At 69.7% G+C, this 52,637-nt stretch carries 48 protein-coding genes, 1 tRNA gene and 2 pseudogenes; 20 read left to right on the top strand and 31 right to left on the bottom strand.

Translation table 11 applies throughout. The features are described from left to right. Nucleotides 1-104: 104 nt before the first annotated feature. The 3 genes from AB0I94_RS39815 to pdhA (AB0I94_RS39805) are packed head-to-tail and all read right to left on the bottom strand — an operon-like array spanning nucleotide 105 to nucleotide 3,801. On the bottom strand, nucleotides 105-1,628 hold the full coding sequence (locus AB0I94_RS39815; RefSeq protein WP_363314700.1) for a dihydrolipoamide acetyltransferase family protein: 1,524 nt from the start codon (nucleotides 1,626-1,628) through the stop codon (nucleotides 105-107). A gap of 11 nt (nucleotides 1,629-1,639) precedes the next feature. Next, nucleotides 1,640-2,620: an alpha-ketoacid dehydrogenase subunit beta gene (locus AB0I94_RS39810; protein WP_363314699.1), complete on the bottom strand. Its 981-nt coding sequence runs from the start codon at nucleotides 2,618-2,620 to the stop codon at nucleotides 1,640-1,642. A 2-nt stretch (nucleotides 2,621-2,622) separates the two neighbouring features. Then, complete coding sequence (gene pdhA / locus AB0I94_RS39805; RefSeq protein ID WP_363314698.1) at nucleotides 2,623-3,801, bottom strand: pyruvate dehydrogenase (acetyl-transferring) E1 component subunit alpha; 1,179 nt, start codon at nucleotides 3,799-3,801, stop codon at nucleotides 2,623-2,625. 381 nt (nucleotides 3,802-4,182) lie between these two features. On the opposite strand from pdhA (AB0I94_RS39805), the gene AB0I94_RS39800 reads away from it, so the two are divergent. Together AB0I94_RS39800 and AB0I94_RS39795 are read left to right on the top strand one after the other, a co-directional pair. Then, nucleotides 4,183-4,845 (top strand): response regulator transcription factor, encoded by a 663-nt coding sequence (locus AB0I94_RS39800; protein WP_363314697.1) that lies wholly within the window; start codon nucleotides 4,183-4,185, stop codon nucleotides 4,843-4,845. 124 nt (nucleotides 4,846-4,969) lie between these two features. Next, nucleotides 4,970-5,407, top strand: a complete 438-nt coding sequence (locus AB0I94_RS39795; protein ID WP_363314696.1) for a pyridoxamine 5'-phosphate oxidase family protein — start codon at nucleotides 4,970-4,972, stop codon at nucleotides 5,405-5,407. A 72-nt stretch (nucleotides 5,408-5,479) separates the two neighbouring features. Here AB0I94_RS39795 and AB0I94_RS39790 read toward each other — a convergent pair whose 3' ends face one another. After that, a complete protein-coding gene (locus AB0I94_RS39790) occupies nucleotides 5,480-7,060 on the bottom strand; it encodes a protein kinase (protein WP_363314695.1) in 1,581 nt (526 codons plus the stop codon). A gap of 295 nt (nucleotides 7,061-7,355) precedes the next feature. On the opposite strand from AB0I94_RS39790, the gene AB0I94_RS39785 reads away from it, so the two are divergent. Then, on the top strand, nucleotides 7,356-8,996 hold the full coding sequence (locus AB0I94_RS39785; protein ID WP_363314694.1) for a protein kinase: 1,641 nt from the start codon (nucleotides 7,356-7,358) through the stop codon (nucleotides 8,994-8,996). Between the two features lie 138 nt (nucleotides 8,997-9,134). Here AB0I94_RS39785 and AB0I94_RS39780 read toward each other — a convergent pair whose 3' ends face one another. From AB0I94_RS39780 to pdhA (AB0I94_RS39740), 9 genes and pseudogenes are all read right to left on the bottom strand, one after another. Next, nucleotides 9,135-9,677, bottom strand: a complete 543-nt coding sequence (locus AB0I94_RS39780) for a bacterial proteasome activator family protein (RefSeq protein WP_363314693.1) — start codon at nucleotides 9,675-9,677, stop codon at nucleotides 9,135-9,137. 103 nt (nucleotides 9,678-9,780) lie between these two features. Further along, entirely contained in the window at nucleotides 9,781-10,194 is a 414-nt protein-coding gene (locus AB0I94_RS39775) for a hypothetical protein (RefSeq protein ID WP_363314692.1), read from the bottom strand. A 159-nt stretch (nucleotides 10,195-10,353) separates the two neighbouring features. Next, nucleotides 10,354-11,331 carry an NAD(P)H-quinone oxidoreductase gene (locus AB0I94_RS39770; RefSeq protein ID WP_363314691.1) on the bottom strand — a complete coding sequence of 326 codons (978 nt, stop codon included), beginning with the start codon at nucleotides 11,329-11,331 and terminating at the stop codon, nucleotides 10,354-10,356. 83 nt (nucleotides 11,332-11,414) lie between these two features. Next, complete coding sequence (locus AB0I94_RS39765; protein WP_363314690.1) at nucleotides 11,415-12,536, bottom strand: potassium channel family protein; 1,122 nt, start codon at nucleotides 12,534-12,536, stop codon at nucleotides 11,415-11,417. Next, the gene (locus tag AB0I94_RS39760; RefSeq protein ID WP_363314689.1) at nucleotides 12,524-14,023 is read right to left on the bottom strand and encodes a molybdopterin-binding protein; all 1,500 of its coding nucleotides are present in this window, start codon (nucleotides 14,021-14,023) and stop codon (nucleotides 12,524-12,526) included. The genes AB0I94_RS39765 and AB0I94_RS39760 overlap by 13 nt, the downstream gene beginning before the upstream one ends. Nucleotides 14,024-14,451: 428 nt before the next feature. Next, nucleotides 14,452-15,261: pseudogene (locus AB0I94_RS39755) on the bottom strand (NTP transferase domain-containing protein); the annotation flags it as partial. 285 nt (nucleotides 15,262-15,546) lie between these two features. Further along, entirely contained in the window at nucleotides 15,547-17,025 is a 1,479-nt protein-coding gene (locus AB0I94_RS39750) for a dihydrolipoamide acetyltransferase family protein (protein WP_363314688.1), read from the bottom strand. After that, nucleotides 17,025-18,053, bottom strand: a complete 1,029-nt coding sequence (locus tag AB0I94_RS39745; RefSeq protein WP_363314687.1) for an alpha-ketoacid dehydrogenase subunit beta — start codon at nucleotides 18,051-18,053, stop codon at nucleotides 17,025-17,027. Before AB0I94_RS39745 ends, AB0I94_RS39750 begins: the two co-directional genes overlap by 1 nt. Further along, nucleotides 18,050-19,204 (bottom strand): pyruvate dehydrogenase (acetyl-transferring) E1 component subunit alpha, encoded by a 1,155-nt coding sequence (gene pdhA / locus AB0I94_RS39740; RefSeq protein ID WP_363314686.1) that lies wholly within the window; start codon nucleotides 19,202-19,204, stop codon nucleotides 18,050-18,052. The genes AB0I94_RS39745 and pdhA (AB0I94_RS39740) overlap by 4 nt, the downstream gene beginning before the upstream one ends. A gap of 190 nt (nucleotides 19,205-19,394) precedes the next feature. On the opposite strand from pdhA (AB0I94_RS39740), the gene AB0I94_RS39735 reads away from it, so the two are divergent. After that, nucleotides 19,395-19,961 (top strand): Lrp/AsnC family transcriptional regulator, encoded by a 567-nt coding sequence (locus AB0I94_RS39735; protein WP_363314685.1) that lies wholly within the window; start codon nucleotides 19,395-19,397, stop codon nucleotides 19,959-19,961. A gap of 4 nt (nucleotides 19,962-19,965) precedes the next feature. On the opposite strand, the gene AB0I94_RS39730 is transcribed toward AB0I94_RS39735, so the two are convergent. Both AB0I94_RS39730 and AB0I94_RS39725 read right to left on the bottom strand, forming a co-directional pair. Next, entirely contained in the window at nucleotides 19,966-20,559 is a 594-nt protein-coding gene (locus tag AB0I94_RS39730; protein WP_363314684.1) for a TetR/AcrR family transcriptional regulator, read from the bottom strand. After that, nucleotides 20,556-22,070, bottom strand: coding sequence for a 3-hydroxyacyl-CoA dehydrogenase (locus AB0I94_RS39725; RefSeq protein WP_363314683.1), 1,515 nt, complete (start codon nucleotides 22,068-22,070; stop codon nucleotides 20,556-20,558). Before AB0I94_RS39725 ends, AB0I94_RS39730 begins: the two co-directional genes overlap by 4 nt. A 194-nt stretch (nucleotides 22,071-22,264) precedes the next feature. Between AB0I94_RS39725 and paaN the strand changes: the two genes are divergently transcribed. Next, nucleotides 22,265-23,956, top strand: a complete 1,692-nt coding sequence (gene paaN, locus AB0I94_RS39720) for a phenylacetic acid degradation protein PaaN (RefSeq protein ID WP_363314682.1) — start codon at nucleotides 22,265-22,267, stop codon at nucleotides 23,954-23,956. A 15-nt stretch (nucleotides 23,957-23,971) separates the two neighbouring features. On the opposite strand, the gene AB0I94_RS39715 is transcribed toward paaN, so the two are convergent. Genes AB0I94_RS39715 through AB0I94_RS39705 form a run of 3 tightly spaced genes read right to left on the bottom strand, consistent with a single transcriptional unit; the run spans nucleotide 23,972 to nucleotide 26,896 of the window. Beyond that, nucleotides 23,972-24,751 carry a TrmH family RNA methyltransferase gene (locus AB0I94_RS39715; protein ID WP_363314681.1) on the bottom strand — a complete coding sequence of 260 codons (780 nt, stop codon included), beginning with the start codon at nucleotides 24,749-24,751 and terminating at the stop codon, nucleotides 23,972-23,974. A 16-nt stretch (nucleotides 24,752-24,767) separates the two neighbouring features. Further along, entirely contained in the window at nucleotides 24,768-26,024 is a 1,257-nt protein-coding gene (locus AB0I94_RS39710; protein ID WP_363314680.1) for an HTTM domain-containing protein, read from the bottom strand. Further along, a complete protein-coding gene (locus AB0I94_RS39705) occupies nucleotides 26,021-26,896 on the bottom strand; it encodes a DUF5819 family protein (RefSeq protein ID WP_363314679.1) in 876 nt (291 codons plus the stop codon). Before AB0I94_RS39705 ends, AB0I94_RS39710 begins: the two co-directional genes overlap by 4 nt. Before the next feature lie 221 nt (nucleotides 26,897-27,117). Between AB0I94_RS39705 and paaA the strand changes: the two genes are divergently transcribed. From paaA to AB0I94_RS39675, 6 genes are all read left to right on the top strand, one after another. Further along, complete coding sequence (paaA, locus tag AB0I94_RS39700) at nucleotides 27,118-28,116, top strand: 1,2-phenylacetyl-CoA epoxidase subunit PaaA (RefSeq protein ID WP_363314678.1); 999 nt, start codon at nucleotides 27,118-27,120, stop codon at nucleotides 28,114-28,116. Beyond that, nucleotides 28,113-28,403 (top strand): 1,2-phenylacetyl-CoA epoxidase subunit PaaB, encoded by a 291-nt coding sequence (gene paaB / locus AB0I94_RS39695; protein WP_363210366.1) that lies wholly within the window; start codon nucleotides 28,113-28,115, stop codon nucleotides 28,401-28,403. Before paaA ends, paaB begins: the two co-directional genes overlap by 4 nt. After that, nucleotides 28,400-29,170 carry a 1,2-phenylacetyl-CoA epoxidase subunit PaaC gene (paaC, locus tag AB0I94_RS39690; RefSeq protein WP_363314677.1) on the top strand — a complete coding sequence of 257 codons (771 nt, stop codon included), beginning with the start codon at nucleotides 28,400-28,402 and terminating at the stop codon, nucleotides 29,168-29,170. The genes paaB and paaC overlap by 4 nt, the downstream gene beginning before the upstream one ends. After that, nucleotides 29,164-29,655, top strand: coding sequence for a 1,2-phenylacetyl-CoA epoxidase subunit PaaD (gene paaD, locus AB0I94_RS39685; protein ID WP_363314676.1), 492 nt, complete (start codon nucleotides 29,164-29,166; stop codon nucleotides 29,653-29,655). Before paaC ends, paaD begins: the two co-directional genes overlap by 7 nt. Continuing rightward, nucleotides 29,655-30,731 carry a 1,2-phenylacetyl-CoA epoxidase subunit PaaE gene (gene paaE, locus AB0I94_RS39680; RefSeq protein ID WP_363314675.1) on the top strand — a complete coding sequence of 359 codons (1,077 nt, stop codon included), beginning with the start codon at nucleotides 29,655-29,657 and terminating at the stop codon, nucleotides 30,729-30,731. The genes paaD and paaE overlap by 1 nt, the downstream gene beginning before the upstream one ends. A gap of 132 nt (nucleotides 30,732-30,863) precedes the next feature. Next, the gene (locus tag AB0I94_RS39675; protein ID WP_363314674.1) at nucleotides 30,864-31,997 is read left to right on the top strand and encodes an acyl-CoA dehydrogenase family protein; all 1,134 of its coding nucleotides are present in this window, start codon (nucleotides 30,864-30,866) and stop codon (nucleotides 31,995-31,997) included. A 95-nt stretch (nucleotides 31,998-32,092) separates the two neighbouring features. On the opposite strand, the gene AB0I94_RS39670 is transcribed toward AB0I94_RS39675, so the two are convergent. The 4 genes and pseudogenes from AB0I94_RS39670 to AB0I94_RS39655 form a co-directional block, all read right to left on the bottom strand. Then, nucleotides 32,093-32,440: a rhodanese-like domain-containing protein gene (locus tag AB0I94_RS39670; RefSeq protein WP_363314673.1), complete on the bottom strand. Its 348-nt coding sequence runs from the start codon at nucleotides 32,438-32,440 to the stop codon at nucleotides 32,093-32,095. A 22-nt stretch (nucleotides 32,441-32,462) separates the two neighbouring features. After that, on the bottom strand, nucleotides 32,463-33,287 hold the full coding sequence (locus AB0I94_RS39665) for a J domain-containing protein (protein ID WP_363314672.1): 825 nt from the start codon (nucleotides 33,285-33,287) through the stop codon (nucleotides 32,463-32,465). 250 nt (nucleotides 33,288-33,537) lie between these two features. Continuing rightward, the gene (locus tag AB0I94_RS39660; protein ID WP_363314671.1) at nucleotides 33,538-35,145 is read right to left on the bottom strand and encodes a DUF2252 domain-containing protein; all 1,608 of its coding nucleotides are present in this window, start codon (nucleotides 35,143-35,145) and stop codon (nucleotides 33,538-33,540) included. A gap of 140 nt (nucleotides 35,146-35,285) precedes the next feature. After that, nucleotides 35,286-35,553: pseudogene (locus tag AB0I94_RS39655) on the bottom strand (helix-turn-helix domain-containing protein); the annotation flags it as partial. Between the two features lies 1 nt (nucleotide 35,554). On the opposite strand from AB0I94_RS39655, the gene AB0I94_RS39650 reads away from it, so the two are divergent. After that, a complete protein-coding gene (locus AB0I94_RS39650) occupies nucleotides 35,555-35,938 on the top strand; it encodes an MFS transporter (RefSeq protein WP_363314670.1) in 384 nt (127 codons plus the stop codon). Nucleotides 35,939-36,130: 192 nt separating this feature from the next. On the opposite strand, the gene AB0I94_RS39645 is transcribed toward AB0I94_RS39650, so the two are convergent. After that, nucleotides 36,131-36,217, bottom strand: a tRNA-Leu gene (locus AB0I94_RS39645). A gap of 421 nt (nucleotides 36,218-36,638) precedes the next feature. On the opposite strand from AB0I94_RS39645, the gene AB0I94_RS39640 reads away from it, so the two are divergent. From AB0I94_RS39640 to pknB, 6 genes are all read left to right on the top strand, one after another. Continuing rightward, nucleotides 36,639-37,532 (top strand): DUF3662 and FHA domain-containing protein, encoded by an 894-nt coding sequence (locus tag AB0I94_RS39640; RefSeq protein ID WP_363314669.1) that lies wholly within the window; start codon nucleotides 36,639-36,641, stop codon nucleotides 37,530-37,532. A gap of 10 nt (nucleotides 37,533-37,542) precedes the next feature. Continuing rightward, on the top strand, nucleotides 37,543-38,070 hold the full coding sequence (locus AB0I94_RS39635) for an FHA domain-containing protein (RefSeq protein ID WP_363314668.1): 528 nt from the start codon (nucleotides 37,543-37,545) through the stop codon (nucleotides 38,068-38,070). A 75-nt stretch (nucleotides 38,071-38,145) separates the two neighbouring features. Beyond that, nucleotides 38,146-39,738 (top strand): Stp1/IreP family PP2C-type Ser/Thr phosphatase, encoded by a 1,593-nt coding sequence (locus tag AB0I94_RS39630; protein WP_363314667.1) that lies wholly within the window; start codon nucleotides 38,146-38,148, stop codon nucleotides 39,736-39,738. 26 nt (nucleotides 39,739-39,764) lie between these two features. Then, nucleotides 39,765-41,192, top strand: a complete 1,428-nt coding sequence (locus tag AB0I94_RS39625) for an FtsW/RodA/SpoVE family cell cycle protein (RefSeq protein WP_363314666.1) — start codon at nucleotides 39,765-39,767, stop codon at nucleotides 41,190-41,192. Further along, entirely contained in the window at nucleotides 41,189-42,652 is a 1,464-nt protein-coding gene (locus AB0I94_RS39620; RefSeq protein WP_363314665.1) for a penicillin-binding protein 2, read from the top strand. The genes AB0I94_RS39625 and AB0I94_RS39620 overlap by 4 nt, the downstream gene beginning before the upstream one ends. A 168-nt stretch (nucleotides 42,653-42,820) precedes the next feature. Further along, entirely contained in the window at nucleotides 42,821-44,830 is a 2,010-nt protein-coding gene (gene pknB, locus AB0I94_RS39615; RefSeq protein WP_363314664.1) for a Stk1 family PASTA domain-containing Ser/Thr kinase, read from the top strand. A gap of 112 nt (nucleotides 44,831-44,942) precedes the next feature. On the opposite strand, the gene AB0I94_RS39610 is transcribed toward pknB, so the two are convergent. The 6 genes from AB0I94_RS39610 to AB0I94_RS39585 all read right to left on the bottom strand — a co-directional run bounded on the left by AB0I94_RS39610 (nucleotide 44,943) and on the right by AB0I94_RS39585 (nucleotide 49,340). Further along, a complete protein-coding gene (locus tag AB0I94_RS39610; RefSeq protein WP_363314701.1) occupies nucleotides 44,943-45,629 on the bottom strand; it encodes a class E sortase in 687 nt (228 codons plus the stop codon). A 111-nt stretch (nucleotides 45,630-45,740) separates the two neighbouring features. Next, the gene (locus AB0I94_RS39605; RefSeq protein ID WP_363314663.1) at nucleotides 45,741-47,015 is read right to left on the bottom strand and encodes a class E sortase; all 1,275 of its coding nucleotides are present in this window, start codon (nucleotides 47,013-47,015) and stop codon (nucleotides 45,741-45,743) included. After that, entirely contained in the window at nucleotides 47,012-47,665 is a 654-nt protein-coding gene (locus AB0I94_RS39600; protein WP_363314662.1) for an aminodeoxychorismate/anthranilate synthase component II, read from the bottom strand. Before AB0I94_RS39600 ends, AB0I94_RS39605 begins: the two co-directional genes overlap by 4 nt. Continuing rightward, nucleotides 47,662-47,823 (bottom strand): hypothetical protein, encoded by a 162-nt coding sequence (locus AB0I94_RS39595; RefSeq protein ID WP_190083025.1) that lies wholly within the window; start codon nucleotides 47,821-47,823, stop codon nucleotides 47,662-47,664. The genes AB0I94_RS39600 and AB0I94_RS39595 overlap by 4 nt, the downstream gene beginning before the upstream one ends. A gap of 31 nt (nucleotides 47,824-47,854) precedes the next feature. Continuing rightward, nucleotides 47,855-48,547 (bottom strand): class E sortase, encoded by a 693-nt coding sequence (locus tag AB0I94_RS39590; protein WP_363314661.1) that lies wholly within the window; start codon nucleotides 48,545-48,547, stop codon nucleotides 47,855-47,857. Nucleotides 48,548-48,569: 22 nt separating this feature from the next. After that, nucleotides 48,570-49,340, bottom strand: a complete 771-nt coding sequence (locus tag AB0I94_RS39585; protein ID WP_363314660.1) for a DUF881 domain-containing protein — start codon at nucleotides 49,338-49,340, stop codon at nucleotides 48,570-48,572. 92 nt (nucleotides 49,341-49,432) lie between these two features. On the opposite strand from AB0I94_RS39585, the gene crgA reads away from it, so the two are divergent. After that, nucleotides 49,433-49,690 carry a cell division protein CrgA gene (gene crgA, locus AB0I94_RS39580; protein WP_363314659.1) on the top strand — a complete coding sequence of 86 codons (258 nt, stop codon included), beginning with the start codon at nucleotides 49,433-49,435 and terminating at the stop codon, nucleotides 49,688-49,690. Between the two features lie 302 nt (nucleotides 49,691-49,992). Here the strand turns inward: crgA and AB0I94_RS39575 are convergent, their stop codons facing one another. Then, a complete protein-coding gene (locus tag AB0I94_RS39575) occupies nucleotides 49,993-50,889 on the bottom strand; it encodes a rhomboid family intramembrane serine protease (protein WP_363314658.1) in 897 nt (298 codons plus the stop codon). Between the two features lie 116 nt (nucleotides 50,890-51,005). Next, complete coding sequence (locus AB0I94_RS39570) at nucleotides 51,006-51,539, bottom strand: peptidylprolyl isomerase (RefSeq protein ID WP_160506126.1); 534 nt, start codon at nucleotides 51,537-51,539, stop codon at nucleotides 51,006-51,008. A gap of 251 nt (nucleotides 51,540-51,790) precedes the next feature. Here AB0I94_RS39570 and AB0I94_RS39565 point away from each other — a divergent pair, with 251 nt between their 5' ends. Continuing rightward, complete coding sequence (locus tag AB0I94_RS39565; protein ID WP_363314657.1) at nucleotides 51,791-52,513, top strand: DUF5324 family protein; 723 nt, start codon at nucleotides 51,791-51,793, stop codon at nucleotides 52,511-52,513. Nucleotides 52,514-52,637 lie beyond the last annotated feature (124 nt).

Here is a 52,637-nt window from a genome sequence, read left to right as displayed (position 1 = left end):
GGTGCCCCGACGAACGGGTTCGGGAGGCCCCCCTCTGACGTGCTGGCTTGATGTACGGCTTTTCCGTACGGCCTATCCGTACGACCTCTCCGTACGGCCGGGGTCTACGCCCAGGTGATGAGCCGCTTGGGCTGCTCCAGGATCGCCGCCACGTCGGCGAGGACCTTGGAGCCGAGCTCGCCGTCGACCAGGCGGTGGTCGAAGGAGAGCGCGAGCGTCGTCACCTGACGCGGCTTGACCTTGCCCTTGTGGACCCAGGGCTGGAGCTTGATCGTGCCGACCGCGAGGATCGCGGACTCGCCCGGGTTCAGGATCGGCGTGCCGGTGTCGACGCCGAAGACGCCGACGTTCGTGATGGTGACCGTGCCGCCCTGCATCGCGGCCGGCGACGTCTTGCCGTCGCGGGCCGTGGACACCAACTCGCCCAGGGAAGCGGCCAGTTCCGGCAGCGTCTTGGCGTGCGCGTCCTTGATGTTCGGGACGACCAGGCCACGCGGGGTCGCGGCGGCGATGCCCAGGTTCACGTAGTGCTTCTGGACGATTTCCTGGTTCGCCTCGTCCCAGGACGCGTTGACGTCCGGGTTGCGCCGGACCGCCACCAGCAGCGCCTTGGAGATGAGCAGGAGCGGATTGACGCGCAGGCCCGCGAAGGCCTTGTCCACCTTGAGCTCATCGACCAGCTTCATCGTCCGCGTCACGTCCACCGTCACGAACTCCGTGACGTGCGGCGCCGTGAAGGCCGAACCGACCATCGCCTGGGCGATCGCCTTGCGGACGCCCTTGACGGGGACGCGGGTCTCGCGGGCGTCGCCACCGACCGCGGGGGCTGCGGCGGGGGCGGTGTGGGGAGCGGAGGCCTCGGCGGCCACCTGCTCCGGCGCGGACTGCGGGGCCGGGGCGGCGGCCGGAGCCACCGCCGCGTGCACGTCCTCGCGCGTGATGATCCCGTCGGGATGGGACGGGACGATGGACGTGAGGTCGACTCCCAGGTCCTTGGCGAGCTTGCGCACCGGCGGCTTGGCCAGCGGCCGACTGCCCGTGGGGGCGGCGGTCGCCGCGGATGCGGCAGAGGCGGAGGCAGCGGAGCCGGAAGCGGCGGCGGCCGTTCCGGAGCCTGAGCCGTTCAGCTCGGCCTGGACCGCTGCCGCGTAGTACGTCCCGGCGGCCTCGGCCTGCTCCGAAGCGGCCTTGCGCGCGCGGCGCTTCGTCGAGGCCTCGGCGACCCCGTAGCCCACGAGCACGGGCTGCCGGCCCACGGGGGCGGCCTCCTCGGCGGGAGCGGCTTCCTCCACCGGGGCGGTGGCCTCGGCGGGGGCGGGCTCGGCGGAGGCATCGGTGGGGGCGGCGGGCGCGGCAGGCGTGTTTCCGCCGGACACGTCCACCGCGATGATCACCTGGCCGACGTCGACCGTGGTGCCCTCGGGAAAGCGCAGTTCCCGTACGACCCCGTTGAACGGAATGGGCAGTTCGACGGCGGCCTTGGCCGTCTCGACCTCACACACCACCTGCCCGTCGGTGACCGTGTCACCGGGTGCCACGAACCACTTGAGGATCTCGGCCTCGGTGAGCCCCTCGCCCACGTCGGGCATCTTGAACTCGGCCAGCGCAGCGTCTGTCATCGTCGTCACGACCCTCTCCCTCAGTACGCCAGCGAGCGGTCGACAGTGTCGAGCACCCGGTCGAGGCCCGGCAGGTACTCCTCTTCAAGACGCGCCGGCGGATACGGCGCGTGGAAACCGCCGACCCGCAGCACGGGAGCTTCGAGGTGGTAGAAGCAGCGCTCGGTGATGCGAGCCGCGATCTCCGCGCCCGCGCCCAGGAAGACGGGGGCCTCATGGACCACGACGAGCCTGCGCGTCTTCTCGACCGAGGACTGCACCGCGTCGAAGTCCATCGGCGACATGGAGCGCAGGTCAACGACCTCGAGGGACTTGCCCTCTTCGGCGGCGGCCGCCGCGGCCTCCAGACAGACCTTCACCATCGGGCCGTACGCGACGAGCGTGAGGTCCGTGCCCTCGCGGGCGACGCGGGCCTTGTGCAGCGGCGCGGGGATGGCGTCGGTGTCGACCTCGCTCTTGTCCCAGTAACGCCGCTTCGGCTCGAAGAAGATCACCGGGTCGTCGCTCTGGATGGCCTGCTGCATCATCCAGTAGGCATCCGAGGAGTTCGACGGCGAGACGACCTTGAGCCCCGCCACGTGGGCGAACAGCGCCTCGGGCGACTCGCTGTGGTGCTCGACCGCGCCGATGCCGCCGCCGTACGGAATGCGGATGACGACCGGCATCTTGATCTTGCCGAGTGCACGGGCGTGCATCTTCGCGAGCTGCGTGACGATCTGGTCGTACGCAGGGAAGACGAAGCCGTCGAACTGGATCTCCACCACCGGGCGGTAACCCCGCAGGGCCAGGCCGATGGCCGTGCCGACGATGCCGGACTCGGCGAGCGGCGTGTCGATGACACGGTCCTCGCCGAAGTCCTTCTGCAGCCCGTCCGTCACGCGGAAGACGCCGCCGAGCTTGCCGACGTCCTCGCCCATGATGAGGACCTTGGGGTCGGTGTCCAGCGCCGTACGCAGCGATTCGTTGATCGCTTTGGCAAGGGGAAGTTTCTGTACGCCCATGGTCACTTACCGCCTTCTTCAGCGAAGGACGCTTGGTAGGCGGCGAACTGCGCGCGCTCCTCGTCGACCAGCGCATGCCCGTCCGCATACGCGTTCTCGAAGATCGCCATCAGATCCGGATCCGGCATCGCTCGCACCACCTCTCGCACTCGCTTGCCCAACGCTTCGCTCTCCGCCTCGAGTTCCGCGAAAAATCCCTCATCAGCGTGGTCTTCGGACTCGAGATAGGTCCGCAGGCGCAGGATCGGGTCCTTCGCCTCCCAGGCCTCGCGCTCGTCGTCGTTGCGGTACTTGGTCGGGTCGTCGGACGTGGTGTGCGCGCCCATGCGGTAGGTGAACGCCTCGATGAGCGCCGGGCCCTCGCCCGTACGCGCCCGCTCCAGGGCCCACTTGGTGACGGCGAGCACGGCGAGCACGTCGTTGCCGTCGACCCGCACACCAGGGAAGCCGAAGCCCTGCGCGCGCTGGTAGAGCGGCACCCGGGTCTGCTTCTCGGTGGGCTCGGAGATCGCCCACTGGTTGTTCTGGCAGAAGAACACGACGGGAGCGTTGTAGACCGCGGAGAAGGTGAAGGCCTCGGCGACATCGCCCTGGCTGGAGGCGCCGTCCCCGAAGTACGCGATCACGGCCGAGTCCGCGCCGTCCTTGGCCACGCCCATCGCGTAACCGGTGGCGTGCAGGGTCTGCGAGCCGATGACGATCGTGTACAGGTGGAAGTTGTTGGTGTTCGGGTTCCAGCCACCGTGGTTCACGCCGCGGAACATCCCGAGCAGATTGGTCGGGTCGACCCCGCGGCACCAGGCGACACCGTGCTCGCGGTAGGTCGGGAAGACGTAGTCGTCCTCGCGGGTGGCGCGGCCGGAGCCGATCTGGGCGGCTTCCTGGCCGAGCAGCGAGGCCCACAGGCCGAGCTCGCCCTGGCGCTGCAGGGAGGTGGCCTCGGCGTCGAAGCGGCGGGTGAGGACCATGTCGCGGTACAGGGCGCGCAGCTCGTCGGCGGTGATGTCCGCGACGTACGCGTCGTACTCAGGATTCTTGACCCGCTTGCCCTCGGGGGTCAGCAGCTGGATCAGCTGGGGCTCCGTGCTTTTCTTCGGCGCGGCCTTCTTGGCGCTTGCGCGCTTGCCGCCGCTGGTACTGCTGCGGCGCGGTGTGCGCGCGGCGGTGCTCTCCACGGTCACGTGTGCTCCTCCGTCGGTCCGGCCCCCGGGATTACCGGGTAAGCCAGTGCGGCTCGCCTGGTCCGTGCCCGCGCACGGGGTGGGTGCGACTCGGCCGGGAACAGGCGTGACAGGTGCCCCGGCGAGCGCCCTGCACAATGCACGTTACCCAGTGCTTCCCAATTCTGTGAAACCCCATCTGACCTGCGAATTTGCTTGGATTTCCAAGTATCTGACTGCTTGGATTACCGAGTAAATCCAGAAAGTCGGGAACAGTTCCTGGTCACAGCACTGATCACAGCCTGGCAGGGGGCCGGAACACCGGCACGTTATCCCGGCCACCCCACGCACGGGAAGGGTTCAGCTCGGGCATCGACAGAGATCGTGTGTGAGACTGACTCCGTGCGCGAAGACGGAAAAATTACGGTATTTCTCCTCGACGACCACGAAGTGGTGCGGCGAGGAGTCCATGAGCTGCTCTCCGTCGAGTCCGACATCGAGGTCGTCGGGGAGGCCGGAACAGCGGCGGACGCCCTGGTCAGAATCCCGGCGACACAGCCGGACGTGGCCGTTTTGGACGTGCGCCTTCCGGACGGCAGCGGCGTGGAGGTATGCCGCGAGATCCGTTCTCAGAACGAGGACATCAAATGCCTGATGCTCACCTCGTTCGCGGACGACGAGGCTCTCTTCGACGCGATCATGGCGGGCGCCTCCGGCTATGTCCTGAAGGCCATCCGCGGCAATGAACTGCTCTCCGCCGTACGTGACGTGGCAGCCGGAAAGTCCTTGCTCGACCCCGTCGCCACGGCCCGCGTCCTGGAACGGCTGCGCGACGGAAACACCCCCAAGGGCGACGACCGTCTGGCGAACCTCACCGACCAGGAGCGCAAGATCCTCGACCTGATCGGCGAGGGCCTGACCAACCGGGTGATCGGCGAACGGCTGCACCTCGCCGAAAAGACGATCAAGAATTACGTGTCCAGCCTGCTCTCCAAGCTCGGCATGGAGCGACGCTCCCAGGCGGCCGCTTACGTGGCCCGCATGCAGGCCGAACGGCAGCACTGAGGCGGGGCTGAGGCAGCCGGTCACCACGCGTGACGTTTTGTGGCCGGAAACGGGACTTACGTCCCCGGTCCCTAGGGGCGGGGTGCCCTTACCCGGCCCCCCGCCGGTGCCAGAGGGTGGACGCATGCCCTCCGACGCTCAGGAACAGGACGAACGGCTCGCCTTCGAACTGCTCGGCCGCACCGACTACGGCCGGGTCGCGACCAGCATGCGTGCGCTGCCCTTCCTCGCCGCGGCCCGCCACGTCGTTATGGACGGCCGGATTCTGCTGCGGATGCACAGGGGATACGGGTACCACGAGGCCTGCATCGGCAGCGTCATCGCCTACGGGGCGGACAACCTCAGCGCCGAGACCGCGCGCACGGGGCAGTGGACCGTGCAGTTCGTCGGCTTGTGCGAGGCCGTCGAACCGACCACCGCCGAGCTGGAACTCTTCGGCCCTGGCCCGCATTACGTGGACGGTGAGCTCTATGACCCGGTCTACCTGCGCATAGAGCCGCAGCTGGCCACGGTGCACACCCTCTACGGCGGCCGTCAGCGGCAGCTTCAGCGCAGCTTCTGAACCCGTACACCGCGATACACGCGCGCGTGCGTCTCGTTCACGGGCCCGTACCACGGGCCTGTACGCCTCGGCTCAGCCTTCGGCGCCGCCGTTGGCCTCGCCCTCCGTGCCGCCGGTAACCGGCGATTCGTCACCACCGCCGGTGGGGGTGGGGTCGTCGGTCGGCGTCGTCGGGTCGTCCGTCGGCTCGGTGGGGTCGTCCGTCGGCTCCGTCGGGTCGTCCGTCGGCTGGCTCTCGGTGGGCGTCGTGGGAGCCGTCGGGCCGGTGGTGTTCGGCTGCTCCGGCGTCCAGTCGCCCTGACCGCCGGACCCGTCGCCGGGCGTCGCGGTCTCGTCCGAGGTCTCCTCGTCCGCGCTCTTGCTCGGCTTCTTCGTCTCCGACTGCTTCGTCGGCGCCTTGGTCGGGGTGTCCTTGTCCTTGGTCTTGTCGTCGCCCGCCGTCAGGGCGAACGCGACGCCCACGGCGATCGCGATGACCGCAAGCACGGCAAGGATCCACACCTTGCCCCGGCCGCCACCGTTCCCGTCACGGTGACTGCCGTCGAAGCCGCCGTCGTCGCTGCCCGGCGGACGCAGCATGGCGCCCGGGATCTGCGCGGTGCCCGAGTCGCCCGGGTGCTGCATCGCGGCGGCACCGGCGACGCCCATCGCCGGGGTGCTGCCGCCCTCGTGCATGCCCGCGACGTCGACGGGACCGGTGTTCCAGGTCCCGGTGTGGCTGCCCTGCTCGTGCAGCATCTGCAGCCCGTACTGGACCAGACCGCGCATCTCCTCCGCGGTCTGGAACCGGTCGTCCGGGTCCTTGGCGAGCGAACGCATGACCAGGCCGTCCAGCTCCGGCGGCGCCGCGTCCGAGGTCTCGGACGGCGGCACGGGGATGTCCTGCACGTGCTGGTAGACCACGGAGAGCGGCGTCTCACCGGTGAACGGCGGCCGCAGGGCGAGGAGTTCGTAGAGCAGACAGCCGGTCGCGTACAGGTCGGAACGGTGGTCGACGGCCTTGCCGAGCGCCTGCTCCGGGGAGAGGTACTGGGGCGTGCCCATGACCATGCCGGTCTGGGTCATCGTCGACTGGGCGCCGTGCAGCGCACGGGCGATGCCGAAGTCCATCACCTTGACCGCGCCGGTCTCGGTGATGATGACGTTCGCGGGCTTGATGTCACGGTGCACGATGCCGTGCTGGTGCGAGTACGCGAGCGCCTCGAGCACCCCGGAGACGATGATCAGCGCCTGCTCGGGACCCGGCGCCTCCGCGTTGAGCAGCAGCTCGCGGATCGTCCGGCCCTCGACGATCTCCATGACGATGTACGGGACGACACTCGGCCCGACGACGTCCTCGCCGGAGTCGTAGACCGCCACCACCGCATGGTGGTTGAGCCCCGCGACCGACTGGGCCTCGCGTGTGAAGCGGGCCTTGGAGACCGGGTCCTCGGCGAGGTCGGAGCGGAGCAGCTTGACGGCGACCGTACGACCAAGTCGTACGTCCTCGGCCGCGAACACCTCGGCCATGCCGCCCCGGCCGAGTCTGCGGGTCAGCCGATACCGGCCGTCCCCTACAAGCCCGCCGTTGCCCCACAACTCCGGCGCATCTGACATACCGCCGCCAGTCGCCTCGGGGTCGGACGGGCCCTGAGCGCGCTGCGTCTGTGCCATCAGTCCTCGCCGTCGTTTCTGGTCGTGGTGCTCGGTGGTACCGGGGGAACCCCGCCGGGCCACGCTACAGCCTTCGCGCGGCGCGGCGGTTCGAGGTGGACCGGACATCAAACCCGCCGAGTGCCCCCGCGCGCAAACTTGTAACGCTTCCGAGACGCTTCTTGCGCGTACGGTCACGGAACGGGCATCGAGCTTGACGTGTCGGTGCCCTCGGGCAGACTTGGCCAGGAATAGCGGGAATCGATCACCGATCGCGGAGCCGTCCGGCACACCGCGCCGATGGGGGACGCACGACATGAGCAGCCAGGACGGCGCACAGGGACGGTATGCGGGGCGCTCGCTGGCCGGTGGCCGGTACCAGCTGCGCGATCTTCTCGGTGAGGGCGGCATGGCCTCCGTCCACCTGGCGTACGACTCCGTACTCGACCGCCAAGTCGCTATCAAGACGCTCCACAGCGAACTCGGCCGCGAGCAGTCCTTCCGCGAGCGCTTCCGCCGCGAGGCCCAGGCGGTGGCCAAGCTCACGCACACGAACATCGTCTCGGTCTTCGACACCGGCGAGGAAGACCTCGACGGCGCGACGATGCCGTACATCGTCATGGAGTACGTGGAGGGCAAGCCGCTCGGCTCCGTGCTCGACGCGTCCGTCACACAGTTCGGCGCGATGCCGACCGACCAGGCGCTGAAGATCACCGCCGATGTGCTCGCCGCGCTCGAGATCAGCCACGAGATGGGCCTGGTCCACCGCGACATCAAGCCCGGCAACGTGATGATGACGAAGCGCAACGTCGTCAAGGTCATGGACTTCGGCATCGCCCGCGCCATGCAGTCCGGCGTCACCTCCATGACGCAGACCGGCATGGTCGTCGGCACCCCCCAGTACCTCTCCCCTGAGCAGGCGCTCGGCCGCGGCGTGGACGCCCGGTCCGACCTCTACTCCGTCGGCATCATGCTGTTCCAGCTGACCACCGGGCGGCTGCCCTTCGAGGCGGACTCACCGCTGGCCATCGCGTACGCGCACGTCCAGGAGGAGCCGGTCGCTCCGTCCTCGATCAACCGCTCGCTGCCGCCCGCGGTGGACGCGATCGTCGCCCGCGCGCTGAAGAAGAACCCCAACGAGCGTTTCCCCACCGCCGAGGCGATGCGCGACGAGTGCCTGCGCGTCGCCCAGTCCCTGCAGGCTGCCGCGCCGAGCATCGTGCCGGGCGCCCAGACGGCGAGCGGCGCGGGCGTCGGCGCCGCGGTCTTCCCGCCGGTCGACTCCTCGCTCCCGCAGCAGAGCGGCGTCCAGACGCCGTACCAGCCGGGTCCGTACGGCCCTGCCACCCCGGCGCCGAACCCCGTGACCCCGGGCTACGGCTACCCGCAGCAGGGTGGCTACCCGACCCCGGCGCCCACCAACGCGTACGCCCCTCAGGCCTCGCAGACCCCTCCCCCGTACACGCTCTCGCCGCAGCCGGCGCAGACGTCTGCACAGAGCGGCGGATCGGGCTCGGGCGGCGGCAAGCGGAACATGCCGGTGATCGTCGGCTCGATCGTCGTCGCGTTGCTCGCCATCGGCGGTGTGATCACGGCGGTGTCGCTGAGCGGCGGGGACGACGGCGGCAAGGAAGCCAAGGGCAAGAAGTCGAGTGCGCCGGTGGCGGGGTACCGGGGGCCGGACCGGTCGAAGACGATCGAGACCGAAGAGTGCACCGAACCCGAGACGGCGTACAACGACGAGAACAAGATCAAGGTCCCTGACTTCACGTTCAGGGACTGGCGCTCGGTGCAGAAGTGCCTGCAGGCGGCCGGCTGGCAGTTCGACAAGCGCACGATGGACGAGAACACCTATGGGAAGGACACGGTCATGATGCAGTCCCCCAAGGAAGGCTCCGACATCGACCCGGACGACGTGGAGATCGAGTTCACCCTCTCCACGGGCAACCCGGCCTGACCGGCCGCATTAGCCGCAGCCTTGATCAGCCGCAGCCTGGTCAGCGGCAGCATCTGACGTGAAGGGCCCGGTCACCTCGTGACCGGGCCCTTCACGTCGTCGTATCCGGCTACCGTCCAACTGCCGTCCGGCTACCGCCTAGAGGTAAGGCCCTCCGGTCCGCCCCGCGATGCCGCCGTCCTCTTCGTCCTCCCCGCCGCCCACACCGGGCGGCAGCGCGCGCCGCATCGATTCGAGCTGCGCCCGCGCCGCCATCTGCTGTGCGAACAGGGCCGTCTGGATCCCGTGGAAGAGCCCTTCGAGCCAGCCCACGAGCTGGGCCTGCGCGATGCGCAGTTCGGCGTCGCTGGGTACTCCGTCGTCGGTGAAGGGGAGGGAGAGACGCTCCAGTTCCTCGACGAGCTCGGGGGCGAGACCGTCCTCGAGCTCCTTGACCGAACTGGCGTGGATCTCCTTGAGCCGCACCCGGCTCGCCTCGTCGAGAGGTGCCGCCCGCACCTCCTCGAGCAGCTGCTTGATCATGCTGCCGATCCGCATGACCTTCGCCGGCTGTTCGACCATGTCCGTCACCGGGACCTCGCGGGATTCGTCGTCTCCGCCGCCGCCGAGTGCCATTCCGTCCTGGCCCACGACCAGGACCTGCGGGCTCTCGGGCGACCTTTCGTTCCTCGGCATCTCCATGCCGCCATTCTCTCGCACCCGTACATCACACATCGGTGGTGCCCCCATTTGCCGCTGATCCACCGTGTACGAAGGGGCCGGACGTGTCAGACCGTCCTCCTTTTCAGCTCCGCCGCATCCGCACGGCGAAGAACCCGAGACCGAGGCCGATGAGCACCAGGCCGCTGCCCAGCGGCAGGACGCGCGGAGCGGGTACGACGGGTCCGGTGGCCGTCCGCCGGGTGGCGTCGGAGGCGGTGGTCGCCGGGTCCTGGGGGTCCTGGGGCCGCACCGCGGGGGGCGGGGTGGCGGCGGGCGTGGGGATCTGCCGGGGTGGCCTGCGGGGCGGCTCGGACGCCGCGACCGACGGCGCGGGTTCATCCCGGCCGGGCCTGGCACGCCCTTCGCCGGGGACGCTTCCGGCGCGGCTCTCACGGGGAGAGGGTTCGGCCGCGTACGAGGCCGCGTACGAGAGGGAGACGGGGGAGACGGCCATCAGCACCGTCAGGATCAACAAGGGGCGAAGCCATGGAGTCACCGCGCCGACTCCCTCCCGTTACCGGGTCGGAGAGATCACTGAAGCAGAGATCACTGAAGCTGGAGCAAGCGTCACATGGTGACGCTTGTCCGGCATCTTGAGTTCCGTTCCCCGCGCCCGAAGGGGCGGGGGGCGCGGTCGGTCGACCCGCGGGCGCGGCTAGCGGACGAGCAGCACCTTTCCGATGTGGCTGCTCTCCTCCAGGACGCGGTGGGCGGCAGCCGCGTCACTCATCGGGACCGTCTGGTCGACGATCGGGCGCACGTGGCCGGTGGTGATCAGCGGCCACACGTGCTCGCGCACCGCCGCGACGATCGACGCCTTCTCCTCGGCGGGACGGCCCCGCAGGGAGGTGGCGGTGACGGCGGCACGCTTACCGAGGAGCGTGGCGATGTTCAGCTCACCCTTGACTCCGCCCTGCATGCCGATGATCGCGAGACGGCCGTTGGTGGCGAGGGACTGTACGTTCCGGTCCAGGTACTTGGCGCCCATGTTGTCGAGGATGACGTCCGCGCCCGCGCCGTCCGTGGCGCTCTTGATCTCCTCGACGAAGTCCTGCTCGCGGTAGTTGATGAGGATGTCCGCGCCGAGCTCCCGGCAGAAGTCCAGCTTCTCCTTGGTGCCCGCGGTGACCGCCACCTTGGCGCCGACGGCCTTCGCCAGCTGGATCGCCATGGTGCCGATACCGCTGGAGCCGCCGTGCACGAGGAACGTCTCGCCGGGCCGGAGGTGGGAAATCATGAAGACGTTGGACCAGACGGTCGAGGTCACCTCGGGCAGCGCGGCCGCCGTGACGAGGTCGACGCCGTCGGGCACGGGCAGCAGCTGTCCCGCGGGGACGACGACCTGCTCGGCGTAGCCGCCGCCGGCCAGCAGCGCGCACACCTCGTCGCCGATCTTCCAGCCGGAGACACCCGGGCCGATGTCGGTGACACGGCCCGCGCATTCGAGGCCCGGATAGGGCGACGATCCGGGTGGCGGGTTGTAGAAGCCCTGGCGCTGGAGCAGGTCGGCGCGGTTCACGGCGCTGGCCACGACGTCGACCAGCACCTCGCCCTCGGCGGGTACGGGATCGGGGACCTCGGCCCATACGAGCGCTTCGGGTCCGCCGGCTTCGGGGATCGTGATCGCATGCATGCGGGCGAGGCTACTCTCTGCGCTTTCCTGTCGGCCCGACTACGTTCGCAGACCCTCCGCGCGGCGGATTCGACTCGGCCCGACTACGTCCGCAGGCCTCCGCGCGGCGGACTCGACCGGGCGTCGGGCGCCATCGGTGACGTCGGCGTCGCCCGCACGATGGTGATCAGGCGGTCCATCAACTGCAGCTTCCCGACGGCGGGATCGTCGTACCCGAGCACGCGATGACCTCGTACGACACTGACGACCAGGTCGTCCGTCTCCCGGACGCCGAGACCCACCTCGGCCTTTATCACCGGCCGCTCGACGAGATCGAGCCCACTGCCCTGCTGGATCAGGTCCTCCATGACCATGCCCGCGCTGGGGCTGAGCACGGAGAGACCGAGCAGCCGTCCCGCCGCGCTGGCGCTGGTGATCACGGCATCGGCGCCGGACTGGCGAAGCAGCGGGGCGTTCTCCTCCTCACGCACCGCGGCCACGATCTTCGCCCCGCGGTTCATCTGCCGGGCGGTCAGCGTGACCAGGACAGCGGTGTCGTCCCGCTGGGTCGCGATGATGATCTGCCGGGCGCGCTGCACCTCGGCACGGAGCAGCACGTCGCTGCGCGTCGCGTCGCCGATGACGCCCGCGTACCCCTCCGCCGTGGCGGCGTCGACGACCTTCGCGCTCGGGTCGACCACCACGATCTGCTCGGGCTTCAGACCTGTCGCACAGACGGTCTGGATCGCCGAGCGCCCCTTGGTGCCGAAGCCGACGACGACGGTGTGTTCACGCAAGTTGGACCTCCAGCGGTTCAGACGCCATTCCTCGCGCGTACGTTCCGTGAGCACTTCGAGAGTGGTGCCGACCAGGATGATCAGGAAAAGCACGCGCAACGGCGTGATCAGGAGAATGTTGCAGAGCCGCGCGCTGTCGCTGTACGGCACGATGTCGCCGTAACCGGTGGTCGAGAGCGTGACGGTGGAGTAGTAGGCGGCGTCGAGGAAGTCGAGCCGGTTGTCGGAGTTGTCGTGGTACCCGTCGCGGTCGATCCAGACGATGAAGGTCGTCAGGGCGAGTACCGCGAGCGCCATGAGGAGTCGCTTGGCGACCTGCCTCAGGGGCCGCTCGACGATCTGGCGCGGCAGCTTGATCCGGTGGGTGACGAGGTGTTCGTCGGGGTTGCGGGCGATGGCGTCGTGGCCGGGAAGTTTCACGTGAAACACTCCCCGGCCGTGTCGGTGTGCGGGTCGGGTCCGGCCCACGGGAGGTCGAGGACCTCCAGTTCCTGACCGCGCCGCGCGCCGCCCGGCGGGACGACCGCGAGCCCGTCGGCCACCGCGATGCCTCGCAGCATCGCCGGGCCGTTGTAGTGCAGGGGCACGGCGTGGTCGGCGCTGAGGGAGACGGGGACGAGACGGGTGTCGTGCGGGTGTCCGTGCACGTCCTCGCGCAGAACAGCGGTGTACGTTGACGGAGCGGGGCGCCCCGAGAGCGTACGCAGCAGGGGCTCGGCCAGGGTCAGCAGGCCGGAGATCGCGGCCAGCGGATTGCCGGGCAGGCCCACGAGGTGCTGATCGGGGCGGATGCGGGCGAGCAGCATGGGGTGCCCCGGGCGGACCGCGACTCCGTCCACGAGGAGTTCGGCGCCGATGCGGCGCAGGATGGGGTGGACGTGGTCGACCGGGCCGGAGGCGGTGCCGCCGGTGGTGACGATGAGGTCGGCGGCGGAGCTCGTGAGGGCCTGGTGGAGCGCCTCGGCATCGTCACCCAGCCTGCGTACGGCGATGACGTCCGCGCCGAGCGAGCGCAGCCAGGGCGGCAGCAGGGGCCCGAGCGCGTCCCGGATGAGCCCCTCGTGGGGGAGTCCCTCGGTCAGCAACTCGTCCCCGAGGATCAGCACTTCGGCGCTTGGGCGGGGGACCACGGGCAGTTCGTCGTACCCCGCGGCCGCCGCGAGGCCGAGCACCGCCGGGGTCACCAGGGCGCCGGGCGGCAGGAGCCGGTCACCGGAACGGCACTCCTGACCACGTGGGCGGATGTCCTGCCCTTGAGTGACATCACGCCGGGGGTGCAGCCGCCCCTTGTCGTCGGTGAGGCCGTGCTCGCTGCGGATGACGGCGGTGGCCTCCTGCGGGATCCGCGCCCCGGTCGCGATCCGCACGGCTTCCCCGTCGGAGAGCGGTTCCGGCCGCCCGTGCCCGGCGAGAATCCCGTCGGCCTGAACGTCCCAGGGGCCGGGCCCCGCGACGACCCAGCCGTCCATCGCGGAGGTGTCGAACGGGGGCAGATCGGTGAGCGCCACGAGGGGCGCCGCCAGCACGAGACCGAGCGCTTGCCCCAGGGGGACGGTGACGGGCACGGATGCGGAGGACGCAGGCCGCGGGGCACGCCCGGCAGCGGTGCGGGCGACGGGCCAGGGGGTGATGTCGCGGTGCTCGGGCCGGCTGCCGGGGGCTTGGTTCTCGGCGCCTGCGGATCCGCCGCCGTTCGGCGGTGTCGGCCCTTGCTCGCCGGGGCGCGGCGCGGCGGAGGCAGTGGGCGTGGGGACGGGCGCGCACGAGGGCCGGGGCGCGGTGTCGTCCGGCGCGCTTCGGGGTGCGCCGCCGACGGGCTCGGCGCCGGGGCGCCTGCCGGTCCTGCGGCCGTGGTCATCATTCACCAGGGCGAGAGCCTCATCGAGCTCGGCATCCGGCACAGGCTGCCCACTCATCCGGCATCCGGCCGCGTGCTGTCCGGCGCGTCCTGGCCGAGGGCGGGGCGGGCGTCTGGCGGCATGTCGTTCGTCGCGCTCTGGCCGGGGGCGGGGCGGGCGTCTGGCGGCATGTCGTTCGTCACGCTCTGCCCGGGGGCGGGGCGGGCGTCCGGCGGCATGTCGTTCGTCGCGCTCTGGCCGGGGGCGGGGCGGGCGTCCGGCGTCGCGTCGGGAGCGTTCCGTGACGTCGCGTCGGGGCGGGCGTCCGGCCGCGTTTCGTTCGTCACGCTCTGCCCGGGGGCGGGGCGGGCATCCGGCGTCGCGTCAGGAGCGTTCCGTGACGTCGTGTCGGGCGCGGCGGTCGGCTTTCCGTCGGGGGTCGCGTCAAGGGGCGCCTCCGGGGCAGCACCAGGCACCGCCCCGCCGGGCCCCGCGTCGGAGCCGCCCTCCTGCGCCCACCGCGTGGCCAGCGCCGCCGCCTTGCGCGCCGCATCGGCCACCGCTTCGGGCCCGCTGCCCTGCGCGGCCCGTGCCGCCGCGTACCCCACCAGGAAGGTGGTCAGCGGAGCCGCAGGCCTGGCCACGCCGTGTGCGGCGTCGCGGGCGAGGTCGAGCAGCAAGCCCGTGTCGACGTCGAGCTCGATGCCCAGTTCGTCCTTGACTGCGGAAATCCATTCATCCAACACGTGCCCATGCTCCCTGATGCGGGCCCGAGCGGCCGCGATGTCGTCCCAGGTGTCGCAGTCGAAGGACGCTACTGCGTCGGTGACCCGGGTGAGTTCGAGCCGCGCGGTGAGGGACCGCAGCGGAAGTCCCGTCAGACCATTCTGCTCGGCGGCGAGCTTCGCGATCTCACGGTTCAGCGCGGCACTGCGGTAGGCCGCGACCAGCGGCTGGTCCCGGCCGCCGGGATCCCTCAGGACCGCGCCGTCCGCGCCGCTCTCCCGCAACGCGCCGAGGAGGCGGCCGACCGTCCGCTCCTCCAGGAACGGCAGATCGGCGGAGAGCACCACCACCTGCTCGGCGCCGGTACGCCGCAGCCCCGCGTCGAGCGCGGCGAGCGGACCCGCGCCGGCGGGTTCCTCGCGCGCCCACTCCACGGGGCGGGCCGTGGGACGGGGCCCCGCGACGACCACGGTCGTGTCCGCGCCGGAACACGCGCCGAGCACCCGGTCGAGCAGCGAGCGGCCGCCCACCCGCAGGCCCGGCTTGTCCGCACCGCCGAGCCGCCTGGCGCCGCCGCCCGCGAGCACCACGGCGTCGTACGGGGAGGCGTACGCGGCATCGGACGGAGCATCGGATGAAGCGGCGTACGGGAGATCGGACGGAGCGGCGTGCGCGCCATCGGCATCGGTATCGGCATCGGACGGGGCGGCGTCCGAGGCGGCGGATTCGGCGCCACCCGGAGCCCTCTGCGCGGTCATCCCTCGAGTATGGGCGCACGAAGGATCAATGCCACCCCTCTGTACGGGGTCTCACATCACCACCGTCCGCAGACTCACATCACAGCCCCGTCGCTCCCACCGCCGCCCCCGGCCTTTTCACGCCGACCGCAGCAGGATCGCGGGCTGCTCCACGCAGTCCGCCACGAACCGCAGGAACCCGCCCGCCGTGCCTCCGTCACACACCCGATGGTCGAAGGTGAGGGAGAGCTGCACGACGTGCCGCACCGCCAACTCCCCCTGGTGCACCCACGGCTTGGGCACGATCCGGCCCACGCCGAGCATGGCGGCCTCGGGGTGATTGATGATCGGCGTGGAACCGTCGACCCCGAACACCCCGTAGTTGTTCAACGTGAACGTGCCGCCCGTCAGTTCCCCCGGCGTCAGCTTCCCGTCCCGCGCCGACTCCGTCAGCCGGATCAGCTCGGCGTTGACCGATTCGGTGGTCCGCGTGTTCGCGTCGCGCACCACGGGGACGACCAGACCTCGGTCGGTCTGCGCGGCGAAACCGAGGTGGACGTCGGCGAGCCGGACCACCTCGCGCGCCTCCATGTCCACCGTGGAGTTGAGCATCGGATAACGGGCCAGCGCGGCCACGCTGATGCGGGCGAACAGCGCGAGCAGCGACATCTTCTGGCCGGCCCCCTCCTTCACGGAGGCGTTCATCGCGGCGCGCGCCGCGAGCAGTTCGGTCGCGTCGGCGTCGACCCAGCAAGTGGCTTCCGGTATCTCGCGCCTGCTGCGGGACATCTTGTCCGCGACGAGGCCGCGGATGCCGGTCAGCGGAAGGCGTTCCTCCGCGACTCTGGCCGCCTCCGGGGCTCCGGTCGCGACCGGGGATGTGGTTGCGAGCGGGGCCGCGTCCGCGTTCGAAGCCGCGTCCGCGGGCGTCCGCGCCGCCGCCATGGCGCTCTCCACGTCGGCCCGCATGATCAGCCCGTCCGGGCCCGTGCCCGTCAGCGACCGTAGCTCCACGCCGTTCTCGCGGGCCAGTTTGCGTACGAGAGGTGAGATCACCGGTATCGGACCCTCGGGGCGCGCAAGGGCGGCGCCCCCACCCGCCACGGCCGCATGCCCGGCGGGCTCCTGTCGCCGGGAGTGCTTGTCCCGTGGCACACGCTGCGGTGCGGGCCGCGCGGCAGACTCCGACGCCGGCTGCGTGACGAACCCGGCCGACCGCACCCGCCTGCGTCGCGCGGGCGCAGCCGCCGTGCCGTACCCGACCAGTACGTTGCCGGAGGACTCCTCGGCGGCGGCCCGCAGGGCACGCTCCGCGGGCTCCTCCGGAGCGTGAGACAGGTCCGCCGCCCCGGCCGGCGCGCCGACGGCAACCGTCAACAGCGGCGCCCCCACCGGCAGTTCCGCCCCCTCCTCGCCAAAGCGGGCCGTCACCACGCCTCCGTACGGGCAGGGCACCTCCACCATCGCCTTGGCCGTCTCCACCTCGACGACGGGCTGGTCCACCGCGACGACGTCGCCGACCTGCACGAGCCAGCGGACGATCTCCGCCTCCGTGAGCCCCTCACCGAGATCGGGCAGCTTGAACTCAAGGCTGTTCACATTCAGACCGGGCGCCATCAGCTGTCCGCCTCCCACTGCAACCGCGCGACCGCGTCCAGGATCCGGTCCACGCCCGGCAGATGATGCCGCTCCAGCATCGGCGGCGGATACGGGATGTCGAATCCCGCGACGCGCAGGACCGGCGCCTCCAAGTGGTGGAAGCACCGTTCGGTGACACGAGCGGCGATCTCCCCGCCGGGGCCGCCGAACCCATTCGACTCGTGCACGACGACAGCGCGCCCGGTCCGCCGCACAGAGGCGGCCACCGTCTCGTCGTCGAAGGGGACGAGAGAGCGCAGATCGACCACTTCGAGGTCCCACCCCTCGGCCACCGCCGCCTCGGCCGCCTCCAGGCAGACGGGCACGGACGGCCCGTACGTGAGAAGCGTGGCGCTGCGCCCGGGACGGCGCACCACGGCCTTGCCCAGGGGTTCAACGGCCTGCGGCGCGTCCGGGTTCCAGTCCGCCTTTGACCAGTAGAGGCGCTTGGGCTCCAGGAAGACGACCGGGTCGTCGGAGGCGATGGAGGCCCGCAGCAGGCCGTAGGCGTCGGCGACCGTGGCGGGCGTGACGACATGGAGCCCCGGAGTCGCCATGTAGTACGCCTCGGAAGAGTCACTGTGGTGCTCTACACCGCCGATGCCACCGCCGTAGGGCACGCGCACCGTGATGGGCAGCGGCATCGCACCCCGGGTACGGTTGCGCATCTTCGCCACGTGGGAGATGAGCTGTTCGAAGGCGGGATAGGCGAACGCGTCGAACTGCATCTCGACGACGGGCCGAAGCCCGTACATCGCCATGCCGACGGCGGTCCCCAGGATGCCCGCCTCGGCGAGCGGCGTGTCCGTACAGCGGTCCTCGCCGAACTCCTTGGTGAGTCCGTCGGTGACCCTGAAGACCCCGCCGAGCGCCCCGACGTCCTCTCCCAGGACGTGCACGGCCGGGTCATCGGCCAGGGAGTCGCGCAGCGCGCGCCCGAGCGCCTGCGCCATGGTGGCCGGTTTGGCTGCCTTCTTGGTGGCCCGTTCGGCCGCGACCGTACTCATCGCGCGATCTCCTCGCCGTCTGTGCCGTTCTCTTCCGAGGCCTCGAGCTCGGCCCGCAACTGGGCCGCCTGCTCGCGCAGTTGCGTCGTCTGCTCGGCGTACACGTGAGCGAAGAGGTCCATGGGGTCGAGCTCAGGGTCCTGGTTCATGCGTTCGCGCAGGTCGGCCGCCATGGCCTCCGCGTCGTCCCTGGCCGCCCGCATTCTGTCCTCGTCGAGGATGCCGCGCTCGGTCAACTCCCGCTCCAGGAGCAGGATCGGATCGTGCGCCCGCCACGCCTCCACCTCGGCGTCCCCGCGGTAGCGCGTGGCGTCATCGGCGTTCGTGTGGGCGTCCATGCGGTAGGTCACCGCCTCGACGAGCGTGGGGCCGCCGCCCTCCCGCGCGCGGGAGACCGCTTCGCCGAGCACCTCGTGCATCGCCGCGGCGTCGTTCCCGTCCACCAGGCGTCCCGGCATCCCGTACCCGACGGCCTTGTGGGCCAGGGAGGGGGCGGCGGTCTGCTTGTCGAGCGGCACGGAGATCGCGAAGCCGTTGTTCTGCACCAGGAAGACGACGGGCGCCTGCCAGACGGCCGCGAAGTTCAGCGCCTCGTGGAAGTCACCCTCGCTGGTGCCGCCGTCACCGACCATGGCGAGCGCGACCACGTCGTCGCCCTTGAGGCGTGCGGCGTGCGCGAGCCCCACGGCATGCGGGAGCTGGGTCGCCAGAGGCGTGCACAGGGGAGCTATGCGGTGCTCGCGCGGGTCGTACCCCGTGTGCCAGTCGCCGCGCAGCAAGGTCAGCGCCTGGACGGGGTCGAGGCCACGGGCGACCGCGGCAAGCGTGTCCCGGTAGCTGGGGAAGAGCCAGTCCCGCTCCTCCAGGACGAGCGCGGCGGCCACCTCGCACGCCTCCTGGCCGGTGCTGGAGGGGTAGACGGCGAGCCTGCCCTGCTTCGTCAGGGCCGTCGCCTGCGTGTTGTACCGCCGTCCGCGCACCAGCTGGGCGTACAGACGGCCCAGCAGCTCCTCGTCGGCCTTGCCGGCGGCCTCGGTGCCCAGGACGCGATACGGCTCGGCGTCGGGCAGCAGCGGCGCGGGATCGGTCCTGAGCTGCCATGCGGGTGGCGGGGTGGGCCGGTAGGCGCCCCGCTGCTCCATGACCGTCATGTCGGCACCTCCGTGTGGAAGCGGTCTCCTCGTGGGAGCGGCAAAAGAGGCGCGGCAATGTGAGGCGCCTCACCTACCGATTGTTCGGTCGTCGGCACATTTTGGCTACAGGCACCTCCAGGCTGTGGACAAACGGTTCTGCACAGCCTGGGATGGATGCAGTACGTCCATGGTAGGGAGGCGGGGGGACATGGCATCTGAACGAATGGCCGACGGACCTCACGGTGATCGTCCGGAAGGCCGGCCCGGCGACCGCCAGGAGGGCCTGCCCCGTCCGCGAGACCCGGTCGGCGACCGCCAGGAGGGCCTGCCCCGTCCCCTGGACTCGATCGACCGCGACATCCTGCACATCCTGCACACGGACGGTCGCGCGTCGATACGGGCCGTGGCCGAACGCGTCCATGTGTCACGCGCGAACGCGTACGCGCGCATCAACCGGCTCATCGACGACGGCGTGATTCGCGGCTTCGGCGCCCGGATCAACCACGAGCGAGCGGGCCAGGGCGCTTCCGCCTACATCACGCTCAAGATCGTCCAGAACACCTGGCGCACGGTCCGCGAGCATCTGCGCACGCTGCCGGGCGCCTCTCACATCGCGCTGGTCAGCGGTGACTTCGACGTACTGCTGCTGGTGCACACGCCGGACAACCGCGCGCTGCGCGAACTGGTCCTCACCCGGCTGCAGTCCATCCCCGAGGTACTCAGCACACGTACGTTGCTGGTCTTCGAGGAGGACGACCTCGATCCGGAGAGCTGATCCGTCAGCTGCCGCTGCGCAGTCCCGCGAAGGCCAGCTGCACGACGGCGTCGGCGACCTGTTCGCCCGACGAGGCGCCACGGGCGTCCGGGCGGTACCACTCCGCGATGGAGTTGATCATCCCGAAGAGCAGCCGGGTGGCGAGACGCAGTTCGACGTCCGAGCGCAGGTCGCCGTCGGCCACGGCCTCCTTGAGCAGGTCGGCGACCTGCTGGTCGAACTCCCTGCGCCGCTCCATCGCCCACCGCTCTGTGTCCGTGTTGCCGCGCACGCGCAGCAGCAGCGTCACGTAGGGCAGTTCCGCGATCAGCACCTCGACGGTGCGCCGCGTGACGTGCTCCAGGCGCTGCACGGCGGTGCCCACGCGCGCGTGCTCCTCGGTGAGGATCCCGAAGAGCCCGTCGAGCGCGCGGCTCACCGCGCGACGCAGCAGCTCTTCCTTGCCGGAGACGTGGTGGTAGATCGAGGACTTGGAGATACCGGCCGCCTTGGAGAGGTGCTCCATGGACGTGCCGTCGTATCCGCGCTCGTTGAAGATCCGGACCGCCACCGTCAGGAGGGTCTCCGGGGTGTACGTGTCGCGCCTGGTGGTGGTCACGAGTGGTCCTCTCGCGCTGCCGCGCGGCGCAGCGCCTGGGACGGCGCGTAACGGCCGGTGGGGTACTCCAGATGGAGGCGCTCCAGGGTGTCGAGGACCCAGCCGGCGCCCAGCTCCTCGCCCCACGCGAGCGGGCCGCGCGGGTAGTTGACGCCGAGGCGCATCGCCGTGTCGACGTCCTCCTTGTCGGCGACACCGCGCGCGACGGCGTCCAGGGCGAAGTCGACGAGCATGGCGACGGTGCGGGCCACGACCATCCCCGGGACGTCCGCGACGACGCTGACCTGCTTCCCCAGCGCCTGGAAGAGGCCGATGGCCTCGCGGAGCTGGGCGTCGCCCACTGTCGCGGCGGGCGCCAGGGCGATCCTGGTCGCGGTCCCGTAGTCCAGCGCGAGATCGAAGTGGATCACCGGCGCCTCGGTGTCGTCCGCGGCGGAGCCGTCGGCAAGGAAGAGCCGCGCCCCGCTGGGCAGTTCGATCCAGCCGGGGCAGTAGGGGTCGAGGGGCTCCCCGTACGTGATGTCGATCCCGACGCCGCCGATCAGCCCGGCAAGGGCCCGCGCCTGGAACAGCTCTCCGTGCACCGCGACGGACGCAGGGGCCGGTGCGGGCGCCGCGGTGTGCGGCTCCGCACGCGGGACGTCGTCTCCGTACGCGTACCAGCCCTGGCCGGACTTGCGGCCCAGGCGGCGTGACTCGACGAGCCGGCGCTGGGCGAGTGACGGTGTGAACTTGGGGTCCTGGAAGAAGGACTCCCACACGGAGCGGGTGACGGCCTCGTTCACGTCCTGACCGATGAGGTCGGTGAGTTCGAAGGGGCCCATCTTGAAGCCGCCGGATTCGCGCAGGACGGCGTCGATGGTGGCCGGGTCGGCGGCCCGCTCCTCGTGCAGGCGCAGTGCCTCGGCGTAGAAGGGGCGGGCGACGCGGTTGACGATGAAGCCGGGAGTGTCCGCGCTGCGCACCGGTGTCTTGCCCCAGGCCCGCGCCGTCTCGTACGCGCGCGTGGCGGCCGTTTCGTCGGTCGCGGCGCCGCTGACGACCTCGACGAGGGGGAGGAGCGGGGCGGGGTTGAAGAAGTGCAGGCCGACGAAGCGGCCGGGCCTCTTGAGTGTGCCCGCGATGGCGGTGACGGAGAGGGAAGACGTGTTCGTGGCGAGGAGGCAGTCCTCGGCGACGATCTCTTCCAGCTCTTCGAAAAGGCGTTGCTTGACCGGCAGTTGCTCCAGGATCGCCTCGATGACGAGTCCGCACCCGGCGAGCTCGGCGAGGCTGCCGACCGGTGCGAGCCGATGCCCCGCGGCGGACCGGTCGTCGGCGGTGAGCCTGCCCTTCTCGACGAGCCGGTCAAGGCGCGCGGCGATCGTGGCGGCCGCGGTCTTCGCCTGGCCCTCCACGGCGTCGTACAGCCGCACGGGGTGGCCCGCCAGCAGGGCTACCTGGGCGATGCCCTGCCCCATGGTGCCGGTGCCGACCACGGCAACGGAGCTGCTGAGCTCGAGTGCTGTCATGCTCGCGATCCTCCCGCACGAGGTGTCCGCCGGAGGGTGCGGGGGTGCCCGGCGAGAAGTTGTCCACAGGTTCGGCGGACCCCCTTGTCCCGACCGATCGTTCGGTTACTCTAGCTCTGTCTGTCCGTTCCCGCACTGCCCTGCCCAGCTCGCCGGCTCGACGAAGAGCCGGCTCGACGAGGAGTTGGTCCGATATGGCCGCCGAACTCACCGCGCACCAGCTGATCGCCACGCACCGGCCCACACTCGACCAGGCGCTGGAGACGATCCGCACGCGCGCGTACTGGTCGCCGCACCCCGAGCACCCCAAGGCTTATGGAGAGAACGGCAGCCTGAGCCTGCCCGAGGGCAAAGCCGCCTTCGACGCCCTCCTGGGCAGCCGCTTCGATCTCGACCAACCGGGCACGGACGGCTGGACAGGCGCGGAAGTCTCTCCGTACGGTCCCGAGCTGGGCATCACGTACCCCCACCCGGACATCGACACGCTGCTGCCCGCCATGCGCGCCGGAATGCGCGCCTGGCGCGACGCGGGCGCGGAAGTGCGCGCGATGGTCTGCCTGGAGATCCTGTCGCGCATCAGCGCCCGCACGCACGAGCTGGCGCACGCGGTCATGCACACCAGCGGCCAGGCCTTCATGATGGCCTTCCAGGCAGGCGGACCGCACGCCCAGGACCGCGGCCTCGAAGCGGTCGCGTACGCGTACGTCGAGCAGGCCCGCACCCCCGACAACGCCGAGTGGTCCAAGCCCCAGGGCAAGCGGGACCCGATCGCCCTGGACAAGCGTTTCACGCCCGTGGCACGCGGCATCGCGCTCCTGATCGGCTGCAACACCTTCCCGACGTGGAACGGCTACCCGGGCCTGTTCGCCTCCCTGGCCACCGGCAACCCCGTCCTGGTCAAGCCCCACCCGCGGGCGGTGCTCCCGCTCGCGCTGACGGTGCGCATCGCGCGCGAGGCGCTCGCCGACGCGGGCTTCGACCCGAACCTGGTGTGCCTGGCCGCCGAGGGACCGGACGAGGGCATCGCCAAGACCCTCGCAGTCCGACCCGAGATCAAGATCATCGACTACACGGGTTCGACGGCCTTCGGTGACTGGCTGGAGGCAAACGCCCGCCAGGCGCAGGTCTACACGGAAAAGGCCGGCGTGAACACGGTCGTCGTCGACTCGACGGACAACTACAAGGGGATGCTGTCCAACCTGGCGTTCTCCCTGTCGCTGTACAGCGGCCAGATGTGCACGACCCCGCAGAACCTACTCATCCCCCGGGACGGCATCACCACGGACGCCGGAGCGAAGTCGTACGACGACGTGGTGTCCGACCTCGCCGCGTCGGTGAACGGCTTGCTCGGCGACGACGCCCGGGCGAACGGCATCCTCGGCGCACTGGTCAACCCGGACGTGAAGGCCCGCCTGGAGGCGGCCACCGGACTCGGCGAAGTGGCCCTCCCCTCACGGGAGATCACCAACGCCGAGTTCCCGGACGCCGTGGTCCGCACCCCGGTCATCGTCAAGCTGGACGGCGCGAAGCCGGACGCCGAGGCGGTCTATCTGAACGAGTGCTTCGGCCCCGTCTCCTTCGCCGTCGCGGTCGACTCGGCCTCGGACGCCGTGGAACTGCTGCGCCGCACGGTGCGCGACAAGGGCGCGATGACGGTCGGCGCGTACACGACGTCGGACGAGGTGTCCGGCGCCGTGGAGGAGGCCTGCCTCGAGGAGTGCGCCCAGCTCTCCTTGAACCTCACAGGCGGCGTCTATGTGAACCAGACGGCGGCCTTCTCGGACTTCCACGGCTCGGGCGGCAACCCCGCCGCGAACGCCGCCCTGTGCGACGGCGCCTTCGTGGCCAACCGCTTCCGTGTGGTGGAGATCCGCAGGGACGCCTGACATCCGGCGGCGGGTTCAGGCCTCCGTGCCCGGAGGCCTGCCCGCCGACCAGTGGAAGAGCGTCATCCCGACGCTGGTGGCCAGGTTGTAGCTGGAGACCTGTGCCCGCATCGGCAGGGACACCAAGTGATCGGCGCGCTCCCGCAGCTGCGCGGACAGGCCACTTCGCTCAGAGCCGAAGGCCAGCACGGCGTCGTCCGGCAGCTTGAGAGCGCGAATGTCCTCGCCCTCCGCGTCGAGCGCGAACACCGGCCCCGGCGGCACATCACAGACGTCCATCCGCTCCACGGCCGTGGCGAAATGCAGGCCCGCGCCACCGCGTACGACCGTGGGATGCCAGGGGTCGAGCGTGCCGGTCGTGACGACTCCCGTCGCCCCGAACCCCGCCGCGAGCCGGATCACGGCCCCGGCATTGCCCAGATTGCGGGGATCGTCGAGAACGACGACCGGGGCGCTCCTCGGCATGCGGGTGAGCGCATCGAGGTTGGCCTCGCGAGAAGGGCGTACCGCGAGAGCCGCCACCCCCGTGGGGTGCAAACGTGGCACGAGGGCGCGCAGGGCGCTGTCCTGGACCTGGACGAGGAGCTCGTCGAGAAGGTCCTTCACGTCTGGCGCGAGCTCGTCGGCGAGGGCGAGCACAGCGGCCTTGTCGCTGGTCAGCGCCGCGGGGATGAGCGCTTGGAAGCGCAGCGCGTGCTTGATGGCGTGGAAACCGTCAAGGAGCACGGAGGTCTCGGCGAGCTCCCGCCAGGCACGCAGGGCACCGTCCGAGTCACGCTGGTGCGTCCCGCTCATCCCACGTACGTCCCGTTCATGAGGGGAAGCCTACGCGCGCGTGCTCGGTGGATCTGGGGGCCGGTTCCTCGTCCGTACCGCGCTGCACCGGCACCGCGCCGCCGCGCGGCAAGCGCGAGAACAGCGCTCCACGCGCGCGTGCCGCGCATCCGCCGACGCGACGCAGGAACGACGTCGGCAGGAACACCGCGTCCGCCGCGATCATCGCGAGCGAGAAGAACGGCAGGCCGAGGACGACCGCGATGACCGCGTGCTCGACGATCATCACGGCCAGAAGAACGTTCTTGACCCGCCTGTTGAAGAGGGTGAAGGGGAAGGCGACCTGTACGGCGACCGTCCCGTACGTCACCAGCATCACCATGAGGCCGTGCGAGGCAAGCAGATCGGACAGGGCGGGCCAGGGGGAGAAGTAGTCCAGGCGCAACGGGTAGTAGACGGCTGTGCCGTCCTGCCAGCGGCTTCCCTGGATCTTGTACCAGCCGGCCGTCGCGTAGATCAGACACGCCTCGGCCATGATCACCAGCAGTGCGGCGTTGTGCGCGAGCTTGACGATGACGTCGAGCAGTTTGCGCGCCTCGCCGTCGGGCGCGCGCCGTCCGACGGCCCACCACAGTCCGTGCGCGAACCACATCCCCCAGAAGACCAGCAGCCAGCCCCCGCTGAGTTCCCCCATGAACGTCACCACGGAGAGGCCAAGTCCAAGGATCCACCACAGCACGGGCCCGGCCTTGTCGGCCGGCTGTGGGGTCTTCGGCAACTCGACCGGTGTCTTCTCCTGGTCGACGGACGCCTTACGCGCGCGTGCCGCCCGCCGGGCGTCGAGCGACCAGACCTGGCCGCATCGCGTGAACACCAGGTAGGTGGCCATGAGGTGGATGACGTTGTCGCCGCCGTCCCCCATGAAGATGGAGCGGTTCTGCAGCGAGAGCACACCGATCATGAAGAGCACCGACATCGTGCGCGTACGCCAGCCGAGCATCAGCAGGGCGCTGCTGAGGACGGCGAGCGCGTAGACGACCTCGAACCAGATACGGCCGTCGGACCACATCAGGGCCGTGAAGGCGTCGTTCTCCGCGATGAGCTGCTGGGCCATGTCCCAGCTCCACGGGCTGTCGGGTCCGTAGAGCTCTTGGCGGTGGGGAAGTTCACGCAGCAGGAAGAGCAGCCAGGTGGCGGTGAATCCGATGCGGATCACGGCGGTCTGATAGGGGCCGAGGGCGGATGCGGTGACCCGCTCGATGCCGCGCCCGAGCAGCGGGCCGAAGCGGTTCATCGGGCGTCCACCTCCGATCCCTGAGCCTTGCCGAGGGGCATGTCGTCGGGCGTCACGGACCACCACGGCAGCTGGCGGATCACCGGCTTCGTCGAGACTTTCTCGTCGCTCCACTCGGGGCCCGGCACATTGGTGGTCCTGGAGCGGACCTGGACACGCTCGACCGTGGCGCCCCGCCCCATGGGCTCCTCGCGCGCGACACGCATCATCACGATGCGGCGGATGTAGCGCTCCGAGAGCTGTCCGCGCAGGCCGCGGGGACGATTCTGCGCGTCGTGCGCGGCGACGTAGAAGTCCCAGGCTCTGCGCAGCTCGTTCTGCTGCGTGTGGCTGGGCAGCAGATTGCCGTCGATGGCGGCGCCGTCGCGCTCCGAGAGGTCGTACCAGCCGGTGGTCCGGGTCGACCCGCTGTCCGTGCGGATCTCGACGCGGGCCTGCACCGCGATGTTCTGCTGCATCGGGTTGGGCGCGAAGAGCTTCCAGTTCTGCTCGAACTCGGGGTAGATCCAGTCGTCGACGGCCTGCCCGTGCTGCTTGGTCATGGTGTTGGCGGGGGCGACGTGGAGGAAGAGCATCCCGACGTGGACACAGGCCGTGACGGCGATGAGCGCGAGCGCGAGGGCGGCCACCGCCTGGTAGCGCGGGGAGAGAGCCGCGATGCCGGTGCGGGGCGCGGTCACCACCGCTGCCGCCCCTGGCGCCGGGGCCGGCGGGGCGGCCGTGATGCCGTCGGGAAGCGGGGCGGCGGGGCCGCTTTCGCGAGGCGGGGCGGCGGGGGTGCCGTCGGGGAGCGAGGGCACGGCGTCGAAGGGCGGGGGAGGGGGTGAGGGCGGAGGCGACGGCTCATGCGCGTTGTTGTCGTTCGCGTCCATTCCGCCCCGATTCCGATCCCGCACGGTGATGCGCCCCTCGGCCGCCCGTCACACGGCTCTCTACCGCCCGTCGCAGCGGAACGGTACTCATGCCTGCGCGTCAGGCACAGCATCCGTGAAGTTATCCACAGGGTTGACACCTTATGGCGCTGAGCCGCACCATTGAATTCCACGAACCGAACGATCGGTCGGTAGCCAGCTAAAGGTCGAGGGGGACCGCGATGGCGACAGCAGCCGAGCATCAGACGGCCCGGTCCGAGCCGGACCGGGCGGCGGCCGAGGCCGCGCGCACGACGGCACACGAAGCGGCTTTCGACGCCGCCGTCGCGGCCGACGAGCGCATCGAGCCGCGAGACTGGATGCCCGACGCCTATCGCGCCACCCTCGTCAGGCAGATCGCGCAGCACGCCCACTCCGAGATCATCGGCATGCAGCCGGAGGCCAACTGGATCACGCGCGCCCCGTCCCTGCGGCGCAAGGCGATCCTGATGGCCAAGGTGCAGGACGAAGCTGGTCACGGCCTGTATCTGTACAGCGCGGCCGAGACTCTCGGCACCAGCCGTGACGAGCTGCTCGACAAACTGCACTCGGGCCGTCAGAAGTACTCATCGATCTTCAACTACCCCACGCTGACGTGGGCCGACGTCGGCGCGATCGGCTGGCTGGTGGACGGCGCCGCGATCACGAACCAAGTCCCGCTCTGCCGCTGTTCGTACGGCCCCTATGCCCGCGCGATGGTCCGCGTCTGCAAGGAGGAGTCGTTCCACCAGCGCCAGGGGTATGAGTCACTGCTCGCCCTCAGCCAAGGCACCGAGGCCCAGCACGCCATGGCGCAGGACGCGGTGGACCGCTGGTGGTGGCCGTCCCTGATGATGTTCGGCCCGCCCGACGACGAGTCCTCGCACTCGGAACAGTCCATGACGTGGAAGATCAAGCGCCACTCGAACGACGAGCTGCGCCAGCGCTTCGTGGACATCTGCGTCCCCCAGGCCGAGTCCCTCGGGCTCACGCTCCCCGACCCGGACCTCGTATGGAACGAGGAGCGGGGACACCACGACTTCGGCCCGATCGACTGGACGGAGTTCTGGGCGGTCCTCAAGGGCAACGGCCCCTGCAACGAACAGCGGATCACCCAGCGCAAGAGCGCCCATGAAGAAGGCGCGTGGGTGCGCGAGGCAGCAGCGGCGTTCGCCGCCAAGCACGGGGAGGCGAAGGCATGAGCAGCTCGACCGAATGGCCGCTGTGGGAGGTGTTCGTGCGCTCCCGCCGCGGGCTCTCCCACACCCACGCGGGCAGCCTGCACGCGCCGGACGCGGAAATGGCCCTGCGCAACGCCCGCGATCTGTACACCCGCAGGAGCGAAGGCGTCTCGATCTGGGTCGTGCCGTCCACCCAGATCACCGCCTCCTCGCCCGACGAGAAGGACTCCTTCTTCGAACCGGCGGGCGACAAGCCCTACCGCCACCCGACCTTCTACGACATCCCGGACGGGGTGAAGCACCTGTGACCGCGCCACTGGCCCCGGCAGCCACCGCCACCGCCCTGGCCCTGGGCGACGACGCCCTGGTGCTCTCGCACCGCCTGGGGGAGTGGGCGGGTCACGCACCCGTCCTCGAAGAAGAAGTCGCCCTCGCGAACATCGCCCTCGACCTGCTCGGCCAGGCCCGCGTCCTGCTCTCCCTGGCCGGGGACGAGGACGAACTGGCCTATCTCCGCGAGGAACGCGCCTTTCGCAACCTCCAGCTGGTCGAGCAGCCGAACGGCGACTTCGCCCACACCATCGCCCGCCAGCTCTACTTCTCCACGTACCAAACCGTGCTGTACAGCCAGTTGGCGAGCGGAGACAGCACCTTCGCACCGCTGGCGGCGAAGGCGGTCAAGGAAGTCGCCTACCACCAGGACCACGCGGAGCAGTGGACGCTGCGGCTCGGTGACGGGACGGCGGAAAGCCACGAGCGGATGCAGCGCGGGCTCGACGCGCTCTGGCGTTTCACCGGCGAGATGTTCCAGCCGGTGGAAGGCCTCGACGACGCGGACACCTCGGCGGACACCCAGGGCGGCTCCGCGGGCGTCGACTGGGCGGCCCTGCGCACGACGTGGACGACATCGGTGACCGCCCTCATCGAGAAGGCCACCCTGACCGTGCCCACCGGCCCGCAGGAAGGCGCCTGGGCAGCGGGCGCGGGCCGCAAGGGACTGCACACCGAATCCTTCGGCCCGATGCTCGCAGAAATGCAGCACCTGCACCGCAGCCATCCGGGGGCGTCATGGTGACCACCGCCCTCGAGGAAGAACTCCTGGCCCTGGCGGGCTCCGTGCCCGACCCGGAGCTGCCGGTCATCACGCTGGCCGAGCTCGGGGTACTGCGCGGCGTGCACGTCCGCGGCATCGGCAAGGTCGACGTCGAGCTGACCCCCACCTACACCGGCTGCCCGGCCATAGAGGCCATGACCGCCGACATCAAGCAGGTCCTGCGTGAGCGCGGCATGGCGGAGATATCCGTGCGCACCGTGCTCTCCCCCGCATGGTCGACGGACGACATCAGCGCCGAGGGCCGCCGCAAGCTGGCGGAGTTCGGTATCGCGCCCCCGCGCCCGCACAGCACCGGCGGTCCGATACCCCTCACCCTCTCGGTCCGCTGCCCGCTCTGCGGCTCGACCGACACCGAACTGCTCAGCCGCTTCTCGTCGACGGCCTGCAAGGCCCTGCGCCGGTGCGTCACCTGCCAAGAACCCTTCGACCACTTCAAGGAGTTGTGATGGCCCGCTTCCACCAGCTCCGGGTAGCGGCGGTCGAGCGGCTCACCGACGACTCCGTGACACTGACCTTCGAGGTACCCCCCGCCCTGCGCGAGGAGTACCGCTTCGTGCCGGGCCAGCATCTCGCCGTCCGCCGCTTCGCCGACGGCGCCGAGATCCGGCGTACGTACTCGATCTGCGCGCCCGCGCCCCACCCCGAAAGCCCCTCCGAGCCGCGAACCCTGCGGGTCGGGGTGCGCTTCGTCGAAGGCGGCGCCTTCTCGACGTACGCCCTGAAGGAAGTCGCCGTCGGCGATCTCCTCGAGGTGATGACCCCGGCCGGGCGCTTCACTCTGGAGCCGGCACCCGGGCGCTATGCGGCCGTGGTCGGCGGCAGCGGGATCACCCCGGTGCTGTCCATCGTCACGACGCTCCTTGAACGCGAACCACAGGCCACGTTCTGTCTCATACGGAGCGATCGCACCGCCGCGTCGACGATGTTCCTGGAAGAGGTCGCCGACCTCAAGGACCGTTGGCCGGACCGGTTCCAGCTGGTCACCGTGCTCTCCCGGGAGGAGCAGCAGTCGGGGCTCGACTCCGGACGGCTCGACGCGGAGCGGCTCGGCACTCTGCTGCCGGCGCTGTTGCCCGTCGAGGAGATCGCGGGCTGGTTCCTGTGCGGCCCCTTCGGTCTGGTGCAGGGCGCGGAGAAGACACTGCGCGGCCTCGGCGTGCCGCGTCAGCGCATCCACCAGGAGATATTCCACGTGGACGGTGGCCTCACCTCCCCCACGCCCGCCGCCACGACGGCCGCCCCCGCGCACAGCACCGTGACGGTGACGCTCGACGGACGCTCCGGCACCTGGCCGGTCCAGGACGGGGAATCGCTCCTCGACACCGTCCTGCGCAACCGCGCGGACGCGCCGTACGCCTGCAAGGGCGGAGTGTGCGGGACCTGCCGGGCCTTCCGGGTCTCGGGCGAGGTGCGGATGGACCGCAACTTCGCCCTGGAGCCGGAAGAGACCGAGGCGGGCTACGTACTCGCGTGCCAGTCCCACCCGGCCACGGACACGGTGGAGTTGGACTTCGACCGCTGAGCACCGCCTCGCTCCCTCGACAGCGTCCTTCAGTGTTCCCTTCCCGTAGAACCTGTTCTATCTTGACGGCCCGTCAGAAACAGCGGACGGGCAGAGACAGAATCGCCGGGCCGGTGCGCGGGAGGACAAGCAGTGGACTTCACCTTCACCGAGGAACAGCAGGCCGCAGCCGAAGCGGCGAAGGCACTCTTCGCCTCCGTCGCGCCCGACAGTGTGCCGAGCCCCGCCCTCGTACCAGGCGCCGTCGCCGAGGACTTCGACCGCGCGCTGTGGGCCAAGCTCGCCGAATCCGACCTGCTGAGTCTGCTCCTCGACCCCGAGCACGGCGGTGCGGGCCTGGACGCCATCGCCCTCTGCCTCATCCTGCGCGAGTCGGCGAAGAAACTCGCCCGAGTGCCACTCCTGGAGAGCAGCGCCGCCGCCTACGCCGTACAGACCTACGGCAGCGATGAATTGAAGCAGCGAATCCTGCCCAGGGCCGCCCGCGGCGAGCTCGTCCTGACCGTCGCGGCCAACGGCCGCAGCGGGCACGACCCCGCCTCACTGGCCGTCATCGCACGCCAGGACGGCGACGACTGGCTGCTCGACGGCACACAGACAGCCGTGCCCTGGGCACAGAACGCCGACCTCGTCGTGATCCCCGCCCACACATCGGCCGGCCGCACCGTCATCGCCCTGATCCCCCGCGAACACGAGGGCCTCGCCCTGGCCGAGCAAGTGTCCACCAGCGGCGAACGCCTCGGCGAGATCGGCCTCGAATCCGTACGGATCGGTGGCGCCGACGTCATCCAGGACGACGGGGCCTGGGACTGGCTGCGCGACCTGCTCGCCACCGGGACCTGCGCACTCGCACTCGGTCTCGGTGAGAGCGTCCTGAGCATGACCAGCGAATACACCGCCAAACGAGAACAGTTCGGCTACCCCGTCGCCACATTCCAGGCCGTTGCCGTGCAGGCGGCCGACCGTTACATCGACCTGCGCGCCATGGAAGCCACCCTCTGGCAAGCCGCCTGGCGCATCAGCACCGGCGCGAGCGGCGCCCTACCCGCCACGGGAGACGTGGCCGTCGCCAAGATCTGGGCATCGGACGGCGTACGAAGGGTGGTACAGACGGCCCAACATCTGCACGGCGGCTTCGGATCCGACACCGACTACCCCCTGCACCGGTACCACGCATGGGCCAAACAACTGGAGCTGTCCCTCGGCCCAGCAGCGGCGCACGAGGAAACACTCGGCGACCTACTGGCCGCCCACCCCCTCGGCTGAGAGCTGGAAGGGTGAAGTACGAAGGCTGAACGCTCAGGGGTGGAGGGGAGCGGGTGAAGACCCCAGGCAGGCTGAGGGCTCCAGGCGCCGCTGAACTAGATCACGACGCCCGGCTGACCCTTGTCGTCGACGACGGGGCGGCCCGCGGCCTCCCAGCTCTGCATGCCACCGTCGACGTTCACCGCGTCGACACCCTGCTGGACGAGGTACATGGCGACCTGCGCCGAGCGTCCACCGACCCGGCAGATGACATGGACCTTGCCGTCCTGCGGGGCGGCCTCAGTCAACTCGCCGTAGCGGGAGACGAACTCGCTCATCGGGATGTGCAGCGCACCCGCGGCGTGGCCCGCCTGCCACTCATCGTCCTCACGAACGTCAAGGAGAAAATCGCCGCTCGTGAGGTCATCGACGCCGACCGTGGGCACATGAGATCCGAAAGCCATGCGTCCGACGCTACCCGACCGGCTAGGCGCTCAGCCGCGCAAGCTCCGCCTCACGCTCGGTGACCTGCGCGAGCAACTGCTCGGCGATCTCATCGAGGAGCTGATCCGGATCGTCCGGCGCCATCCGCAGCATCGCGCCGATCGCACCCTCCTCCAGCTCCCGCGCGACCACCGTGAGCAGCTCCTTGCGCTGGGACAGCCACTCAAGACGGGCGTAGAGCTCTTCGCTCTTGCTCGGCCACTGCTGCTCGGGCACAGGGCCGGCGGCCCACTCCTCGGAAAGCTCCCGCAGCAGGGGCTCGTCCCCACGTGCGTACGCGGCGTTCACCCGCGTGATGAACTCCTCGCGGCGGCCACGCTCCTGGTCGTCCTGGGCCAGATCGGGGTGGGACTTACGGACGAGCTCACGGTAGAGCTTGCGGGCCTCGTCGCTGGGCCGCACCCGCTGCGGCGGTCGCACCGACTGATCGGTCAGCATCGCGGCGGCCTCCGGATAGAGACCGTCACCGTCCATCCAACCGTGGAACAGCTCCTCGACCCCCGGCATCGGCATGACCCGCGCCCGGGCCTCGTCCGCCTTACGCAGGTCCTCGGGGTCACCGCTACGGGCGGCCTTGGCCTCGGCGATCTCGGCGTCCAGCTCGTCGAGGCGCGCGTACATCGGGCCGAGCTTCTGGTGGTGCAGCCGGGAGAAATTCTCCACCTCGACCCGGAACGTCTCGACGGCGATCTCGTACTCGATCAGCGCCTGCTCGGCCGCCCGGACCGCCCTCTCGAGGCGGTCCTCCGGCCGCGCGCCACCCTGCCCCGCCGCCCCGTCAGGGTTTCCCTCGCGACCAGCGGTCACGGGATCGGGATCAGGCGTCTGAGGCTGCGTAGGCTCGGCTTCCGGGGTCGTCACTCGTCCAGCCTAGGCCACCGTGCCCCCACCACGACCGAGCGGCAGCCACGGCCCGCGCGCGAGGCCACCATGCGTGGCAGCCAAGCCCCGCGCCGGGAGGCCACCGGGCCCTCTCCCCACACTTCCGGCAAACACCGGGGGCCTCCCCCTCCCCCTCCCCCTCCCTCCCCCACCCCCGCTCCCCCCACCTACCCCCTCACACCCCCGCCTCCGCGGCCACGCGCCCCTCCTTGACCGCACGCACAAGTTCCGCGTGGTCCGCCTCCGTCCGGTTCGCGTACGCCACCGCGAACGCCGCCATCGCCGTGTCCAGCTCGTCGCTCTTGCCGACGTACCCCGCGACGAGCCGCGGGTCGACGCTGTGCGCGTGCGCGCGGGCCAGCAGCGCTCCGGTCATCCGGCCGTAGTCGTCGATCTCGTCGGCGGCAAGCGCCGCGGGGTCCACGCTGCCCTTGCGGTTCCTGAACTGCCTTACCTGGAAGGCCCGCCCGGCCACGGTCGTCCACCCCAGAAGGAAGTCGCTGACCACCTGCATCCGCTTCTGCCCGAGCACCACCCGGTGCCCTTCGTGCGCGACCTCAGGCGCCGTGAAGCCCGCCCTGGGCAGATGCGGAAGCAGCGCGGAGGGCCGTGCCTCCTTGACCTGGAGCACCAGCGGCTCGCCCCGGTGGTCGAGCAGCAGCACCACATACGACCGCAGGCCCACGCTGCCCGTGCCCACGACGCGGAACGCCACGTCCTGGATCGCGTACCGCGCGAGCAGCGGCAGTCGGTCCTCGGACAGCGTGCCGACATAGTCCGCGAGGGCGGCTGCGACCTCGGCCGCCTCCGCGTCCGGTATTCGCCGGAGCACCGGCGGGGCGTCGACGAAGCGGCGTCCTTCGAAGCCGGACTCGTCCTCTGTGCGCTCGGTCGACTTGGCGGCGAACCGGGCGCTCGTGTTGTGCCGTGCCTTCTCGGAGACGCTCTCCAGGGTGCCGAGGAGATCGACTGCGTCCGTGTGCGAGACCAATTCCTCGTCGGCGATGGCGTTCCACGCGTCAAGTGCAGGGAGCTTCGCGAGCAGCCGCATCGTGCGGCGGTACGCCCCCACCGCGTCGAACGCCGCTTCCCTGCAGACGTCCTCGCTCGCCCCGGCCTCACGCCCGGCGAGCACGAGAGAGGCAGCGAGCCGCTTCACGTCCCACTCCCAGGGCCCGTGCCCCGTCTCGTCGAAGTCGTTCAGGTCCATGACGAGCCCGCCCCGCGCATCCCCGTACAGGCCGAAGTTCGCCGCGTGGGCGTCGCCGCATATCTGGGCGCCGATCCCCGTCACGGGGGTCCGTGCGAGGTCGTACGCCATCAGACCGGCGGCCCCGCGAAGAAAGGCGAAGGGCGAGGCGGCCATCCTGCCCGTCCTGATCGGGGCGAGCTCGGGGAGCCTGCTGCGGTTGGTCTCCTGCACGGCATCGACCGGATCGGGTCGTCCGTCGTCCTCGACGAACCACTCGTGCGAGGCACGGCTGACGCGCGCCCGCAGCGCCTTGCCCTCCCGCTTTGGCGAAACCACCGGAACCACCGCCCCGTCGGCACCCTCGGAGGCAGCCACACCCTCCGCGCCCCGCTGCGAGGGCCACCGCGCGAACCCCTTCACGTACGGAAGCCGAGCACTCACCGACTTCACGCCTGCGGACTTCCCGCCCCCAGGCTTCTCGCCGCGGAACTGCGCACCACTGCCGGACTCCGCACCACTACCGGTCTCGGCACCGCTGCCGGACCCTGCATCACTGTCGGACTTCACACTGTCGATACGCGCCCTGACCATTGCCCCGCCCCCGCATCCCCCGCGCCCAGGCGACCCTCTTGGGCCTCGCCTGACATCGAAGGTACCCCCGGCGGCCGGGCAGCGTCAGAGCCTGTGGATAACCTCGATTCCTTCCCTGCTCGCCCCGGTTTCCCTGTTCCTCACCTGCCGCCTCCCTTCCCCGCCCCGTCCGTCGGCTCCCATGCGGCCACCAGGTCGAGCAGTCCGGGAAAACGCGCGTTGAGATCGTCGATCCGCACCTGGCTGCGGCGCTCTGGTCCGTACTGGCGCTGCCGAGTGAGGCCCGCGTCCCGAAGGGCGCGGAAGTGGTGGGTGAGTGACGACTTCGGCCGGGCCAGTCCGAACCAGCCGCAGGAGTGGTCGAAGCTCTCGGAGTCGAGCAGGAGCTTGTGTGAGTACGACGGTCAGCATGGCCGCCCTGATGGCCGCCGTGCACACCTCGTCGGTCGTGCTGTTGATCGCCGCGGCCGTGCTCGCGGGCGCCGGCCAGGGCATGGGTCAGCTCGGCGGCCTCTCACTGCTCAACGCCGCGGTCCCCTCGCAACGCCTGGCCGAGGCCAACGCGGCGCTCAATGTGGGGGGTTACGTACCGGCCGGCATCCTCCCGGTCGTGGCCGGGTTCCTCAGCGACGCGGTCGGACTGACCACCGGCTCCACGTTCTTCGTCGTCGTCCTGGCGACCATGGCGGTCTGCGGTGGCCTGGTGGCACTGGCCCGCCGTCACACCACCGACGCCGCACACGACGCCGCATGGCTACCGGCCGCCGGCCTCGCCCCAGCCGCCCGGCTCTGACCGCCCGCCCCGCCACCCCGCCCTGGCCGCGGAGGCCCAAGGAGCCCCCGCAGTGATATAGCTCACCGCGACGCCCCCTCCGCCGTGATCTCCCGTGGCGCAACCCACCCGGAACACCGTCCGGAAAACCACCCCGAACACGAGAAGCGGGCCTCCACCAGGACTTTCATCCTGGTGGAGACCCGCTTCACATGGTGCGCGAGGGGGGAGTTGAACCCCCACGCCCTTTCGGGCACTGGAACCTGAATCCAGCGCGTCTGCCTATTCCGCCACCCGCGCATGGGTGTTGTCTTGGGTCTCTCACCGCTTGGTCCACTTGGTGCGAACACTGTTCGGTGCGAGCGCCTTTCGACATGCAGAAGATTAGCACGCTGGCAGGGGTGGGTTCACATCCGTATTCGGGGGCACCTGCCCAGGAGATCCGGAGAGATCCGGAGAGATCCAGGTCCGTCCGACCGACTTGCGCCGTACCCGGCGAAGCACCGCAGTCGGGTGCGCGACACTGGTTTGAGGCCCCCTCTACGATCCCTGGTGAAGGAGGCTGAGAGGAGCGCGGACGGATCCCGGAACCCTGGTGCGGGCATGCCTTGTGAGAGGCGACACTCATCGACTGGGCGGACAGGGGGAACCAGCCGATTTCCCGGCGCGTGGATACGATCAGTAAGCAGTACCAGGATGACTACGACGGAGGAGGTGCCCCATGGGAGTCATGAAGAAGTTCGAGCAGCGACTCGAAGGTCTCGTCAACGGCACCTTCGCCAAGGTGTTCAAGTCCGAGGTCCAGCCCGTCGAGATCGCCGGCGCCCTGCAGCGCGAGTGCGACAACAACGCGACGATCTGGAACCGCGAGCGGACCGTCGTCCCCAATGACTTCATCGTGGAGCTCAGCGCGCCCGACTTCGAGCGCCTGAGCCCCTACTCGGGACAGCTCGGCGACGAGCTCTCGGGGATGGTGCGCGAGTACGCCAAGCAGCAGCGGTACAGCTTCATGGGCCCCATCAAGGTCCACCTGGAGAAGGCTGAGGACCTCGACACGGGTCTGTACCGGGTGCGCAGTCGCACGCTCGCGTCCAGCACCTCCCAGAGCCCTGACAGCGCCCCGGCAGGGCCCTCGGCCCCCACGGGAGCCGGCCGCGGCCCCGCCAGACCTCCGGCGGGCGGCGCCGGGGGTGGCTATGGCTACCCACAGCCCTCTCAGCCCTCCAGCGCTCCTCCCATGCCCGCCGCGCCGCCTCCCGGCGGCCGTCCGGGCGGACCCGCACCGGTGCCCAGCCGCCCTCAGGGGCCGGGCGCCGGACCTCTTCCGGGTGCGCAGGTGCGGCGCTGGATCGAGATCAACGGCAATCGCCATCAGATCTCCCGCCCGACGCTGGTGCTGGGACGCAGCACCGACGCCGATGTGCGGATCGACGACCCCGGCGTATCGCGCCGGCACTGTGAGATCCGGACCGGAACGCCCTCGACGATCCAGGATCTCGGGTCTACCAACGGCATCGTGGTAGACGGGCAGCACACCACCCGCGCTACGCTCCGCGACGGCTCGCGGATCGTCGTGGGCCAAACCACCATCGTTTACCGGCAAGCCGAAGGGTGAAGCGGGGGCAATGTCAGAGCTGACCCTGACGGTCATGCGGCTGGGTTTCCTAGCCGTTCTGTGGCTGTTCGTGATCGTGGCCGTCCAGGTCATCCGTAGCGACCTGTTCGGAACACGCGTCACACAGCGCGGCTCGCGCCGCGAGAACGCGCGACCGCAGCAGGCCGCACGCCAGCAACAGCAGGCGGCGGCAACTCCACCTCCCCAGCGCCAGCAGCAGGGCGGCGGGCGGCAGCGCCGTGGCGCCCCCAGCAAGCTGGTCGTATCCGAAGGGATCCTCGCGGGCACGACGGTCGCCCTGCAGGGCCAGACGATCACGCTGGGCCGGGCGCACGACTCGACGATCGTGCTGGACGACGACTACGCGTCCAGCAGGCATGCCAGGATCTACCCGGACCGTGACGGCCAGTGGATCGTCGAGGACCTCGGGTCCACCAACGGCACGTATCTCGACCGGACCCGACTCACCACCCCGACGCCCGTTCCGCTGGGCGCGCCGATCCGCATCGGCAAGACCGTCATCGAGCTGCGGAAGTAGTACGACAATGAGCGAGCGGAGCGAGCGAGCCGACGCGGTCCACACACTGGACGCCAGCGCGCTCCCGACCGGAGGGTGGGCACCGTGCGGATGTACCCGGAGCCGACGGGCGAGGTGCGCATGAGTCTGTCTTTGCGCTTCGCCGCCGGATCGCACAAAGGCATGATCAGGGAGGGGAACGAGGACTCCGGTTACGCCGGTCCGCGTCTGCTCGCGATCGCCGACGGCATGGGGGGCCAGGCCGCGGGTGAGGTGGCCAGCTCCGAGGTGATCTCGACGCTGGTCACCCTCGACGACGATGTACCGGGATCGGACATCCTCACGTCGCTGGGCACCGCCGTGCAGCGCGCCAACGACCAACTGCGCCTGATGGTCGAGGAGGACCCCCAGCTCGAGGGCATGGGGACGACCCTGACCGCGCTGCTGTGGACGGGGCAGCGCCTCGGTCTCGTACACGTGGGCGACTCGCGCGCCTATCTCCTGCGGGACGGCGTCCTCACGCAGATCACCCAGGACCACACCTGGGTGCAGCGCCTGGTCGACGAGGGCCGCATCACCGAAGAGGAAGCCACCACCCACCCGCAGCGCTCCTTGCTGATGCGCGCGCTGGGCAGTGGTGAGCACGTCGAGCCGGACCTCTCGATCCGTGAAGTCCGCGCCGGCGACCGCTACTTGATCTGCTCGGACGGTCTGTCCGGCGTCGTCTCGCACCAGACGATGGAGGACACCCTCGCGAGCTACCAGGGCCCCCAGGAGACCGTGCAGGAGCTCATTCAGCTCGCGCTGCGCGGCGGTGGCCCCGACAACATCACGGTGATCGTCGCCGATGTCCTGGACATCGACAGCGGCGACACCCTCGCGGGACAGCTCTCCGACACCCCCGTGGTCGTCGGCGCTGTCGCCGAGAACCAGCTCCAGGCGCAGGACGACGGCGCCATGCAGACGCCCGCGGGCCGCGCGTCCGGTCTCGGCCGCCCCGTGCCGCCGCAGCCCTCCGGAGGCGGCTTCGGGCCGCCCGGGAGCGGAGACACGACGGGGTACGTGCCCGAGGGGAGCTTCGGAGCGTTCAGCGACGAGGACTTCGTGAAGCCCGGCGGCGGCCGCAAGTGGCTCAAGAGATCGCTCTACACCGTGCTCGCCCTGGCGGTCATCGGCGGCGGCCTGTACGGCGGCTACCGCTGGACCCAGACCCAGTACTACGTCGGCACGAACGACGAGAACGTCGCCCTGTACCGCGGCATCGACCAGGATCTGGCGTGGGTCAGCCTGTCGAAGGTCGAGGAGAACTACCCCAAGATCGAACTCAAGTACCTGCCGCCGTACCAGCGCAAGCAGGTCGAGGGGACCATCCCCGAGGGCAATCTCGACGACGCCAAGAGCAAGATCGAGGAGCTCAGTATGCAGGCCTCGGCCTGCGAGAAGGACGCCAAGCGCCGCGAGGCCGAGCGCGAGAACGCCAAGCCCGGCGAGGGCGAGGCGGGCGGCACGACCGGCCTGGCGGCCAAGGCCCCCACCGACGATCCGACCGATCCGGCGGACAAGAACGACACGAACGACACGAACAACTCGACCGACAAGAACAAGTCCACGACCGCACCGACTCCCACACCCGGCCCCAGCCTCTCCGAGGACGAGGAGAAGCTGGTCCCACTGTGCGGTAAGCAGTAAGCAGCCGTTGGGGGCCTTTGCACGCCATGAGCAGTAGCACTACACACACGTCGACCATCGGCGCGATCGGGGCGCCGAGCAGGCGCAACACCGAGCTCGCGCTCCTCGCGTTCGCCGTCGTCATCCCGCTGTTCGCCTACGTCAACGTGGGCCTCGCGATCGACGGCGAACTGCCTTCCGGCATGCTCGGCTACGGCTGCGGTATCGGCCTGCTCGCTGCCGTCGGCCACATCGTGGTGCGCAGGTTCGCGCCCTACGCGGACCCGCTGCTGCTGCCGCTCGCGACGCTGCTCAACGGCCTCGGTCTGGTGGTCATCTGGCGCCTGGACCAGTCGGAGAAGCTGCAGGGCCTCGCCAAGGCGGCGACCGGCTCCTTCAGCCCCTCCGCGCCCAAGCAGCTGATGTACTCCGCCATCGGCATCGCGCTCTTCGTGGGCGTGCTGCTGCTGCTCAAGGACCACCGTGTCCTGCAGCGCTACACGTACATCTCGATGGTCGCGGCCCTCGTTCTGCTGCTGCTGCCGCTCGTGCCGGGCCTCGGCATGAACATCTTCGGCGCCAGGATCTGGATCAGCGTCGCCGGTTTCTCCATCCAGCCCGGTGAGTTCGCGAAGATCGTCATCGCGATCTTCTTCGCCGGCTATCTGATGGTGAAGCGCGACGCGCTCGCCCTGGCCAGCCGCCGCTTCATGGGGCTCTACCTGCCGCGAGGCCGTGACCTGGGGCCGATCATCGTCGTCTGGGCGATGTCCATCCTCATCCTGGTCTTCGAGACCGACCTCGGTACGTCGCTGCTGTTCTTCGGCATGTTCGTCGTGATGCTGTACGTCGCCACGGAGCGCACCAGCTGGATCGTGTTCGGTCTGGTGATGTCCTCCGTCGGCGCCGTGGGTGTGGCCACGTTCGAGCCGCACGTGCAGGAGCGTGTGGACGCCTGGCTGAACCCGTTCTCCGACGCCGTCATCGCCTCCACGGGCAGTGACCAGATCGCCCAGTCCCTGATGGCGTTCGGCTCGGGCGGTGTGCTCGGCACGGGCCTCGGCCAGGGCCACTCCGACCTGATCGGCTTCGCCGCCAACTCCGACTTCATCCTCGCCACCTTCGGCGAGGAAATGGGGCTCGCCGGTGTCATGGCGATCCTGCTGATCTACGGGCTGATCGTCGAGCGCGGTGTGCGTACGGCGCTCGCCGCCCGTGACCCGTTCGGCAAGCTCCTGGCGATCGGCCTGTCCGGCGCCTTCGCCATCCAGGTGTTCGTCGTCTCCGGCGGCGTCATGGGTCTGATCCCGCTGACCGGTATGACCATGCCGTTCCTCGCGAACGGCGGTTCCTCCGTGATCGCCAACTGGGCGCTCATCGGCATCCTCATCCGTATCAGTGACACCGCACGACGCCCCGCGCCGGCCCCCGCCCCCAACCCCGACGCCGAGATGACCCAGGTGGTCCGACCGTGAACAAGCCCCTGCGCCGGATCGCCGTCTTCTGCGGGCTGCTCGTCCTCGCCCTGCTCGCCAGGGACAACTGGCTCCAGTACGTACAGGCCGACACCCTGGCCAAGCACGACAAGAACCGCCGGGTCTCCATCGAGCGGTACGCCCAGCCGCGCGGCGACATCATCGTCGACGGCAAGGCCATCACCGGCTCCAAGGAGGCCGGCAGCGGTGACTTCAAGTACAAGAGGACGTACAAGAACGGGCCCATGTGGGCACCCGTCACCGGCTTCGCCTCGCAGCGCATCGGCGCCACGCAGATCGAGTCCCTTGAGGACGGCATCCTCACCGGCAACGACGACCGGCTCTTCTTCACCCGCAGCCTGGACATGATCACGGGCAAGAAGAAGGAGGGCGGCAACGCCGTCACGACCCTGAACGCCGCCGCCCAGAAGGCCGCGTACAACGGCTTGAAGGGTCTCGGCAAGGGTGCGGTCGCCGCGCTCGACCCGTCGACCGGCGCGATCCTGGCGCTGGCCTCCGCTCCTTCGTACGACCCCTCGACCTTCGCGGGCAACACGAACGAGGAAGCCGAGCAGTTCGGGAAGCTGGACAAGGACAAAGACCAGCCGATGCTCAACCGCGCCCTGCGCGAGACGTACCCGCCCGGCTCCACCTTCAAGGCGGTCACCGCCGCGGCGGCCCTGGAGCACGACCTGTACAACGACATCGACGCACCGACCAAGTCGCCGCTGCCCTGGACGATGCCCGACACGCAGACCCCGCTGAAGAACGAGGGCGACATCCCCTGCAAGAACGCCACGCTGCGCGAGGCGCTGCGGGTGTCCTGCAACACCGTCTTCGGCAAGATCGGCTCGGACCTCGGCAAGGACAAGATGCTCGAGACGGCCGAGAAGTTCGGCTTCAACGAAGAGCAGTTCGTGCCGGTCCGTTCGAACGCCTCCGTCTTCCCCAAGGAGATGGACCGTCCGCAGACCGCGCTCTCCTCCATCGGCCAGTTCGAGACGGCCGCGACGCCGCTGCAGATGGCCATGGTCGCGTCGGCCATCGCCAACGACGGCAAGCTGATGGAGCCGTACATGGTCAGCGAACTGCAGGCGCCGAACCTCGACGTGATCGAGAAGCACGCGCCCAAGGAGATGAGCCGTCCGCTCTCCGAGGAGAACGCCCAGAAGCTCCAGGACATGATGCAGACGGTCATCAACGACGGCACCGGCCGCAACGCCAAGATCCCCGGCGTCACCGTCGGTGGCAAGACGGGTACGGCCCAGCACGGCGTCGACAACAGCGAAAACCCGTACGCCTGGTTCATCAGCTACGCCAAGACCGACTCCGGTTCGCCGGTGGCCGTCGCCGTGGTCGTCGAGGACAGTGCCGCGAGCCGCGACGACATCTCCGGTGGTGGTCTGGCCGCCCCGATCGCCAAGGACGTGATGAAGGCGGTTCTCGACAGCAAGAAGTGACCCCCGTCACGGCCTCTTCACATCAGTGCACGTTGCGATACCGGTCCTGTATCGGGTGACGGTGGCGGCCGGGTCACGTAAGGCGAGCCGGGTACCGTATGCCCGGACAGCACACCGCCGGACCACACAAAGGTGCGGTCGGGACTGACGGAGAGGGCTGGATTAGCTATGGAAGAGCCGCGTCGCCTCGGCGGGCGGTACGAGCTGGGCCAGGTGCTCGGCCGGGGCGGGATGGCGGAGGTTTACCTCGCGCACGACACCCGCCTCGGACGCACCGTGGCGGTGAAGACGCTGCGCGTTGACCTCGCGCGCGACCCGTCATTCCAGGCCCGGTTCCGCCGCGAGGCCCAGTCGGCCGCCTCGCTCAACCATCCTGCGATCGTCGCGGTCTACGACACCGGCGAGGACTACGTGGACGGGGTCTCCATCCCGTACATCGTGATGGAGTACGTCGACGGCTCCACCCTGCGTGAGCTGCTGCACTCCGGGCGCAAGCTGCTGCCCGAGCGTGCCATGGAGATGACCATCGGCATCCTCCAGGCCCTTGAGTACTCCCACCGCAACGGCATCGTCCACCGCGACATCAAGCCCGCGAACGTCATGCTGACGCGCAACGGCCAGGTCAAGGTCATGGACTTCGGCATCGCCCGTGCCATGGGCGATTCCGGCATGACGATGACGCAGACGGCCGCGGTCATCGGCACCGCGCAGTACCTCTCGCCGGAGCAGGCCAAGGGCGAGCAGGTGGACGCGCGCTCCGACCTCTACTCGACGGGCTGCCTGCTCTACGAGCTCCTCACGGTGCGTCCGCCCTTCGTCGGGGACTCCCCGGTGGCGGTCGCCTACCAGCACGTACGGGAAGAGCCCCAGGCCCCGAGCGTCTTCGACGGCGAGATCACGCCGGAGATGGACGCGATCGTCCTGAAGGCCCTCACCAAGGACCCGGACTACCGCTACCAGTCGGCCGACGAGATGCGCGCCGACATCGAGGCCTGCCTCGACGGCCAGCCCGTCGCGGCCACCGCCGCCATGGGCGCGGTCGGCTACGGCGGCCACCCGGACGACCAGCAGACGGCGATGCTGCGCCCGCAGAACGGCGGCGGCCAGACGTCGATGATGCCGCCGGTCGGCGGCCCTGACGACGGCTACGACGATCACTCGCGTCGCCGCCAGAAGAAGAGCAACACTTCCACGATTCTGCTGGTCCTCGCGGGGCTCCTGGTCCTGGTGGGCGCGATCCTGATCGGGAAGTGGGCGTTCACCGGGGGCGGTGGCGGCAACGACTCGATCAAGGCCCCGAACTTCGTCGGCGAGAAGCTCGCGGACGCCAAGAAGTCCGCCAAGAACGTCGACCTCGTACTCGACGCCTCCGAGCGCAAGCCGTGCGACAAGTACCCGAGGGGCGAGATCTGCTCCCAGGACCCGGGCGCGAACGCGACGGTCAGCAAGGGCGACACGATCTCGGTGGTGGTCTCCACGGGGGCGCGGAAGGTCGCGGTGCCGAAGGTCATCGGCCTGGACGTCGACGCCGCCACGGAGAAGCTGGAGAGCGACAAGTACCAGTTCGAGGTCGACACCAAGCCTGTGGAGTCCTCGGGCACCCCAGGCGAGGTTCTCGATCAGGACCCGGTCTCCGGCACCGAGGTGCAAAAGGGCAGCAAGATCACCCTTGAGGTGGCCAAGGCGGCCGAGAAATCTGTGGTCCCCGACGTCACCGGCAAGACCTGCGAAGAGGCCAAGGCCCAGCTGCAGACCAATGAGCTCGTCGGTACGTGTGAGGAAGAAGAGAGCGACTCCGTCGAGGCCGGCAAGGTCATCTCGCAGAGCCTCGCCCCGCAGACCCAGGCCGATCCCGGTTCCACGGTGACGCTGAAGGTCGCCAAGGAAGCCGAGCAGGAGCAGGCCACTGTGCCGGCCCTCACCGGCCAGAAGCTCAAGGACGCCCGCAAGGCCATCGAGGACGCCGGTCTGACGGTCGGCACCATCACGGGCCCGCAGGAGGACGACGCCCTCGTCGTCCTCTCGGATCCGCCCGCCGGCCAGCAGGTCGCACCCGACACCGCGATCAACCTGACCACGGCAGGCGGCAACCAGGGCAACAACGGCGGCGGGAACGGCGGGGACGGAGGCGGCTTCCTCGGAGGCGGCTCAGGCTTCTCCCGCGACAACGACGACTAGCCCCCGCGGCACGTAACCGAGAAGAGCCCCGGACCCCGCTCAGCAGGCGGTGTCCGGGGCTCTTTCGTGTGCGGTGCCGCAGGGCTCAGTCCAGCTCCGTCGGCGGGAGGGCTCAGTCCAGCTCCGCGGGCGGCGTGCGCTTGTTGTCGACCTTCTCGATGCGTTCCAGCTCGCCCCACACCACGTAGCGGTAGTTGGACGTGTAGACCGGCGTGCACGTCGTCAGCGTGATGTAGCGGCCGGGCTTCTTCGCGCCCGATTCCTTCGGGATGGGGTCCAGGGCCTTCACGTTGTACTTCGACGTCTCGGGAAGCATCGAGTACACCTTGTACACGTACCACTTGTCCCGGGACTCGAAGACGATCGCGTCGCCCTTCTTGATCTTGTCGATCTTGTGGAACTTCGCGCCGTGGCCGTCGCGGTGCGCGGCCAGCGTGAAGTTGCCTTCCTTGTCCTGGGGGAGAGCGGACTTGATCGGGTCCTCGTAGTAGCCCGCGGCACCGTGGTTGAGCACCTTGTTGCTGGTGCCCTTCCTGACCAGGATGTCGCCGTTGCCCATCGCGGGCACGTGCAGGAAGCCGATGCCGTCCTTGGTGTTCAGGTTCCCCGGGCCGCCCGCCCAGCGGTCGCGCACCTTGTCGCCCTGCTTGTGCGCCTCGCGGTCCGCGACGACGTTGGTCCACCACAGGGAGTAGACGACGAAGAGGCCGAGCACCAGGCCGGCGGTGATGAGGAGTTCGCCGAAGACGGTGACCGCCGTGGCGATGGGGCCTCGCCCCCGTGGCCGCGGCTTGCGCACGGGCGCGGGCGACTCGGCCTGCCCCGCGGCCTGCTCCTCGGCCCGCTCCTCGGCCCGCTCCTCGTCGTGGTCGGTCGTGGCTGCCACTGGTTCTGCCCCGTTCTCACCGTGCTAGTTGACGAGCGCGCTCGGTTTGCCCTCGCTGCGCGGTCGTTCCTCGGCCATCTTGCCCCAGACGATCATTCGATACTTGCTCGTGAATTCCGGGGTGCAGGTGGTCAGTGTGATGTACCGGCCCGGTTTGGTGAAGCCCGACCCCGGCGGGACGGGCCCGATCACCGCGATGTTGCTGGGCTGGGTCTGCGGCAGGATGCTCGCCATCTTGTAGACGAAGTACTTGTCCTGCGTCTCGACGATGATGGGGTCGCCCGGTTCGAGCTGATTGATGTAACGGAACGGTTCACCATGGGTGTTGCGATGCCCGGCGACCGCGAAGTTGCCCGTCTTCGCGTCCGGCATGGGCGTCTTGGTGCCGCCCTCGTTGTAGTGCCCGACCATGCCGCGGTCCAGGACCTTCGACTTGTCGATGCCCTCGGCGATCGGCACGACCACGTCGAGGCGAGGGATGTGCAGGAGCGCGAAGCCCTGCCCGGGTTCGAAGGCACCCGGCTTGCCCTTGCCCTTCGCCCACTTCTCCTGGAGGTCGCTGGCAGCGCCGTTGGCCTGATGGTGGGCGCGGATGTTGGTCCACCAGAGCTGGTACGTGACGAAGAGGAGCATCAGGACGCCGACGGTGATGAACAGCTCGCCGAGCCCCCGGCTCACCACGGCACCCGGGGAGGGCTTGCGCGCACGCTCGGCGCGACGGGCCTCCACGCGGGAGAGGGGGGCGGCGGGCCCCGGCGGGGCGCCGGCGGTGCTGGAGGCGCTCGGAGAGCGCGGGGCGCCCTTCTTGGCGGCCTTGCGGCGGGCGGCCCTGCCTTCCGCGGGACGTTCCGGCTCGGGCTCGACTATTCGGCGGGTGTCCGACGTACGCAGGCCGACCGTCTCGTCGTCGACCTGAGGCCGGGCGGGTTCCGGAAGCGGCTCGTACACCGGCGCGGGTCGCCGCGGGGCGTACGCGCCGTACAGCTCCTCGTACGTCGGTTCCTGCGGCTGCTGCTCCACTTGCCAGTCGCGGGCGTACTCCTCGTGGTCGTACCACTCCTGTTTTTGGGGCCGCACCGGCTCAGGCGTGGGCTGCGGCGCCGGCTCGGCGGGCCCACTGCGGAACCACGGCGAAGGATGCTGCCCCGGCAGCGGATCGGTCAGCGGATCGGCAAGGTGATCGACAGCCGCCTCGAACGCCCCGGGCTGATCGAATGCCCCAGGCTCCCCGTACGACGCGTACTGATCGTCGTCGTACGGAACTCCGGAGGAATCACGCTCGGGGCGCAACGCGGTCACGCCGTGGCCCTGCCCACCACCGGGGCCAGCCCGCTCGACCGGCCGATGGCTCCCGCGTCCCCGCACTCCACCAGCCAGTTGGCGAGCATGCGGTGGCCGTGCTCGGTGAGCACCGACTCGGGGTGGAACTGCACGCCCTCGACGGGCAGTTCACGATGGCGCAGGCCCATGATGATGCCGTCCTCCGTACGCGCGGTCACTTCCAGCTCGGCGGGAACCGTGGCCGGTTCGGCGGCGAGCGAGTGATAGCGCGTCGCGGTGAACGGCGACGGCAGCCCCGCGAAGACGCCCTTGCCCTCGTGGGCCACCAGAGACGTCTTGCCGTGCAGCAGCTCCGGCGCACGGTCCACCACTCCGCCGTACGCCACCGCCATCGACTGCATGCCGAGGCAGACACCGAACACGGGCACACCGGTGGCGGCACAGTGCCGCACCATGTCGACGCAGACGCCCGCCTGCTCGGGCGTGCCGGGCCCCGGCGAGAGCAGGACGCCGTCGAAGCCGTCCTGTGCGTGGCGCAGCTCGACCTCGTCGTTGCGCAGGACCTCGCACTCGGCGCCCAGCTGGTAGAGGTACTGGACGAGGTTGAAGACGAAGCTGTCGTAATTGTCGACGACCAGGATGCGGCGCGGGCGCTCTTCGGTACTCACTGGCCGTCCACCGTCACATCGTTGAAGGGCAGCAGCGGTTCGGCCCAGGGGAAGACGTACTGGAAGAGCACGTAGACCACAGCGAAGACGAGCACCAGCGAAAGCAGCGCCCTAACCCATGCGTTTCCCGGCAGATGCCGCCAGATCCAGCCGTACATGCCGTCCCTTCCGTAGCCGTACGGCACCAGACTAACGGCGTAGTGCCTCCGGTTTCCCGGCCTCGACGGGCTGGGTGGCGTCGAGGTGCGCCCAGACGATCAACCGGTGGCTGTGGCCCCACTCTGGCTCGCAGGTCGTAAGGGTGAGGTAACGGCCCGGTCCGTCGTACCCGGACTTGCGCGGGACCGCGTCGATGACCCCCGTGTCGCCGGGCAGCGTCTTGTAGGGCTTGTTGCCGATGCGGTACGTGAACCACGTGGTGCCGTCGGTCAGGACCACGGGATCGCCCGGCCGTAGCTTCGGGAAGTCCTTGAACGGGTCTCCGTACGTGCGGCGATGGCCCGCCACGGAGAAGTTTCCCCGCTGTCCGAGCTGCGCGGTGTCCCCGTAGTGGCCGAGGCCTTTCTTGAGGGTCTCGGTGCCGGTGCCTTCGAGCACCGGCTTGTTCCACGTGAAACCAAGCCGCGGGATGTACATGACGGCGAAGGGCTTGCCGTCCTCGTAGGGACCGGGTTTCTTCGGGGAGGACGTCTTCGAAGGCGCGTCGTCCGTATGCGCCGGCACCGATCCCCGCGCCCACTGGTCCTGCAGTGTGTCGATCTGGCTGTCCATGGCGCTGTCGGCCTTCACGCCGGTCCAGAACAGGACGTACACCACGAAGAGCACGATCAAGGTGCCGATGGTGATGCACAGTTCGCTGAACGTCCTGACGAGCACTCGCACCGACACAGGCTCCCCCAGCGGCTTACTCCACGGGCTTCGCGTAGTGGAGATCCACTGTGCCCGAGTAGCCGGGAAGAGTCATCGCCCCGTCGTCATCGACTTTCCAGCCGAGGCCGTACGCGTTCACGTACAGCATGTAGTTCTGGATCTCCGGGGAGGCGGCGAGCGCCGTCTTGAGCTTCTCCGGGTCGCCGATCGCGGTCACCTTGTACGGAGGCGAGTAGACGCGGCCCTGGAGGATCAGGGTGTTTCCCACGCAGCGGACGGCGCTGGTGGAGATGAGCCGCTGGTCCATGACCTTGATGCCTTTGGCGCCGCCCTGCCAGAGCGCGTTGACCACGGCCTGGAGGTCCTGCTGGTGGATGACCAGGTCGTTGGGCTGGGGCTCGGGGTAGCCGGGGAGCTTGGCGGTGGCGTTCGGCGGGGCGTCGGCGAGGGTGACGGAGAGCGCCTCACCGCTGAGCTTCTTGGTGCCCGCGTTCGTCTCCAGGGCCTTGAGCCGCGCGTCGTCGGCCTTCGTGCCGCCGTTGTCGCGCTCGGCCAGCGCCTCGACGTCCTCGCGCAGCGATCCGTTGGACTCGTCCAGTTTGCCGTTCTTGTGGCTGCGTTCCTCGATCAGGTCGGAGAGCTTCAGCAAGGAGGCGTCGGTGCGGATGTTCGTGCCCTTGGCCGTGTTGAAGCTGGTGAAGAAGATGAGGCCGGCAAGCGCGAAAACGGCGGCCGTCAGCAACCGGACGGGCCGCCGGCGAGGACGGCGACCCGGGCCTGTGGGGAAGTCGGCGGAATTGCTCAACGTACCCTTATCTCCTTCAGCGCCGCGGAAGCACTACGCTAACGGACGCCCGGGGGAGGGCTCAGCTCCCCGTATCGACAGGAGAGACCCTCGTGCCGAAGTCACGGATCCGCAAGAAGGCCGCCGACGATTACACGCCGCCCGCGAAGAAGGCGACGACCATCAAGCTGACCAGCCGTAGCTGGGTGGCTCCGGTGATGCTCGCGTTGTTCCTCATCGGGCTCGCCTGGATCGTCGTCTTCTACGTCACCGACGGCAAGCTGCCGATCGACCCGCTGGGCAACTGGAACATTGTGGTCGGCTTCGGCTTCATCGCTGCGGGGTTCGGCGTCTCCACACAGTGGAAGTAGCGCGACCCCCGCGGGAGCTCCACGGGAGCCGCGCGCAAGCCTTGCCCTGAGTTATCCACAGCGCTATCCACATTCCGGCTTCGGCTGGGGAAAAGGAAGACGATCTGTGGATAACCCTCTCGGTGTTGACGCCGGTATGACTGCCTGATCGCCCGCAAGACCGCACAGGCCCCTTGTCCTTCCTGGGGAAACCCAGGTCAGGGACAAGGGGCACTGTTGTTCCACACGGAATGCACAAGCACGGGCACACGCTGTGGACAACCTTGGCCATCGGACGCCAACTGTGAGCGTCAGACGGATCTTCAGACGAGCTGAGCAGTTCTGACGACCACGGTCACGAGAACCAGGACCAGCACCGCCGCGCAGGTCCCCCACTGCACGAGCGACCGCCGCTCGCGGGGAGCGTGCACCATCCCGTACGCGATCGCGACACCGGCGACCAGGCCGCCGACGTGCGCCTCCCAGGCGATGCCGCTCCAGGTGAAGGTGAAAAGCATGTTCAGCGCCAGCAGCGCGATGACGGGCCGCATGTCGTAGTTCAGGCGCCGCATCAGGACCGCGGTCGCGCCGAGCAGGCCGAAAATGGCCCCGGAGGCCCCGAGCGAGGCCTGATCCGGGTCGGCCACGACGTAGGTCAGCGCGCTGCCCGCGAGGCCGGACAGTACGTACAGCGCGAGATAGCGGGCGCGGCCGAGCGCTGCCTCCAGGGGGCCGCCGAGCCACCACAGGCCGAGCATGTTGAACGCGATGTGCCAGATCTCCTGGTGCGTGAACATCGACGTGACCAGGCGGTACCACTGACCTTCGGCGACGCCTTCGGTCGGCACCCAGGGCGCGGGCGGCCATGCCCCGATCAGGACCAGTTCATTGACCAGGCGGTCCCCCACGGCGAGGACCGCGATGAACACCGCGGCGTTCAGGCCGAGCAGGATCTTGGTGACCAACCGCGGGTCCGCGGCGATCGAGCCACCGGCGATGGTCCGCGGCTGGTTCGCCGCGGGTGCGTGCCCGGTGCCCGACCCCTCGTGCACACACGTGGGGCACTGGAAGCCGACCGAAGCGCTGATCATGCACTCCGGACAGATCGGCCGCTCGCAGCGGGCGCAGCTGATGCCGGTCTCGCGGTCCGGATGCCGGTAACAGCCGGGCAGGTTCGTTGCGTCCTGTGGCCCCTGCGGGCTGCCTGGTGCCTGGTCCATGGGGTCCCCTCAATGTCCGTACGAAGGCACAGCTACGCGCGCGTAGCGAACGCACCGCCCCGCCCTTCCTTACGGATGGGCGGGGCGGTTTGGTTCCCTCGCGGCGTGCGCCGGTGTCAGGCGGTGCGGGTCTCGATGACGACGGACTCGATGACCACGTCGTTCACCGGGCGGTCGGTGCGCGGGTTGGTCTGCGTGGCAGCGATCTCGTCGACGACCTTCTGGCTCGCCGGGTCCGTGACCTCGCCGAAGATGGTGTGCTTGCGCGTGAGCCAGGCAGTCGGCGAAACCGTCACGAAGAACTGGGAGCCGTTGGTGCCCGGCCCGGCGTTGGCCATGGCGAGCAGGTACGGCTTGTCGAAGGCGAGGTCGGGGTGGAACTCGTCCTCGAACTCGTATCCGGGGCCGCCCGTGCCGTTGCCCAGCGGGTCGCCGCCCTGGATCATGAAGCCGCTGATGACGCGGTGGAAGACCGTGCCGTCGTAGAGCCGGTCCGTGGTCTTCTTACCGGTCTCCGGGTGAACCCACTCGCGCTCGCCCTGGGCGAGCTCGACGAAGTTCTTGACCGTCTTCGGCGTGTGGTTGGGGTGCAGCAGCACCTCGATGTCGCCTCGGTTGGTCTTCAGGGTGGCGTAAAGCTGCTCGGCCACGGTCTGCCTTCCGTTGTCTTCTGTGACCTCCCGATCCTCCCACGGACCGGATTGCGACGAGTAGCCGCCGATTGGGCGCGCGCCACGGCGATCCGTGGCATTGTCGGCAAAGCAATCCCCTTGTACCGATTTGATCAGAATGATCGCACCCGGATGCCCGGCTGCGTCATGCCTCGGAGCCATCCGGAAGGCATGATCCTTGAAAGGGTGGAAAGGTGACATACCTATAAGCCACCGAGGAGGAGGATCCTGTGACCCGCATCGACAGCGTGCGCGCCGCGACCGGTTCGGCTAGGGACAGCGTGCGGCATGCCGCGGAGGCGGTGGCCCCTTACGCCGGAACGGCCAAGGAGCAGGCCGTCCAGTACGCGCACGAAAGCCGTGCCCGCCTCGCGCCCAAGGTGTCGCAGGCCGCCGAGCAAGCCCGTGCCCAGTACGGCGCTCATGTCGGCCCACGCATCGAGCAGGCCCGTGCACACGTGCCGCCGAAGGTCGACTACGCCGCGCACGAAGCCGCTCTGCGCACCCGTAAGGCTGCCAAGCAGACCCGTAAGGCGGCCAGGCAGGCCGCCGACTACTCGAAGCCGCGGATCGAGCACGCCATGGCCGCGGCTCAGCCCGTCCGTGACCAGGCCGCGTCCCGCGGTACGGCCGCGCTCGCCGCACTGCGCGGCGAGGTCACGCCCAAGGAGATCCAGCGGCTGGCCCGCAAGCACAACCGCCGGGCCCGCGCCGGGCGTCTCGCCAAGGGCCTCGTGGTCCTGGGCGTCCTGGCCGGTGGTGCGGTCGCCGCCTGGAAGTGGTGGGACAAGCAGGCCAACCCGGACTGGCTCGTCGAGCCGCCGGCCGCGACGGAGGTCCCCGACAGCACGCCGCTGACCTCGGTCGACGGCAGCGGTCAGGACGCCCTCGACCCCGAGGTCCAGGCCAAGCAGGCCGAGTCGGAGGCCGCGAACCGCGACGACCTGCGCTGATCTGTCGCGATCTGTCGCTGGTTCCAGAAACGCCGTAGGGCGGGATCACCTCAGCTGGGGGGTTGACGCCCCAAAGGGGGTGGGGGGGGGCGGGGGGATTGGAACGACAGAGCACAGGCGGGAC

Origin of the sequence: Streptomyces sp. NPDC050147 (assembly GCF_040660195.1) — a bacterium.
Taxonomy (GTDB): Bacteria; Actinomycetota; Actinomycetes; order Streptomycetales; family Streptomycetaceae; genus Streptomyces.
Note: the sequence above shows the minus strand (reverse complement) of the source record. Positions and strands in the feature narration are given on the sequence as shown.

Bases quoted from the DNA above. Each gene is read 5' to 3' on its own strand.
- AB0I94_RS39810 (WP_363314699.1), bottom strand. From the start codon at position 2,620: ATGGGCGTACAGAAACTTCCCCTTGCCAAAGCGATCAACGAATCGCTG.
- AB0I94_RS39795 (WP_363314696.1), top strand. From the start codon at position 4,970: ATGCCCTCCGACGCTCAGGAACAGGACGAACGGCTCGCCTTCGAACTG.
- AB0I94_RS39790 (WP_363314695.1), bottom strand. From the start codon at position 7,060: ATGGCACAGACGCAGCGCGCTCAGGGCCCGTCCGACCCCGAGGCGACT.
- AB0I94_RS39785 (WP_363314694.1), top strand. From the start codon at position 7,356: ATGAGCAGCCAGGACGGCGCACAGGGACGGTATGCGGGGCGCTCGCTG.
- AB0I94_RS39780 (WP_363314693.1), bottom strand. From the start codon at position 9,677: ATGGAGATGCCGAGGAACGAAAGGTCGCCCGAGAGCCCGCAGGTCCTG.
- AB0I94_RS39770 (WP_363314691.1), bottom strand. From the start codon at position 11,331: ATGCATGCGATCACGATCCCCGAAGCCGGCGGACCCGAAGCGCTCGTA.
- AB0I94_RS39760 (WP_363314689.1), bottom strand. From the start codon at position 14,023: ATGAGTGGGCAGCCTGTGCCGGATGCCGAGCTCGATGAGGCTCTCGCC.
- AB0I94_RS39750 (WP_363314688.1), bottom strand. From the start codon at position 17,025: ATGGCGCCCGGTCTGAATGTGAACAGCCTTGAGTTCAAGCTGCCCGAT.
- AB0I94_RS39745 (WP_363314687.1), bottom strand. From the start codon at position 18,053: ATGAGTACGGTCGCGGCCGAACGGGCCACCAAGAAGGCAGCCAAACCG.
- pdhA (WP_363314686.1), bottom strand. From the start codon at position 19,204: ATGACGGTCATGGAGCAGCGGGGCGCCTACCGGCCCACCCCGCCACCC.
- AB0I94_RS39735 (WP_363314685.1), top strand. From the start codon at position 19,395: ATGGCATCTGAACGAATGGCCGACGGACCTCACGGTGATCGTCCGGAA.
- AB0I94_RS39725 (WP_363314683.1), bottom strand. From the start codon at position 22,070: ATGACAGCACTCGAGCTCAGCAGCTCCGTTGCCGTGGTCGGCACCGGC.
- paaN (WP_363314682.1), top strand. From the start codon at position 22,265: ATGGCCGCCGAACTCACCGCGCACCAGCTGATCGCCACGCACCGGCCC.
- AB0I94_RS39715 (WP_363314681.1), bottom strand. From the start codon at position 24,751: ATGAGCGGGACGCACCAGCGTGACTCGGACGGTGCCCTGCGTGCCTGG.
- AB0I94_RS39710 (WP_363314680.1), bottom strand. From the start codon at position 26,024: ATGAACCGCTTCGGCCCGCTGCTCGGGCGCGGCATCGAGCGGGTCACC.
- AB0I94_RS39705 (WP_363314679.1), bottom strand. From the start codon at position 26,896: ATGGACGCGAACGACAACAACGCGCATGAGCCGTCGCCTCCGCCCTCA.
- paaA (WP_363314678.1), top strand. From the start codon at position 27,118: ATGGCGACAGCAGCCGAGCATCAGACGGCCCGGTCCGAGCCGGACCGG.
- paaB (WP_363210366.1), top strand. From the start codon at position 28,113: ATGAGCAGCTCGACCGAATGGCCGCTGTGGGAGGTGTTCGTGCGCTCC.
- paaD (WP_363314676.1), top strand. From the start codon at position 29,164: ATGGTGACCACCGCCCTCGAGGAAGAACTCCTGGCCCTGGCGGGCTCC.
- paaE (WP_363314675.1), top strand. From the start codon at position 29,655: ATGGCCCGCTTCCACCAGCTCCGGGTAGCGGCGGTCGAGCGGCTCACC.
- AB0I94_RS39670 (WP_363314673.1), bottom strand. From the start codon at position 32,440: ATGGCTTTCGGATCTCATGTGCCCACGGTCGGCGTCGATGACCTCACG.
- AB0I94_RS39660 (WP_363314671.1), bottom strand. From the start codon at position 35,145: ATGGTCAGGGCGCGTATCGACAGTGTGAAGTCCGACAGTGATGCAGGG.
- AB0I94_RS39650 (WP_363314670.1), top strand. From the start codon at position 35,555: ATGGCCGCCCTGATGGCCGCCGTGCACACCTCGTCGGTCGTGCTGTTG.
- AB0I94_RS39640 (WP_363314669.1), top strand. From the start codon at position 36,639: ATGGGAGTCATGAAGAAGTTCGAGCAGCGACTCGAAGGTCTCGTCAAC.
- AB0I94_RS39635 (WP_363314668.1), top strand. From the start codon at position 37,543: ATGTCAGAGCTGACCCTGACGGTCATGCGGCTGGGTTTCCTAGCCGTT.
- AB0I94_RS39625 (WP_363314666.1), top strand. From the start codon at position 39,765: ATGAGCAGTAGCACTACACACACGTCGACCATCGGCGCGATCGGGGCG.
- pknB (WP_363314664.1), top strand. From the start codon at position 42,821: ATGGAAGAGCCGCGTCGCCTCGGCGGGCGGTACGAGCTGGGCCAGGTG.
- AB0I94_RS39595 (WP_190083025.1), bottom strand. From the start codon at position 47,823: ATGTACGGCTGGATCTGGCGGCATCTGCCGGGAAACGCATGGGTTAGG.
- AB0I94_RS39575 (WP_363314658.1), bottom strand. From the start codon at position 50,889: ATGGACCAGGCACCAGGCAGCCCGCAGGGGCCACAGGACGCAACGAAC.